This is a genomic window from Roseicyclus sediminis (assembly GCF_025515305.1).
Taxonomy (GTDB): Bacteria; Pseudomonadota; Alphaproteobacteria; order Rhodobacterales; family Rhodobacteraceae; genus Roseibacterium; species Roseibacterium sediminis.
The window spans coordinates 460376-503650 of record NZ_JAOPHT010000001.1 but is presented as its reverse complement, the minus strand read 5'-3'; the positions used below and the strand labels follow the sequence as shown (position 1 = coordinate 503650).

At 68.0% G+C, this 43275-nt stretch carries 45 protein-coding genes, 1 tRNA gene and 1 riboswitch (1 of these 47 running past the window's edge); of the genes, 18 read left to right on the top strand and 28 right to left on the bottom strand.

The features are described from left to right. Positions 1 to 533 (bottom strand): Y-family DNA polymerase (locus N8I71_RS02555; RefSeq protein WP_262876340.1); only part of this gene is annotated, 533 nt, incomplete at its 3' end. 82 nt (positions 534 to 615) lie between these two features. Here N8I71_RS02555 and N8I71_RS02550 point away from each other — a divergent pair. After that, a complete protein-coding gene (locus tag N8I71_RS02550; protein WP_262876339.1) occupies positions 616 to 1080 on the top strand; it encodes an MOSC domain-containing protein in 465 nt (154 codons plus the stop codon). Here the strand turns inward: N8I71_RS02550 and N8I71_RS02545 are convergent. The 3 genes from N8I71_RS02545 to dapE form a co-directional block, all read right to left on the bottom strand. Beyond that, positions 1077 to 2447 (bottom strand): lytic murein transglycosylase, encoded by a 1371-nt coding sequence (locus tag N8I71_RS02545; protein ID WP_406676058.1) that lies wholly within the window; start codon positions 2445 to 2447, stop codon positions 1077 to 1079. The genes N8I71_RS02550 and N8I71_RS02545 overlap by 4 nt on opposite strands. A 106-nt stretch (positions 2448 to 2553) precedes the next feature. Continuing rightward, positions 2554 to 4809 carry a ribonuclease R gene (gene rnr, locus N8I71_RS02540; protein WP_262876337.1) on the bottom strand — a complete coding sequence of 752 codons (2256 nt, stop codon included), beginning with the start codon at positions 4807 to 4809 and terminating at the stop codon, positions 2554 to 2556. 280 nt (positions 4810 to 5089) lie between these two features. After that, complete coding sequence (gene dapE / locus N8I71_RS02535) at positions 5090 to 6235, bottom strand: succinyl-diaminopimelate desuccinylase (protein WP_262876336.1); 1146 nt, start codon at positions 6233 to 6235, stop codon at positions 5090 to 5092. A gap of 263 nt (positions 6236 to 6498) precedes the next feature. Here dapE and N8I71_RS02530 point away from each other — a divergent pair, with 263 nt between their 5' ends. Both N8I71_RS02530 and N8I71_RS02525 read left to right on the top strand, forming a co-directional pair. Continuing rightward, positions 6499 to 8076, top strand: coding sequence for a Hint domain-containing protein (locus N8I71_RS02530; protein WP_262876335.1), 1578 nt, complete (start codon positions 6499 to 6501; stop codon positions 8074 to 8076). Between the two features lie 7 nt (positions 8077 to 8083). Beyond that, complete coding sequence (locus N8I71_RS02525; RefSeq protein ID WP_262876334.1) at positions 8084 to 9127, top strand: Hint domain-containing protein; 1044 nt, start codon at positions 8084 to 8086, stop codon at positions 9125 to 9127. Positions 9128 to 9133: 6 nt separating this feature from the next. Here the strand turns inward: N8I71_RS02525 and N8I71_RS02520 are convergent, their stop codons facing one another. The 4 genes from N8I71_RS02520 to dapD are packed head-to-tail and all read right to left on the bottom strand — an operon-like array spanning position 9134 to position 11442. Further along, complete coding sequence (locus N8I71_RS02520) at positions 9134 to 9481, bottom strand: hypothetical protein (protein ID WP_262876333.1); 348 nt, start codon at positions 9479 to 9481, stop codon at positions 9134 to 9136. Between the two features lie 32 nt (positions 9482 to 9513). Then, a complete protein-coding gene (locus N8I71_RS02515; protein WP_262876332.1) occupies positions 9514 to 10344 on the bottom strand; it encodes a metallophosphoesterase in 831 nt (276 codons plus the stop codon). Further along, a complete protein-coding gene (locus N8I71_RS02510) occupies positions 10341 to 10592 on the bottom strand; it encodes a GlsB/YeaQ/YmgE family stress response membrane protein (protein WP_262876331.1) in 252 nt (83 codons plus the stop codon). Before N8I71_RS02510 ends, N8I71_RS02515 begins: the two co-directional genes overlap by 4 nt. A gap of 22 nt (positions 10593 to 10614) precedes the next feature. Further along, positions 10615 to 11442, bottom strand: a complete 828-nt coding sequence (gene dapD / locus N8I71_RS02505) for a 2,3,4,5-tetrahydropyridine-2,6-dicarboxylate N-succinyltransferase (protein ID WP_262876330.1) — start codon at positions 11440 to 11442, stop codon at positions 10615 to 10617. Positions 11443 to 11560: 118 nt separating this feature from the next. Here dapD and N8I71_RS02500 point away from each other — a divergent pair, with 118 nt between their 5' ends. Then, positions 11561 to 12400, top strand: coding sequence for an LOG family protein (locus tag N8I71_RS02500; protein WP_262876329.1), 840 nt, complete (start codon positions 11561 to 11563; stop codon positions 12398 to 12400). 6 nt (positions 12401 to 12406) lie between these two features. On the opposite strand, the gene N8I71_RS02495 is transcribed toward N8I71_RS02500, so the two are convergent. From N8I71_RS02495 to N8I71_RS02480, 4 genes are all read right to left on the bottom strand, one after another. Beyond that, positions 12407 to 13291: an esterase-like activity of phytase family protein gene (locus tag N8I71_RS02495; protein ID WP_262876328.1), complete on the bottom strand. Its 885-nt coding sequence runs from the start codon at positions 13289 to 13291 to the stop codon at positions 12407 to 12409. A gap of 11 nt (positions 13292 to 13302) precedes the next feature. Beyond that, on the bottom strand, positions 13303 to 14211 hold the full coding sequence (mepA, locus tag N8I71_RS02490) for a penicillin-insensitive murein endopeptidase (RefSeq protein WP_406676057.1): 909 nt from the start codon (positions 14209 to 14211) through the stop codon (positions 13303 to 13305). Then, complete coding sequence (locus N8I71_RS02485) at positions 14208 to 15611, bottom strand: MFS transporter (protein WP_262876327.1); 1404 nt, start codon at positions 15609 to 15611, stop codon at positions 14208 to 14210. Before N8I71_RS02485 ends, mepA begins: the two co-directional genes overlap by 4 nt. Positions 15612 to 15695: 84 nt before the next feature. Further along, entirely contained in the window at positions 15696 to 16226 is a 531-nt protein-coding gene (locus N8I71_RS02480; RefSeq protein ID WP_262876326.1) for an acyl-CoA thioesterase, read from the bottom strand. 128 nt (positions 16227 to 16354) lie between these two features. On the opposite strand from N8I71_RS02480, the gene N8I71_RS02475 reads away from it, so the two are divergent. After that, the gene (locus N8I71_RS02475; RefSeq protein WP_262876325.1) at positions 16355 to 16642 is read left to right on the top strand and encodes a YggT family protein; all 288 of its coding nucleotides are present in this window, start codon (positions 16355 to 16357) and stop codon (positions 16640 to 16642) included. 3 nt (positions 16643 to 16645) lie between these two features. Here N8I71_RS02475 and msrA read toward each other — a convergent pair whose 3' ends face one another. Beyond that, complete coding sequence (gene msrA, locus N8I71_RS02470) at positions 16646 to 17314, bottom strand: peptide-methionine (S)-S-oxide reductase MsrA (protein WP_262876324.1); 669 nt, start codon at positions 17312 to 17314, stop codon at positions 16646 to 16648. Between the two features lie 160 nt (positions 17315 to 17474). Between msrA and N8I71_RS02465 the strand changes: the two genes are divergently transcribed. The 6 genes from N8I71_RS02465 (at position 17475) to N8I71_RS02440 (ending at position 22351) form a co-directional block, all read left to right on the top strand. Then, positions 17475 to 18179, top strand: a complete 705-nt coding sequence (locus N8I71_RS02465) for a sulfotransferase-like domain-containing protein (RefSeq protein ID WP_262876323.1) — start codon at positions 17475 to 17477, stop codon at positions 18177 to 18179. Between the two features lie 77 nt (positions 18180 to 18256). Then, entirely contained in the window at positions 18257 to 19744 is a 1488-nt protein-coding gene (locus N8I71_RS02460) for an AMP nucleosidase (protein ID WP_262876360.1), read from the top strand. A gap of 144 nt (positions 19745 to 19888) precedes the next feature. Continuing rightward, complete coding sequence (locus tag N8I71_RS02455; protein WP_262876322.1) at positions 19889 to 20179, top strand: HU family DNA-binding protein; 291 nt, start codon at positions 19889 to 19891, stop codon at positions 20177 to 20179. An 86-nt stretch (positions 20180 to 20265) separates the two neighbouring features. Beyond that, a complete protein-coding gene (locus N8I71_RS02450) occupies positions 20266 to 21135 on the top strand; it encodes a DMT family transporter (RefSeq protein WP_262876321.1) in 870 nt (289 codons plus the stop codon). Positions 21136 to 21198: 63 nt separating this feature from the next. Further along, positions 21199 to 21912 (top strand): cytochrome c biogenesis CcdA family protein, encoded by a 714-nt coding sequence (locus N8I71_RS02445; RefSeq protein ID WP_262876320.1) that lies wholly within the window; start codon positions 21199 to 21201, stop codon positions 21910 to 21912. Between the two features lie 37 nt (positions 21913 to 21949). Further along, positions 21950 to 22351 carry a thioredoxin family protein gene (locus tag N8I71_RS02440; RefSeq protein ID WP_262876319.1) on the top strand — a complete coding sequence of 134 codons (402 nt, stop codon included), beginning with the start codon at positions 21950 to 21952 and terminating at the stop codon, positions 22349 to 22351. A 15-nt stretch (positions 22352 to 22366) separates the two neighbouring features. On the opposite strand, the gene N8I71_RS02435 is transcribed toward N8I71_RS02440, so the two are convergent. The 4 genes from N8I71_RS02435 to N8I71_RS02420 form a co-directional block, all read right to left on the bottom strand. Then, the gene (locus N8I71_RS02435) at positions 22367 to 22930 is read right to left on the bottom strand and encodes a hypothetical protein (protein ID WP_262876318.1); all 564 of its coding nucleotides are present in this window, start codon (positions 22928 to 22930) and stop codon (positions 22367 to 22369) included. Positions 22931 to 23134: 204 nt separating this feature from the next. Then, positions 23135 to 23815, bottom strand: coding sequence for a hypothetical protein (locus N8I71_RS02430; RefSeq protein ID WP_262876363.1), 681 nt, complete (start codon positions 23813 to 23815; stop codon positions 23135 to 23137). Positions 23816 to 23930: 115 nt separating this feature from the next. Continuing rightward, positions 23931 to 25031: a chorismate synthase gene (gene aroC, locus N8I71_RS02425; RefSeq protein ID WP_262876317.1), complete on the bottom strand. Its 1101-nt coding sequence runs from the start codon at positions 25029 to 25031 to the stop codon at positions 23931 to 23933. A gap of 100 nt (positions 25032 to 25131) precedes the next feature. Then, positions 25132 to 25905, bottom strand: coding sequence for a hypothetical protein (locus N8I71_RS02420; protein WP_262876316.1), 774 nt, complete (start codon positions 25903 to 25905; stop codon positions 25132 to 25134). A 150-nt stretch (positions 25906 to 26055) separates the two neighbouring features. After that, a riboswitch (TPP riboswitch) is annotated at positions 26056 to 26164 on the top strand. 53 nt (positions 26165 to 26217) lie between these two features. Between N8I71_RS02420 and thiB the strand changes: the two genes are divergently transcribed. The 3 genes from thiB to N8I71_RS02405 are packed head-to-tail and all read left to right on the top strand — an operon-like array spanning position 26218 to position 29421. Next, positions 26218 to 27204: a thiamine ABC transporter substrate binding subunit gene (gene thiB / locus N8I71_RS02415; RefSeq protein ID WP_262876315.1), complete on the top strand. Its 987-nt coding sequence runs from the start codon at positions 26218 to 26220 to the stop codon at positions 27202 to 27204. Then, the gene (locus N8I71_RS02410) at positions 27180 to 28745 is read left to right on the top strand and encodes an ABC transporter permease family protein (protein WP_406676056.1); all 1566 of its coding nucleotides are present in this window, start codon (positions 27180 to 27182) and stop codon (positions 28743 to 28745) included. Before thiB ends, N8I71_RS02410 begins: the two co-directional genes overlap by 25 nt. After that, positions 28732 to 29421 carry a thiamine ABC transporter ATP-binding protein gene (locus N8I71_RS02405; RefSeq protein WP_262876313.1) on the top strand — a complete coding sequence of 230 codons (690 nt, stop codon included), beginning with the start codon at positions 28732 to 28734 and terminating at the stop codon, positions 29419 to 29421. Before N8I71_RS02410 ends, N8I71_RS02405 begins: the two co-directional genes overlap by 14 nt. A gap of 60 nt (positions 29422 to 29481) precedes the next feature. On the opposite strand, the gene N8I71_RS02400 is transcribed toward N8I71_RS02405, so the two are convergent. From N8I71_RS02400 to N8I71_RS02370, 7 genes are all read right to left on the bottom strand, one after another. Then, a complete protein-coding gene (locus N8I71_RS02400; RefSeq protein WP_262876312.1) occupies positions 29482 to 30300 on the bottom strand; it encodes a cytochrome c1 in 819 nt (272 codons plus the stop codon). 17 nt (positions 30301 to 30317) lie between these two features. Continuing rightward, positions 30318 to 31673: a cytochrome b gene (locus N8I71_RS02395; protein WP_262876311.1), complete on the bottom strand. Its 1356-nt coding sequence runs from the start codon at positions 31671 to 31673 to the stop codon at positions 30318 to 30320. Between the two features lie 19 nt (positions 31674 to 31692). Next, positions 31693 to 32271: a ubiquinol-cytochrome c reductase iron-sulfur subunit gene (gene petA / locus N8I71_RS02390; RefSeq protein ID WP_262876310.1), complete on the bottom strand. Its 579-nt coding sequence runs from the start codon at positions 32269 to 32271 to the stop codon at positions 31693 to 31695. A 286-nt stretch (positions 32272 to 32557) separates the two neighbouring features. After that, positions 32558 to 32986 carry a GNAT family N-acetyltransferase gene (locus N8I71_RS02385; RefSeq protein WP_262876309.1) on the bottom strand — a complete coding sequence of 143 codons (429 nt, stop codon included), beginning with the start codon at positions 32984 to 32986 and terminating at the stop codon, positions 32558 to 32560. 6 nt (positions 32987 to 32992) lie between these two features. Continuing rightward, on the bottom strand, positions 32993 to 33601 hold the full coding sequence (locus N8I71_RS02380; RefSeq protein ID WP_262876308.1) for a glutathione S-transferase: 609 nt from the start codon (positions 33599 to 33601) through the stop codon (positions 32993 to 32995). Beyond that, entirely contained in the window at positions 33601 to 33879 is a 279-nt protein-coding gene (locus N8I71_RS02375) for a hypothetical protein (RefSeq protein ID WP_262876307.1), read from the bottom strand. The genes N8I71_RS02380 and N8I71_RS02375 overlap by 1 nt, the downstream gene beginning before the upstream one ends. A 31-nt stretch (positions 33880 to 33910) precedes the next feature. Next, positions 33911 to 34564 (bottom strand): FMN-binding negative transcriptional regulator, encoded by a 654-nt coding sequence (locus tag N8I71_RS02370; protein WP_262876306.1) that lies wholly within the window; start codon positions 34562 to 34564, stop codon positions 33911 to 33913. Between the two features lie 67 nt (positions 34565 to 34631). Between N8I71_RS02370 and N8I71_RS02365 the strand changes: the two genes are divergently transcribed. Further along, positions 34632 to 35519 (top strand): DMT family transporter, encoded by an 888-nt coding sequence (locus N8I71_RS02365; protein WP_262876305.1) that lies wholly within the window; start codon positions 34632 to 34634, stop codon positions 35517 to 35519. Here N8I71_RS02365 and mtaB read toward each other — a convergent pair. Both mtaB and dapF read right to left on the bottom strand, forming a co-directional pair. Continuing rightward, a complete protein-coding gene (gene mtaB, locus N8I71_RS02360; protein WP_262876304.1) occupies positions 35476 to 36744 on the bottom strand; it encodes a tRNA (N(6)-L-threonylcarbamoyladenosine(37)-C(2))-methylthiotransferase MtaB in 1269 nt (422 codons plus the stop codon). The genes N8I71_RS02365 and mtaB overlap by 44 nt on opposite strands. Beyond that, positions 36744 to 37580, bottom strand: a complete 837-nt coding sequence (gene dapF / locus N8I71_RS02355; protein WP_262876303.1) for a diaminopimelate epimerase — start codon at positions 37578 to 37580, stop codon at positions 36744 to 36746. The genes mtaB and dapF overlap by 1 nt, the downstream gene beginning before the upstream one ends. Positions 37581 to 37676: 96 nt before the next feature. Here dapF and N8I71_RS02350 point away from each other — a divergent pair. Further along, positions 37677 to 37751: transfer RNA gene (locus tag N8I71_RS02350), tRNA-Lys, on the top strand. Between the two features lie 12 nt (positions 37752 to 37763). On the opposite strand, the gene N8I71_RS02345 is transcribed toward N8I71_RS02350, so the two are convergent. Next, positions 37764 to 38732, bottom strand: coding sequence for a tyrosine-type recombinase/integrase (locus N8I71_RS02345; RefSeq protein WP_262876302.1), 969 nt, complete (start codon positions 38730 to 38732; stop codon positions 37764 to 37766). Between the two features lie 270 nt (positions 38733 to 39002). Between N8I71_RS02345 and N8I71_RS02340 the strand changes: the two genes are divergently transcribed. Then, positions 39003 to 40148: a porin gene (locus N8I71_RS02340; protein ID WP_316249106.1), complete on the top strand. Its 1146-nt coding sequence runs from the start codon at positions 39003 to 39005 to the stop codon at positions 40146 to 40148. A 543-nt stretch (positions 40149 to 40691) separates the two neighbouring features. Then, entirely contained in the window at positions 40692 to 42107 is a 1416-nt protein-coding gene (locus N8I71_RS02335) for an L-serine ammonia-lyase (protein ID WP_262876301.1), read from the top strand. Positions 42108 to 42235: 128 nt separating this feature from the next. Here N8I71_RS02335 and N8I71_RS02330 read toward each other — a convergent pair whose 3' ends face one another. After that, positions 42236 to 43275, bottom strand: the 3' portion of a protein-coding gene (locus tag N8I71_RS02330; RefSeq protein ID WP_262876300.1) for an MmgE/PrpD family protein. 289 nt of this gene lie beyond the right edge of the window; 1040 of the gene's 1329 nt are visible here — the last part of the coding sequence; its start codon lies beyond the right edge, outside the window; the stop codon is at positions 42236 to 42238.

Here is a 43275-nt window from a genome sequence, read left to right as displayed (position 1 = left end):
TCGATGGCGTCGCCGTTGCGCAGGGGGCCCGCGCGTCCCCCGGTGTAGCGCGCCAGCGCCCAGGCGGCACCCGCGGTGTCGGCGATGCCTGCGCGCACTGTCAGGCCCAGGTCGGCGCAGTCCTGCCCGACCTGGGCGAACAGCGCCGTCTCGCCGCCGAACAGGTGCGCGCAGCCGGTGAGGTCGATCATCAGCCCCTCGGGCGCCTCTTCCGCGACCCAGGGGCTGAACTTGCCGGCCCAGCGACGGAGCGCGGTCAGGAACGCGGCTTCGGCGGAGGGATCGGCGGGGCGCGTCACGAGGTCGGGGCAGATCGTCGCCGCCTCGCCCAGGGGCTGCCCCCGGTGGAGGCCGCGCGCCTCGGCGGCCTCGGTCAGGGAGTCGACGAGGCGCATGTTCCCGGCCTCGGAGACGACAGCGAGCGGTGTTTCGGCGAGGCCGGGCTCGCACCGAAGCACCCGCTCGGCGGCGAGGCGCGGGAACCACAGCGAAAGGATGCGGCGGCTGGTATGGCCGGGACGGGTCGGGAGCATGGCGGCAGCGAGTGTTCACACTTTGTTCCAATCTAGAAGCAGCGGCTCCCGGAGTCGAGTCCGGCGCGCTATACCCTTCCCGATGGAAAGCATCGCCACCCTCACCGCGCGTCACGCGCAGGCCGGTCGCCTCGAGTGGATCGGGCTGCGGCCCGCGCGGCTGCAGCCCGTGCAGGCGGTGATGGAGGCCGAACTGACGGAGGCGGGGCTGGCCGGCGACCATGGACGCCACGGCAAGCGCGCCGTGACGCTGATCCAGGCGGAACATCTGCCTGTCATCGCCGCGCTTGCGGGCTGCGCCACGGTGGCGCCGGAGACGCTGCGGCGGAACCTCGTCGTGTCGGGGATCAACCTGGCGGCGCTGCGCGGGCGGGACTTGCGGATCGGTCGTGCGGTCCTGCGCATCACCGGCCCCTGCGCGCCCTGCTCACGGATGGAGGCAGCGCTGGGTCCCGGCGGCTACAACGCCATGCGCGGACATGGCGGCTGGTGCGCCGAGGTGGTGTCCCCGGGGCCGATCGCGCCCGGCGATGCCGTGGACCCCTAGCGCAGCCGTTCCAGCAGGCGGAGCGAGGCGTATCCGTCCGGCGTCGCGCCCACGGATCTCTGGAACCGGCGCACGGCCTCGGTCGTGTTCGGGCCTATGATCCCATCCACCCCGTCCGTCGGAAAGCCCGCCGCCGTCAGCCGCTGCTGCAACTCGCGGCGTTCGTCGCCCGTGAGGGCGCGGTCGCCCCGCGGCCAGCCGGCGCGGAAGGCGGAGCCGCCCGTGATCCGGTCCGACAGGTGGCCCACGCCGATCACATAGGCATCCGCCGGGTTGTAGCGCTCGATCACGCGGAAATTGTCGAAGATCATCAGCGCCACGCCTTCGGACCCGCCGGGGAGCAGGATCGACGCCTCGCCATGGTCGGGCACCTGGCCGCCATCGGCGAGCGTCACGCCCGCCCGCCGCCAGAAGCCCGCGTCGCGGCGCACGCGCTCGCCCGTCAGGGCGTAGTCGAAGCCCTGCGGCAGGCGCACTTCCACGCCCCAGGGCTGCCCGTAGGTCCAGCCGAAATGGGCGAGGTAGGCGGCCGTCGAGGCAAGTGCGTCGGTCGGATCGTCCGACCAGATGTCGCGCCGCCCGTCGCCGTTGAAGTCCTGCGCATGCTCAAGGTAGCTCGTCGGCATGAACTGGGTGTGGCCCATCGCCCCGGCCCAGGAGCCGGTCATCCGCCGCGGGCTTACGTCGCCCGATTGCAGGATTTGGAGCGCCGCGATCAGCTGCGCCTCGAAGAAGTCCTGCCGCCGCCCGTCATAGGCCAGGGTCGCCATGGCCGAGACGATGTCGGTGGAGCCCCGGCTCGCGCCGTAGGCGCTCTCGAGGCCCCAGATCGCGGCGACCACCTCGGCCTCCACACGATAGCGGCGTTCGATCCGCTCCAGCGTGTCGCGGTGTTCGGCCAGCGCCGCGCGGCCGTTGCGCACGCGGGCATCCGACACCGCGCCGTCGAGGTAGTCCCACAGCGTCCGGCTGAATTCGGCCTGGTTTCGGTCGCGCTCGACCACGCGGGACTGAAGCTGAACGCCGTCGAAGGCCGTATCGAAGACCTCTGGCCGGATGCCCCGCGCTAGGGCGCGCCCACGGAACCCGGCAATCCAGCGGCGGAAGCCGGGATCGGCGGTTTCGGCAGGCCGGGTCGAGGCCGCGCGGCGTTCGGCGAAGCCCTGTGGCACCGCACCGCGAAGCATGGGGCGAAGCGAACGTTGCACCGCATGCACCGAGGGCACACGCCGTTCGGCCGCCGTCGAGACGGCAAGCGTCTCCAGTTCCGGCCGTGGCAGCGGCAGGAGCGACGCCGCCGGCGGCAGGGCCTCGGCCGGAAGGCCAAGGGCGAACAGGGACAGGCAGAGTGGTTTCATGCCGCGCATGTCGGGCGGTCCATTGTTGCTCGATTGCCGGGCAACATAGAGGAAAACGCGGCCCCGTCACAGAAGGCGAGCCGGCAATGCGCGGTCTTCTGCCGCCCGCGCGCGCTCAGGGCCGCCGCGCGGCCTTCTTGCGCAACTTCACCTTCTTCTTCGCGGAGCGGTCGGCCTTTCGCCTTGGTGGCGCGCCCTTGCGGGCCCGACCCGGCCGCCGGGGCAAGGCCTTGTCGTCGAGTTCGATCAGCTCCAGCGTCAGGCCGCCGGTCACGGGTACCGCCTCGGCAAGACGCACGCGCACCTTGTCACCGATGCCTATGACGATGCCGCTGTCGGCACCCATCAGCGTCTGGCTCTCGGCGTCGTGGTGGAAATACTCGTGCCCGATGGCCCGCATCGGCAGCAGGCCGTCGGCGCCCGTCTCGTCCAGCTTCACGAATGCGCCGAAGCGCGCGATGCCGCTGATCCGGCCGGTGAAGGTGGCGCCGACCCGGTCCGACAGGAAGGCGGCGAGGTAGCGGTCGGTGGTGTCGCGCTCGGCGGCCATCGAGCGCCGCTCGGTCTCGGAGATATGCTTGGCCGTCTCTTCCAGCCGCTCGATTTCCTCGGGCTTCAGCCCGTCCTTGCCCCAGCCATGCGCCGCGATCAGCGCGCGGTGCACGACGAGGTCGGAGTAGCGCCGGATGGGCGAGGTGAAATGCGCGTATTGCGTCAGCGCGAGGCCGAAATGCCCGAAATTCTCGGGGCTGTAATAGGCCTGCGTCATGGAGCGGAGCGTCGACATGTTGATGAGTTCGTCGTGCTCCGTCCCCTCGGCCTGCGCGAGAAGGCGGTTGAGCTGCGCCGTCTTCAGGACCTGGCCCTTGGCGAGCGTGAAGCCCGCGGCCTCCGCCGTCTCGCGCAGCGCCTCGATCTTCTCGGGCGCGGGTTCCTCGTGGACGCGGTAGAGAAGCGGCGTCTGCTTTTTGGCGAGCGTCCGGGCGGCGGCGACGTTGGCCAGTACCATGAACTCCTCGATCAGGCGATGGGCGTCGAGCCGGTCCTTGAAGGCGACGGAGGTCACGCGCCCCTTCTCGTCAAGCTCGATCCGCCGCTCGGGCAGGTCCAGGTCGAGGGGCTGGCGCCGCTCCCGCGCCGCCCGCAGCGCCCCATAGGCGGCGTAAAGCGGCGCGATGACCTCCTCGACCAGATGCTCCGTCTTCTCGCCGGGGTTTCCGTCCTGCGCCGCCTGCACCTCGGTATATTCCAGCGAGGCGCGGGACCGCATGAGGCCGCGCACGAAGTGATGGTCCCGCAGTTCGCCGCCCGCATCGATGACCATGCGCACGGCGACACAGGCGCGCGGAACCCCCTCGTGGAGCGAGCAGAGATCTCCAGACAGCCTGTCGGGCAGCATCGGCACCACACGGTCGGGGAAATAGGTGGAGTTGCCGCGCCGCCGCGCCTCGCGGTCGAGCGCGCTTCCATAGGTGACGTAGTGGGCGACATCGGCGATGGCGACCCAGATGACGTGGCCGCCCCGGTTTTTCGGATCGTCGTCGGCATGGGCGAGCACCGCGTCGTCCCGGTCACGGGCATCGGCGGGGTCGATGGTGACGAGCGGCAGGTCGCGCAGGTCCTCGCGCCCGGCCAGCCCGGCGGGCTTGGCCGCGTCGGCCTCGGCGATGGCGGCGTCCGGGAAGGCGTCGGGAATGCCGTGCTCGTGGATCGCGATGAGGCTGACGGCCTTCGGGGCCGCGGGGTCGCCGAGACGTTCGACGATGCGCGCGCGGGGCAGGCCCATGCGGCCCTTGGGCCCGGCCTGCTCCGCCTCGACCAGTTCGCCGTCCTTCGCGCCGTGGGTGTCGCCGGGCCGCACCGTCCACTCGCGGTCCGCCCCCTTCGAGACCGGCACGATCCGACCGCCTTCCGCCCCCTTGCGGAAGACACCGAGCAGGCGCCTGGGGTTCGTCCCGATCCGCCGGATCAGGCGGGCGACGTACTGGTGGTCTTCGCCCTGCACCTCCTGCAGCCGCGCGAGGATGCGGTCGCCTTCGCCGACGGCGGGATCCGTGGCGCGCGGCGAGAACAGGATCCGGGGTTCCGGCCCCTCGCCGAGCCATTCGAGCGGTCGGCAGAAAAGATCACCGAGGTCATCGGGCGCCAGCACCTGAAGCACGCTCACCGGCGGCAGCCTGTCGGGGTCGCGGTAGGTCTTGCGGCGTTTCTCGAGGTGCCCCCCGTCCTCCAGATCCTTGAGGATCCGCTTGAGGTCGATCCGCGCGGCGCCCTTCACGTTGAAGGCGCGGGCGATATCGCGCTTCGACGTCGTCGTCGGATTTGCGGCGATCCAGTCTAGGATCTGCTCCTTGGTGGGAAGGTCGGACATGAGGCTGGCGTAGCATGTGCCGTGCGGCAGGTCATGCGGGAAATCGGGCCTCGGGATCGTCGGCTTTCGCCGCCGACCCGTGCAGCCGCGATCTCGCCCCGCCTCCGGCAGGGCTCGGCCGCGGCTTGTGCCTCCGGCGGGAGTTTTTTGCCAGGATGAAGGATGGCCCGTTCCCTGCCATTCATCCTGGAAGGAAAACTCCGGGGGAGCTGCGCGGAACGCGCAGCCGGGGGCAGAGCCCCCGCGCGCGGCCTGCGCCGCGCATCCCCGCCGCGGGCCGTCAGGCGGCGAAGTAATCGGTGAGGATGCGGCAGTAGATCGCCTTGAGGTCGCGGATGTCCTGCTCGCTGGCCCGTTCGTCGACCTCGTGCATTCGGTGCCCGACGAGGCCGAACTCCACCACCGGGCAATGCGCTTTCACGAACCGGGCATCCGAGGTTCCGCCGGTGGTCGACAGGACCGGCTTCTGCCCCGTTTCCGCCTCCACCGCCGATGCGATCAGCGCCGACAGATCGCCAGGCGGGGTCAGGAAGGCCTCGCCCGAGACCTGCGTTTCCATCTCGATCCGCGTGCCGGTTTCGGCGGCGGCGCGATCGGCCTCGGCCCTCAGGTACGCGGCGAGGGACGCACCGGTATGGAGGTCGTTGAAGCGGATGTTGACCGTCATGCGGGTGCGCGCCGGAATCACGTTCGAGGCCGGGTTGCCGGTATCGATCGTCGTGACGGAGATCGTGGAGGGATCGAAATGGTCCGTCCCTTCGTCCAGCACATGGGTCGACAAGCGGTGTGCCAGAAGCGCGACCGCCGGCATCGGGTTCAGCGCCTTGTGCAGGTAGGCCGAATGCCCCTGCTTGCCGGTCACCTCGAACTTCGCGGTCATCGATCCGCGCCGGCCGATCTTCACCATGTCGCCGATCTTCGCGACGCTGGTCGGCTCGCCCACGATGCAGACATCCATGCGTTCGCCCTCGGCCGCCATCCAGTCGAGGATGGCGATGGTGCCGTCGCGGCCGGGGCCTTCCTCGTCGCCGGTCACGGTGATGACGATGGCGCCGTCGGGCGGCGCCTCGGACACGAGATCGACGGCCGCGGCGACAAAGGCCGCGACGCCGGATTTCATGTCCGTCGCGCCGCGGCCATACAGCCAGCCGTCCTCGCGATGGGCCGAAAACGGCGGGTGGGTCCAGTCGGCGGGGTCGCCCACGGGCACCACGTCGGTGTGCCCGTTGAAGCCGAAGACCTTGCGGGCGTTCCGCGCGCCCCAGCGGGCGAAGAGGTTCGGCGTTCCGTTCCGGTCGACCCGCGTGCAGGCGAAGCCCGCCTCCGAAAGCGTGCGTTGCAGGAGTTGCAACGCCCCGGCCTCTTCCGGCGTCACGCTGGGACAGCGCACGAGGGCGGCCGTAAGCTCGACGGGATCTGTGGACATGAGGAACCTCCGCTGGGTCGCGTCGGGCATCGGGGTAACGCCGTGGCGCGAAAGGCACAATGCCTCCCGCGCGGGAAGGCTTCGTTTCCCAAACCGCCATCCGTCTGCTAGACAGCTTCAAACACTAAGAAAATCGTCGAGGCAGGCGCGGCAACGACCGCGGGACGAACAGGCAGAGCAGGCTTCCCTTTCGCGAGGTCTCCGGCACGGGTGCCGGCGCTCGGCCCATGGCTGTCCTCGGCGCATGTCGGGCGGGGCGAAGCATGGCGACCGGGCAGGAACTCAACTACAACACGGGCGCCAGCGCCCTCGACATGGCGCTGGAGATCTTCGGCGAAGGGACGGTCGTCGTCGACGCGACCTATAGCGGTTGGTCGCAGTCCTCGGCGATCTATTCGGGCGGCGACAGCATCGCGCCGGGGGCCACGCCCTCGGATAGCGGGGTGATCCTCTCCACGGGTCGGGCGACGAACTACACGCAGTCGAGTGGTGATCCCAACCGCAGCGGGGCCACCAGCACCAACACGAGCGGACCGAACAACGACGCTCAGCTGAACGCGGCGGCCGGGACATCGACCTTCGATGCCGCGATCCTCGAGGTCGATTTCATCCCGACCGGCAACGTGATGTCGCTGCAGTTCCAGTTCGCGTCCGAGGAATATCCCGAGTTCACCGGGTCCACGTTCAACGACATCTTCGCGATCTGGATGAACGGAACGCTGGTGACGTCGCCGGTGTTCAACGTCACGCAGGTCAACACGGTCAACGCCGCCTCGAACCCGAACCTATTCCAGGACAACACGGGCGACGACTTCAACACCGAGATGGACGGGATCACCGTGACGCTGAGCGTGACCATGCCGGTCAACGTGGGCGAGGTGAACACGCTGAGGATCGGGATCGCCGACGTCGCCGACAGCAACTACGACAGCAACATCCTGATCGCGGCCGGCAGCGCGCAGACCGCGCTGATCGCGCAGGACGACGCGATCACCCATTTCGAGGGACAGACCGTCACGCTCGACGTGCTGGCCAACGACGGGACCGGCGGGATCATGTCCGTCACCCACATCAACGGTCAGCCGATCGCGACGAACGGCACGGTCACGCTGAACTCGGGGCATGTGATCACCCTCCTTGCGAACGGGAACCTGCAGATCGCGCCGCCCGCGGGGCAGAGCGGTCTTGCTGGCCCCGAGACCGTGAATTTCAGTTACACGGTCGAGGACGCATCCGGGATCACAGACACAGCCTTCGTCGTGGTGACGGCGGTGCCCTGCTTCGCGCGCGGCACGATGATCCGGACCCCGGACGGTGAAAAGCCGGTCGAAGCGCTGGCCCCCGGCGACATGGTCGAGACACGCGATTGCGGACCGCAGCCCCTGCGCTGGGTGGGCGCGCGCCGGGTCGCCGCGACGGGCCGTTTCGCGCCGGTCGTGATCGAGGCCGGAACCTTCGGTTTTCATCGCCGTCTCGTCGTCTCGCCGCAGCACCGGATCCTCCTCACCCACTGGATGGCCGAACTGATGTTCGGCGAAGACGAGGTGCTGGTCGCCGCGAAGGACCTTGTGAACGGGTGCTCGGTGCGGATCGTCGAAGGCGGCGAGGTGGAGTACTTCCACCTGCTCTTCGACCGCCACCAGATCGTCTGGTCCGACGGGCTGGAGACCGAGAGCTTCCTTCCCGGGCCTTGCGTGATGAACGAGTTCGAGCACGAGGTGCGCGAGGAGGTCCTCGCCCTGTTCCCCGAGATCGATCCCGACAGCTACGAAGGCTATGGACCCTCCGCCCGACCGGCCCTGCGTGCCTACGAGGCGCGGACACTGGCGTCACGGGGCTGAAGGCGCAATGGCCTGGGCCGCGATCTGGCAGGACGGACGGAGGATGCCGCTCGACGGTTTCCCACCGTGTCGCAGCCATCCTGAGGCACAGCTGCCGGTGCTGAGCCTGTGGCTCGAAATGACGATGCCGCGGCGCGCGCGAAAACCGTTGCGCCTGTGGCAGGGTGCCTCCGATCCCGACCGCGCCATCGCCGTCTACCTGATGCCGGACGGGGCGCTCCGGATGCTGCATGGCGATACGCTCGACGTCCGGACGGCGCCCGGGTTCATCGCGGCCGGGCAGGTTCTGGTCCTGCGCATCGTCGCCTGCGAACGGGGCCGCAGCGACATTGTCGATGCCCTGAACGCCGATACCGGTATGCGCCACCGCGCGCGCGCCGGTCTCGCGTCGTCGCCGCGCCTTGCCGATGCCCTGCCGCGGGTCCAGGGCTTTGCCGATGCCGCCCATGTGGCCGCGGTCGCCACCCACGCGATTCCGGTCACGGACATCCCCGGCATCGAGAGCGGTGCGCGCGTCGCAACGCCCCTCGGCGAAGTTCCGATCGAACGGATCGAGCCCGGAATGGAGGTTCTGGCGCATGACGGCACACCCCATGTGGTGCGCTGGACCGACACGCGGGAACGGCTCTGCCTTGGCCGGGCCGCGCCTGTGCAGCTGCGCGCGCCCTATTTCGGGCTGGCGGCGGATATCTGCGTGACGCCCGAGACAAGGCTCATGCGGCAGGGCGCGGAGGTGGAATACCTCGCGGGAACCGACCGTGTTCTGATCCGGGCGGCGGATCTGGTTTCAGGGCGGGCCGCGCGGTTCGACCGCCGCCGTCCCCTGAGGCGTTTCCACCACCTGATGCTGGACGATCCCGCCTGCCTCAGGCTCTGGCGCTGCCAGGTCGAGACGGCGTTCCTGTCGGAGGTACTGGCCGCCGAGGATGCCGGGCCCACCCTGGCGCGGCCCGATGCACGGGATTGCGTGCCCTCGCTTCCGCTGCTCGACCGGGCGGCGGCGCGGGCGCTTCTGGCGCAGGGCGCCGGCGCGCAGAGCTTCGTTCTCTGAGGCGGCTCAGTCCGCTTCTTTACCGTCGAAGAAGGGCGTCATCTGCACGACGATCACGGCGTTCTCTGCGCTGGCCCTGTCCATCAGCGCGGCATCTTCCGGGCCGATCTCCTCGCCCGCCGCTTCGCGGTCGGCGCGCGTGCCGTAGCCCGACACGTCGAGCGGCGCGAGGTCGGCCTGCTTGAGGACGGCCACGGTCTCGCGCACGGCCTCGGCCTCGTCCACGCCGGTCGCGTAGCACAGGAGCGCCGCGCCGGTCGCGCCGTCCGGCAGGCCATCGCCCGCCTTGCGCCCGACCTCGACGACCAGCGTGAAGACGTCGTGTTTGCGCGGTGTCTTGGGGTCCTTTGCCATTCCGGGGGGGATGCGGCGGGCCGGGTCCGCTGTCAAGCGGATTGGACCGGCGCACCAAGCTCGAGCACCACGATTTCGGGGGGCCGTCCGATCCTGAGCGGTATCGTCGTGAAGCCCAGCCCGCCGCAGACGACCATCTGCCGCGTGCCTTCCGCGAAATGCCCGTAGGCATAGCGGGTCCCGTGGCGCGACGGCACGACAAGGGGGCGCCCGAATGGCACGATCTGCCCGCCATGGGTATGGCCCGAAACGGTCAGGTCGACATGGCCCGCAAGCTCGGGGAACACGTCGGGCTCATGCGCCATCAGGAGCGTGAAGAGCGATGGGTCGAGCCCGTCCATCACCGTCCCGAGGTCGTCGGCGCCCGGGCGCCCGGCCCGGTCCCGGCGGCGCCGTTTCTTGACGAAGGCGCGCTGCGACTCGAGCCCGGCGAGGCGGAACGGCACTCCGCCCGCCTCCATCGGCAGCACCTCGTTGCTGAGCGTCGGAATGCCCTTTGCCGCGAAGGCACGGTGCCATGTCGTGGGCTGACCCTCGCCCATGCGCGGGGCGGGGTCGTTGTACCAGTCATGGTTTCCGAACACCGAAAAGACACCCAGCGGCGCCGACAGGCGCGCGAGTTCCTCGGCGACGTCCTCCGGGGCGAGGCTCCGCCCGCCGATCACGTGGCCCGCATAGTCGCCCAGAAGGAGGACAAGGTCGGCACGCAGCGCGTTGGCCTGATCCACGATCCCGGCGATGCGGGGCCGGTCCATGAAGCGGGTGCTGGCGTGGAAATCGGACAGGAGCGCAACGCTCAGCCGTGGCACCGCCACGTCGCGCAGGCCCCCGACCGCATAGCGCGTGACGGCGACGCCGCTCACCGGCGCGAAAACGCCCGGCCGATCCAGATCAGGAGCGATGCGCCGGCCACCGCCACGATCAGCTGTCCGGGCAGACCGACCGGCGGTGCGATGCTGAACATCCGGAGAAGGGTATTGCCGATCACCGCGCCGATGATGCCGAGCAGGATGTTCTTCAGCAGCCCGTGATCGGCCTTCATGAGCCGCTCGGCGATCCAGCCGGCGAACCCGCCGACGATGATCGCGAGAAACCAGCCTACGCCCTGCATCCCCTTGCCCTCCGTTACGCGCTCAGTCGCGCAGAAGCTCGTTGATCGAGGTCTTGGACCGCGTCTTCTCGTCCACGCGCTTCACGATGACCGCGCAGTAGAGGTTGACGCCGTTCTTCGACGGCATCGATCCGGCGACGACCACGGAACCTGCGGGCACCTCGCCGTACATCACTTCGCCCGTCTCGCGGTCGACGATCTTCGTGGACTGGCCGATGAAGACACCCATGCCGAGGACGGAACCCTCGCGCACGATGACGCCCTCCACCACCTCGGAGCGGGCGCCGATGAAGCAGTTGTCCTCGATGATCGTGGGGCCGGCCTGCATCGGCTCCAGCACGCCGCCGATGCCGACGCCGCCCGAGAGGTGCACGTTCTTGCCGATCTGCGCGCAGGAGCCGACGGTCGCCCATGTGTCGACCATGGTCCCCTCGTCCACGAAGGCGCCGAGGTTGACGAAACAGGGCATCAGGACCACACCCTTCGCGATATGGGCCGACCGGCGCACGACGCAGTTCGGCACGGCCCGGAACCCGGCGGCTTTCCACTGCGCCTCGCCCCAATGGGCGAACTTGCTGTCCACCTTGTCCCACCAGGTGCCGCCCTGCGGCCCGCCGGTCTGAACGCCCATGTCCTGCAGGCGGAAGCCGAGAAGAACTGCCTTCTTCGCCCACTGGTTGACGTGCCAGGTGCCGTCCTCGCCCCGGTCCGCGACGCGAAGCTGCCCCTGGTCGAGGGCGTGCAGCGTCGCCTCGATCGCATCGCGCGTCTCGCCCCTGGTCGCGGGCGTGATCGTGTCGCGGGCGTCCCAGGCGGCTTCGATGGCGGCTTCGAGGTGGTTGGTGGACATGGGCGGGCTCCCTCGGGGCAATCTGACGTTTGGGCGGCTATACCGGGCGTGCCCCGCGCTGGCAATCCGGCCCTGTCCGGGCTAGGTGCAGGACGACGCGCCGCCAAAGGAGAGGCACATGAAGGACGATCCCCGCCAAGGCCCGTTCCGCCACGCGGGACAGGACCTGGAATCGAGCCGCCACGTGGCCGACTCGCCGCAGGCACGCTCGTCGGCCTACCGGCTCGCCTTTGCCGATCCCGATTTCCTGCTGCGTGACGAGCTGCGCCCCGTGCGGCTACAGCTCGAACTCCTGAAGCCCGAGCTGGAGCTCGACGCGCGCGGGATCGTCTCGACCGTGGTCCTGTTCGGCGGTGCGCGCATTCCGCGCCCGGGCGATGACGCGCGCAGCGCGGCGCTGCAAGAGATGAGCCGCTACTACGAGGAGGCGCAGCGCTTCGCCCACGCCATCACCGAACGCTCCGTGGCCACGAACTGCACCGAGAACGTCATCGTCACCGGCGGCGGGCCCGGCGTGATGGAGGCCGGGAACCGCGGCGCGAAGGAGGCAGGGGGATGCTCCATCGGCCTCAACATCGTGCTTCCGCACGAGCAGGTTCCCAATGGCTACGTCACGCCCGAACTCTGCTTCAACTTCCACTATTTCGGCATCCGCAAGATGCACTTCCTCCTGCGCGCCAAGGCCATCGCGGTCTTCCCCGGCGGTTTCGGCACGCTCGACGAGCTGTTCGAAAGCCTGACCCTGATCCAGACCGGGCGGATGGAGCAGGTGCCGGTGATCCTCTTCGGAGAGGCCTTCTGGCGCGACGTGGTGAACTGGGACGCGCTGGCGCGGGCCGGCACGATCGCGGAGGCGGATCTCGACCTGTTCCGTTTCGTCGAGACCTCCGAACAGGCGCTGGAGGTCATCGACGGCTGGACCTATTCCGGCAAGCGCGGCGATATCCCGGGGCGGTAGGACACCTTAATCCGGGACGATGTATTCGACGAGCCGGGTCGCGTTCGGCTGTCGGAAGTTGTTGTCCGCGACGGCGGAGGCGATCAGGACGCCGCCGGCGCGCCAGAGGCTGATGCCTTCAAGGTTGCCATGCCGCCCGGTGGGTGTCTGCAGCAGAAGCTCGCCTTCGCCGACGCCGGCACGCGTCACGGGATAGCGCGTGATCCGCGAGGAGAAACCGCCCAGCGTGAACCGCCGCTCCAGCACGTAGAGCCGCCCTCGGTCGTCGAAGTCGATGCCCACGGGCTTGTAGCCGCCGGTCCGGGGAAGGCTGGCGACATGGTTCCACGCACCGCCCGAATGGCGATAGAGCGGGGTCGGCCCGCCGCCCGGCGTCTCCTCGGCCAACGTCCAGAGGTCGCCGCGCGCATCGGCGGCTAGACCCTCGTATCCGCCGTTGCCGGGCAGGCGGCCAGAACCCGGAGGCGGGGCGATCTCGGTTCGCGCGCGCCCGTCTGTTCCGTGGATGGCGATGCGCATGCGTCCCTCGAAGGACAGCGCGAGGCGCCCGTCCGGCAGACGCGCGATCCCCTCGCTGTCCATCAGGTCCGGGCGCGCGGGGCGCCGTCCGGTCATATCGGTCAGCGGGCTCATTGCGCGCAGGCCCATTCCGGTCACCCTGCCGCCTTCGCGGTCGAGGCTGACGAGGAACATCGTCGCGCGGTCCGAGACGATCACCGCGCCGCGTCCGTCGCGGTCCATCTCGATGGCCGAGAGCCCGCCGAAGGCGTCCGTTCCGGGGATCGTCAGGGCGAGGTCGGTCAGGAGTTGCAGGCCGCTTGCGCGGATCTCGGAAGGCACGAGGGCAGCGAGCGCGGCCGCGAGGCCGAGCGAAGCAATACGAATTTTCATTTCGGTTCAGTCTATTGGAGGCCGGTCAGGATCGCGAGGCACTGGCGGGGGACCTGGGACATGGTCACGCCGTTGCCTCGGGGCGGGCCGGGTGGAGGGCGGACGCCATCGTCGGGTTGCGGCGGTGGCGGGTTGAGGATGGCTGCGGCGCGGGCTTCTGCCTCGGCGCATCCGTCGCCGGGTTCCGGCGGCTCCTGCTCCTCGCAATCGCGCGACCCGGCAGGACAGGCGAGCCGCACGTGGAAATGGTAGTGGTGGCCAGTGGCGGGCCGGATCCGGTTGAGCCAGCTGCGGTCGCCGGTCTCGTTCCGGCAGAGCCAGACCTTGACCCCGGTCGCGACGAAGATGCGCTCGACCCGGGGATCGCTGGCGGCGAGGCGAAGGACCCGCGCGTGATCCTCGGTCCAGTTGTCGTTGATCCAGGCGCCCCGCTGCGACTGGACGGAGATCGAGCTGAGGCTTTCGCGTTCCTGCGCGCTGAGGCCGAGGTCGCGGGCGGGCAGCATCCAGATGTCGACGTCGAGGCCGGACTGGTGGCTGACATGGCCCGTCAGCATGGGGCCGCCGCGCGGCTGGCTCATGTCGCCGACATAGAGGCCGTTCCAGGAAGTCGACGCCGCGACCTGCCGGCTGAGCCCGGTGACATAGTCGATCAGTTCGGGATGGCCCCAGTTGCGGTTCCGCGACAGGCGCATCGCCTGCCAGGTCGGGCCGGTCTCGGGCAGGGCCTGCGCCCCGGCGACGCAGCCATTGGCGTAGAAGCCGATCACCTCTGGCTCGTGCGGCGAGCCGAGGTCCTCGGCGCCGAAGAACTCGCGTGCCTGCATGCCCGAGATCGTGGGGTCGAGGGCGGGGCCCGCGGTGGACACGCAGGCCGCGAGGAAGGCGGTCGCGGCGATGGACAGGGCGCGCATCTTCATGCCGGGACCTCCGCCGCTTGCGGCTTGCGACCTTCCGCATCGACGAAGAACATCAATACGAGCCCGATGGAGAACAGCACGACGAGCGGGCTGACCCCCATCTGCTGGCTGCCGGTGACCTGCGTCACGACACCGATGGACAGGGGTGCGATGAACGACGTCGCCTTGCCCGCCAGCGCATAGAGGCCGAAGCCCTCGGTCATCCGGTCGGCGCGCGCCTGCCGCACCATCATCGTCCGCGAGGAGGATTGAAGCGAACCGCCGCCCGCGCCGATCAGGGCGCCAAGGACATAGAAGGCGATGTCGGGCAGCCGACTTTCGGGGCCGACGGCGATTCCGAAGACGCTCTCGCGGCTGATGAAGACGACGCCGAGCGCCACCAGCGTCAGGAGCAGCACGTTGAACACGATGACGGGCTTGGGTCCGAAGCGGCTGTCGGCGCGGCCCCCGAGCCAGGCGAAAAAGGCGCCGGTCAGCACCGCGAGGATGCCGAAGATGCCGACATCGACGACCGACCAGCCCAGCACGCCCGCCGCGTAGATGCCGCCGAAGACATACATCCCGTTCAGCGCATCGCGGTAGAACATGGAGGAAGCGAGGTAGGCGAAAAGGCTGCGGTCGGCGGGCAGGGCCTTGAGCGTCGCCTTCAGTTCCGGCCATGCGCCCGCCATCGCACGACCGACCGGGATCGACCCCGGCGGGCGCGGGTCGCGGACCCAGAGGAAGAATGGGATCATGAAGACCGCGTACCACAGCGCGGTGCCGGGACCGACCGCCCGCGTGCCTTCCCGCGTTTCTGCGTCGAGCCCGAACACCGGGTCGATCCCGATGAGCGTCTTCCCCGTCTCGGCGTTTTCGGCGAACAGCAGGAGCATCGCCACCAGGGCGAGGAAGCCGCCGAGATAGCCGAAGGCGAAGCCCGAGCCCGAGACGCGGCCCAGGTCCTCCCGGCGGCAGATCGTGGGCAGAAGCGCGTTGGTGAAGATCGTCGCGAACTCCATCCCGATCAGGCCGATCGCGAAGTAGAACAGGATGAGCACGAGGTTGAAGTCGCCCGGCACGGCGTACCAGAGGCCCCAGGCGCCGGCGATGTACATGGCCGAGAAGAGCCATATGAACGGCATCCGCCGCCCCGAAAGGTCCGCCACCGCCCCAAGGAACGGCGCCAGAAGCGCGATCACGAGGCCGGCCGCGCCAATGCCGTAGCCCCATGCCGTCTGCGCCGCCGTCCCGTCGCCCAGAAGCTCGTTGACGTAGGGGCCGAAGATGAATGTCAGCAGGAGCGTATTGTAGGGCTGGCTCGCCCAGTCGAAGGCCCACCAGCCCCAGACCCGCCGGCGTCCCTCGGAGGGAAGCTCGGCCAGCGGCGGCAGGGGTCTGGGTTCGGTAAGCACGCTCATGGGCGCACTTTCCGCCCGAGTTCATCGTTTGTAAACGCTAATCAGGCGTTAATCATTAACGTGCAATTCGCGTCGAATTTCCCGTCAGGACGATGGCGGCCAGGGGCGCTCCGCGTCGGCCTCCGTCCAGGCCTTCGCCCAGTCCGGCAGCGGTGGAGAGGCATCGCGGACACCCAGCGCCTCGGCCACGCGCGCCGTGTCGGTCAGCCGCCCCGCCGTCGTGACGCCCGTGCGCATCAGCGCATGGTTGCAGGCCGTGTCGCCCCGCCACATCGCCTGCTCGACATAGATGAACCGCTTGTCCCAGCCGATGATCCGCGTGCGCACCTCGAAGCGCTGGAACGGGCGGATGCGCGCGCGATACCGCACCGAGGCGCCCGCCACGACGAGGCCCCAACCCTGTTCCTTCAGGACGCGCCAGAGACCCGTCCGCACGGCGAGGCCGGTGCGCCCGAGATCGTAGATCGTGAGCACGCGTCCGTTGTTCATCTCCCAGTACATGTCGGCGTCCCAGGGCAGGCACGTCAGGCGAAGGACATGCGTGTCGAGGACGCCGAGCGCGGGCTTGCGGCTTTCGGAGGCGACGATGCTCGCGGTGCGGACGAACGGGTACATGCCGGCAGAAAACCGAGGTGTGCGGCGGGTTCAAGCCCGCCGTCGCGTCATCTGGCCCGCGCTTGCACTCCTGCACCACGGCGCCTATGTCGCCACCCAGTCCACTCCCCAGACGCCAGGGCCCGCCGATGACCTCGCTTTTCCAGATCTTGATGCTGCTTCTCGACGTGGCCTTCTACATCGTGATCGCGCACGTGATCCTGAGCTGGCTGATCAATTTCGGGGTGCTGAACCTCCGGCAGCCCATCGTCGCGCAGATCTGGGACGGGTTGAACCGGCTGCTTGAGCCCGTCTACGGGCCGATCCGCCGCGCGTTGCCAGCGATGGGGGGGCTCGACCTCGCGCCTCTGGTCGTCTTCATCGCGATCTACGCGCTGAGGATCATCCTGATAAATAACGCGGGCGTCTTCCTCTGAGGTTCAGTGCGCGAAGGGCGCGGCATCGCCCCACAGCTGCCGCACCCGCGCATCGCGTCCGCAGGCATTGCGGTAGAGGTCGTAGGCGACCGATTTCCGGCGCGGCCCGAAGCGCGTGAGGATCAACTCTTCGGACCGGTAGTAGTCCTGATGGTAGTCCTCGGCCGGATAGAAGGGCGCGGCGTCCCGGACCGGCGTGACGATCGTCTGGCCGGTGTCCGCCGCCGCCTGCGCCAGCGCGGCCTCGGCGATCCGGCGTTCCTCGGCGTTCCGCACGAAGATCGCGGTCGCGTAGCTCGGGCCCCGGTCGCAGAACTGGCCGCCCGCATCGGTCGGATCGACCGAGCGGAGGAACATGTGGACAAGCTGCGCATAGGACAGCACGTCGGCGTCGTAGGTGATCTCCACGACCTCGAGATGCCCGGTGCCGCCGTTCACGACCTGCCGGTAGGTGGGGTTGGCGACGCTGCCGCCGGAAAAGCCCGAGACGACCTCGACCACGCCGCGCAAACGCTCGAAATCGGCCTCGACGCACCAGAAGCACCCGCCGGCGACGACCGTTGTGCGGATGTCCTCGGCATTGGCGCGATGGGGCGCGAGAAACATGGCGGTGAGGATCGCGCACCCGAGGGCTGCGATCTTGATGCTGTCGCGGAACGGTGTGCGTGACATGGACGTCTCCCGAATTCGCGCCATCGCAACGCGGATGACGCGCCGAGGCAACCCACCTCCGCGTGAATTCACGACAGGGTGAACGGCGGTGATCTCTGGGCAAGGGCCGCGATAGCTGCCATCACGGGGCCGGATCGAGCCGTTGCGGAGGGACAGGGCCGTGAAAATCGCGATGTGGTCGGGACCCCGGAACCTGTCGACCGCGATGATGTATGCCTTCGCGGCGCGCGGCGATTTCGCGGTCTGGGACGAACCCTTCTATGCCGCCTGGCTCGCCAGTTCCGGCAGCCCGCATCCCCTTGCCGCCGAGGTCATGGCGGCGCACGAGACCGACCCTGTCCGCGTGGCCGAGCTTTGCGCCGCTCCGCCCCCGGACGGCATGGCGCATTTCTACATGAAGCACATGCCCCACCACATGGACCCCGCCTTCCCGCTCGACTGGGCGGGGACCTGCGTCCACGCCCACCTGATCCGCCATCCCGCCCGGGTTCTCGCCAGCTACGCGGCCAAGAACGAACACGTCACCTTCGAGGAGATCGGCTTTGCCCAGCAGGCGGAGTTCCACGCCCGCTTTCCCGGCCCGGTGATCGACAGCGCGGATATCCGGCGCGATCCTGCCGGAATGCTCGGGCGGTTCTGCGCGGAGATCGGGCTTTCCTATACCGACCGCATGCTGTCGTGGCCCGCGGGGCCCAGGCCCTACGACGGCGCATGGGCGCGGCACTGGTACAACGCGGTCCACCGCAGCACCGGCTTCGCCGAGGCCGAGGGGCCGCTGCCCCCCGTCGCTCCCGAGCATCGCGCCCTTTACGACAGGGCGTTGCCAATCTACGAGGACCTCGTCCTGCACGCGATGGGCCGCTGAGCCGTTGCCCTTGATGGGGACCGGGCCTTCTGCAAGCCTGACCCGATGGACGCCAACCGTCACACATGGATCACGCCATGACCGCGCACCTGAAGCATCTGCCCGTGAAGACCCCCGACCTCGGCGAGGTCCGCAGCTTCACCGACGCCGCCGAGGCCGTCGCCTATCTCGTGGAACTCTACGAGGGCGCGACGGGGTTCCTGCGCGAACGCTTCCGCGAGGTGGTGGCCGATGGCGGGACGCCGGCGGCGCGGTTCCGCGCCTTCTACCCGGAGATCCGGATCACCACGACGACCTATGGCCAGGTCGACACCCGGCTTGCCTTTGGCCACGTGGCCGAGCCGGGCACCTACATGACGACCGTCACGCGCCCGGATCTGTTCCGCCATTACCTGACGCAGCAGATCGCGCTCCTGATCCAGAACCACGGCGTCCCGGTCTTTGTCGGGCCCTCGATGACGCCGATCCCGGTCCATTTCGCCGTGCTCAACGATGCCGAGGTGCAGGTGCCGCAGGAAGGCGCCATGTCCTTCCCGCTGCGCGACGCCTTCGACGTGCCGGACCTGCAGTCGACCCATGACGACATCGTCAATGGCTTCGGCTTCACGCACGAGGACGGGTCGGGCGCGCTTGCCCCCTTCACGGCGCAGCGCATCGACTATTCGCTGGCGCGGCTCTCGCACTACACCGCCACGCTGCCCGAGCATTTCCAGAACCACGTCCTGTTCACGAACTACCAGTTCTACATGGACGAGTTCGTGGCTTTCGCCCGCGAGGCGCTGGCCGACCCGAACAGCGGGTATCGCGCGCTGGTCGGACCGGGCAATGATATCATCACCACGCCCGACCAGCCCCTGAATACCCCGTCCAAGCTGCCGCAGATGCCGACCTATCACCTGATCCGGGACGGCGGCGCGGGTATCACGCTCGTCAACATCGGCGTCGGTCCCTCGAACGCCAAGACGGCGACGGATCACATCGCCGTCCTGCGCCCGCATGTCTGGCTGATGGTCGGCCATTGCGCGGGTCTGCGGAACACCCAGAGCCTGGGCGACTACGTACTGGCGCACGCCTACCTTCGCGAGGACCGCGTGCTGGACGACGACCTGCCCGTCTGGGTGCCGATCCCGGCGCTTGCCGAGGTGCAGATCGCGCTGGAGGAGGCCGTGGCAGACGTCGCCCAGGTCTCGGGATATGACCTCAAGCGGATCATGCGCACCGGCACGGTGGCGACCGTGGACAACCGCAACTGGGAGCTTCGTGACCAGGCGGGCCCCGTGCAACGCCTCAGCCAGAGCCGGGCCATCGCGCTCGACATGGAAAGCGCGACGATCGCCGCCAACGGTTTCCGGTTCCGGGTGCCCTATGGCACGCTTCTGTGCGTGTCCGACAAGCCGCTCCATGGCGAACTGAAGCTGCCGGGCATGGCCTCGGCCTTCTACAAGACGCAGGTCTCGCGCCATCTGCTGATCGGAATCCGGGCGATGGAGAAGCTGCGCGACATGCCGCTCGAACGGCTTCACAGCCGGAAATTGCGGTCTTTCGAGGAGACGGCCTTCCTCTGAGCGGCGAAAACAGCCAAAAAAACGTTGCACATGGCGTGTTTTTCCGCCCATTGGTGACGCGAGGCGTTGTATGGACCCACAATATTCGGTTATTTTGCCCATAACGGGCCCTAGGGCTCGGGCAGTATCAGGAGAACAACTGACATGGCACAGAAACCCATGACCAAGACGCAACTCGTCGCCGCACTGGCCGACGAGATGGGCGGCGACAAGAAAACCGCAGCGGCCGCGCTCGACGCGATCTCGGCCGTCGTGAGCAAGGAAGTCGGCAATGGCGGCTCCGTCACGATCCCCGGCATCGGCAAGGTCTACTGCCGCGAGCGCCCCGAGCGCATGGTGCGGAACCCCGCCACCGGCGAGCAGATCAAGAAAGAAGCCGACCGGCAGGTGAAGGTCACCATCGCCAAGGCTCTGAAGGACAGCGTGAACGGCTGATTGCCGCCACCAACCTTTCGTGAAAGGGTCGCGCCCGGGATGCGGGCGCGACCCTTTTTCTTTTCCGGACGGCGGCAGGCAAGGCGATGGATTTCCGTGCATTGGCATTGGGGCTGGTCTTCGCCCTGATCTGGTCATCGGCCTTCAGCTCGGCGCGCATCATCGTCGAGGCCGCGCCGCCGCTCATGGCCCTGTCGCTGCGGTTCTTCATTTCGGGACTGATCGGTGTCGGCATCGCCGCGGCGCTGGGCCAGAGCCTGCGCCTCGCCCCAGCGCAATGGCGCGCGGTCCTGATCTTCGGCATCTGCCAGAACGCCCTCTATCTCGGGCTGAACTTCGTTGGCATGCAGACGGTCGAGGCCTCGCTTGCCGCGATCCTTGCCTCGGCCATGCCGCTTCTGGTGGCGGCGGCGAACTGGGGGGTCTTCGGCGAGAAGCTTCCGGCCCTCGGCATCGGCGGGCTGATCGCGGGCTTTGCCGGTGTGTCGATCATCATGGCCGACCGGTTCGGCGGCGGGGCGGACGTGACGGGTGTCGTCCTGTGCTTTCTCGGCGTGATCGCCCTCAGCGTGGCGACCCTGATGATGAGGAGCGCGTCATCGGATGGCGGCAACCTCCTGATGGTGGTGGGCCTGCAGCTTCTGGTGGGGTCCATCGCGCTCCTGCCTCCAGCCCTGATCCTCGAGACGCCCGAGGTCACGTGGTCATGGGAACTGGTCGCCGCCTTCGTCTACACCACCCTCATGCCGGGCCTGACGGCGACGTTCATCTGGTTCCGCCTCGTGGCGCGCATCGGGTCGACCCGCGCCGCGACCTACCACTTCCTCAATCCCTTCTTCGGCGTCGTCATCGCCGCAGTCCTCCTGGGCGAGCGGCTGAGCTGGGCCGATGCGCTCGGCGTGGTCGTCATCGCGGCCGGGATTCTCGCGGTGCAACTCGCGCGGGCAAGGACCTGAATACACGGGCCACTCACGGCCTCGTTTGGTGACAAGGCGGGCGCCATCGCGCATGCACGGGCCATGGAACTGATCCTTGCATATGGCGCCGGCCTCCTGACGCTCATCAATCCCTGCGTGCTGCCGGTTCTGCCGATCGTGCTGGCCGGTTCCCTGCAGGCGAGCCGCCACGGCCCCCTCGCACTGGCGGCAGGGATGGGCCTTGCCTTCGTGACCTTCGGATTCGCGGTGATCGCGGCGGGTCACCTTGTCGGGCTCGATGCGGACATGCTCGCGCAGGCGGGTGCTGTCCTGATGATCGGCTTCGGCATCGTGATGCTGGTGCCGCGCCTGTCCTCACAATTCGCCGTGGCAACGGCGGGGATGGCATCGGGCGCCGACCGGCAGATGCACGGGATCGAGGCGCGGGGCTGGCAGGGCCAGTTTCTCGGCGGCCTCCTTCTCGGCGCGGTCTGGAGCCCGTGCGTCGGCCCGACGCTCGGCGGTGCCATCGCGCTGGCCAGTCAGGGCGAAGAGCTTTTCCGCGCCTTCCTCATCATGGTCGCCTTCGCGCTCGGCATCGGTTCGGTGATGGTGGCCATCGGCTACGGGGCGCGCTCGCTGCTGCAACGCCGCATGGGCGCGATGCGTGCGCTGGCCGAACGGTCGCGCGCGGTTCTCGGCGCGGTCTTCGTGTTCGTCGGCGTGGCGATCCTTCTGCGCTGGCATCACGTCGCCGAGGCATGGCTTCTGGACCGGATGCCGGTCTGGCTGCAGGACCTGTCGGTGGCGCTGTGACATCCAATTGCCAAAACCCATCCAACCGGAGGAAATGATGACACGACGCGAAGTGTTCCTCGGGGCCTCGGCCCTCGCGCTTCTGCCCCATGCGGCCAGCGCGGAAGAGATGCTGACCTACACGCCGGGTTTGCCCGAGCAGCGGCTCGCGGCCGGCGAAACGGTGCTTATCGACGTCTCGGCCCCCTGGTGCGGCACCTGCCGGGCACAGGGGCGCGCGATCGAGGCGCTCCGGGGGGCGAACCCGGCCTATGACGGCGCGATCACCTTCATCCGCATGGATTGGGATACGCATGGCCGTTCGGATTATGCCCGCAGCCTTGGGGTGCAGCGCCGTTCCACCCTGATCCTGATGCGTGGCGACGCCATTCTCGGGCAGGTCGTGGCCGACACCCGGACCGAGAGCATCCAGGCCCTGATGGACCTGGCGCTCGGCTGAGGGGATCGTCCGGTCTCAGGAAGCCGCGGTGGAGGCGACGACCGAGACGTTGTCGATCATCCAGGTGGGTCCCGCGCCCTCGGTGGCCTCGAGCCGGAGCGACAACGCCGCCCCCGGATCGTCCAGCGCGATCCACACGCTGTAGCCGCCTTCGGCGTCGCGGTCGCGGATCACGACGTCACCGCTGGCCTGCGCAAGGGACAGGTCCTCGATCACCGGTTGGCCGTTGACCGAGACCGAAAGGCCCTCGCCCGTCCAGCCACCGGTCAGGCGGAGGTCGAAGGCGACCTCGACCCGGGCGGTATCGGCCGGAAGAACGAAGTCCTTCGTCACGGCACCTTGCGCGAAGGGACCCAGCACGCCGGTCATGCGACCGGCGGGGCGGGCGGCGTCCCAATCCTGGGCGCCAAAGCTGAAATCCTCGAATGAAACGAGGTGCTCGTTCTCGGCGAGCACCTGGAGGCCACCCATGCGGACCGGGTCGCCCGGGACCGTATCCGGCCCCGTCCGAACCATCGTTCCGACCAGCAATGCGGCGGCCACCGTGGTGATTGCAATGAGGGTCCAGTCAACCGACAATTGACGACCGGACGCGTGCGAGCTGTGCAAGAGCTCCATGAGACATCCTTAATTCTTCCCCAGTTCCGCCCTAATTGAGGCCAATTGTGGCAGGAAAAAGGCATCCGCGGGGAAGAAAAAAAGCATTGTCGCGCCACGGGAACCGGAGCGGACTCAGGCCTGACAACTGGTTCTTCAGGGGCGACAGTCGGCCATGGAGACGCCTTATTCGACGCTCAGACTCACGTTGTCGACGGCGAAGGATTCGTCGTGAAGCTCCTGGTTCAGGGTCGATCCGAATCCCAGCGTGACGGTCTGGCCGGGGTTCGTGACGTCCAGCCGGACGGTCGCGACCTGGTCCGGCCACTCCGGGTTGTAGCCGCTATGGGTGCGCGGTGCGACGCCCAGGACCTCGAAGGAATAGTCGGGATTGTCGCTGACCCACTGGCCGGTGATCCCGTCCACCCCGTAGCGGAAGTTCAGGGAAGCCGCGGCCTCTCCGTCGACGAAGACGATGAACTCCTCGTTGTCCCAGCTGTCGATGGCCAGCATGTCGAAGGTGAAGCTTGCAACCTCGGTGCCTTCGGGGATCTCGAAGGTAGACTCCACGCCGATCGCCCCACCCGCGCCCGCGAACGGACCGAGGATCGGGCCGAAGTCCGAACCGTCCGTGACGATACCGTTCAGCCAGCCCGCCGATCCCGTCTCGAAGCCGGTGGCGTAGAGCAGGGCCTCGGCCGCGCCCATCATTCCCGAAAGCGCGTTCGCGATGTCCCGGGAGAGCGAGCCGGTCCCGGAGGAGACGAGCGTCGTCGTGGCGATGCCCAGACCCACGATTGCGCCGGTGAGGACCGTCCAGTCGACGGCGACGGCGCCAGCTTCATCTTTCCAGAACGTCTCACGCATGGCTGGCAGACCCGATTTTCAGAAAATCACCATCAAGATGATTCCATCGAAATCGGGCGAGACTAAGGGGCGCGCGCGCCCTGCATTGGGCCGTTCGTCCCCCGTGTGGAAACGCCTAGCCGATTTGCCCGCGATTTTCCCCGACATGGCCGCGATGAAGCAGGACATGGTCAAGCAGGACGCAAGCCACCATCGCCTCGCCGACCGGCACGGCGCGGATGCCGACGCAGGGGTCGTGGCGTCCCTTCGTGACGATCTCGGTCGCCTCGCCCGACTTGGTGATCGTCTTGCGCGGCGTCAGGATCGAGGAGGTCGGCTTGACCGCGAAGCGCAGGACGATGTCCTGCCCGGTCGAGATGCCGCCAAGCACGCCGCCCGCGTGGTTCGAGGCGTAAACCGGCCCGTCGGGGCCCATGGCGATCTCGTCGGCGTTTTCGGTGCCGGTCAGGCAAGCGGCTGCCATGCCGTCGCCGATCTCCACGCCCTTCACGGCATTGATCGACATGGCGGCCGCGGCGAGGTCGGTGTCGAGCTTGCCGTAGATCGGTGCGCCGAGGCCCGCGGGCACGCCGGATGCCACCACCTCGATCACCGCGCCAACGCTGTCGCCCGACTTGCGGAGCGTGTCGAGATACTCCGACCAGTCCTGCGCCGCCTTGGGATCGGGGGTCCAGAACGGGTTCCGTTCGATCTCGTCGCGGTCGAACCGGCCGCGGTCGATGGCGTGTGGACCCATCTGCACCATGTATCCGGTGATCGTGAGGTCCGGCAAAAGCGCCGCCAGCGCCGCCCGCGCCACGCCTCCCGCGGCGACACGGGCCGCCGTCTCGCGCGCGCTGGAGCGGCCGCCACCGCGGTAGTCGCGGATGCCGTACTTCTGCCAGTAGGTGATGTCGGCGTGCCCGGGCCGGAACTTCTCGGCGATGTCGCCGTAGTCCTTCGACCTCTGGTCGGTGTTGCGGATCATCAGCTGGATCGGCTGACCGGTCGATACACCCTCGAACACGCCCGAGAGGACCTCGACCTCGTCGGGCTCTCGCCGCTGGGTCGTGTACTTGTTCTGCCCCGGCTTGCGGCGGTCGAGCCAGTGCTGGATCGCCTCTTCCGAGATGGGAACGCCGGGCGGGCAGCCATCGACTGTCGCACCAAGCGCCGGCCCGTGGCTTTCGCCCCAGGTGGTCACGCGGAAGATGTGGCCGAAGGTATTGAACGACATGACGCGCCTTTCGCTGGCTTGTCCCGCCGCTCTAACCCCAATTCGGCCCAAGGAAAAGCTGCGCCATGCGCGAACGGCGGGCTGCAGGCCGTCGTGCGCCTCAGAATTCGGCGAGCTGCGAGGCGAGGTTCACGTAAGGCGCACGCGGGGCGAACTCGCGCCGGCCGTGGATCGGGGCGCCGTTGCCAAGCGGGATGGTGACACCGAGGTTGAGTGCTTCGATCCGGTTCGTTCCGATATCGCCGCGCGAGGCGGTGAGATGCGCGTAGACGGGCGGCGCCGACCCACCCGTGTCGAGGTAGTAACCGACGCCGAGACCCCTCTGGTCGAGCTGCCGCCCGCCCAGGTCCTCGGTGTTGGCGAACCCATGGACATCGAAACCGTTGCCGAAGTTGTATCCCAGGCTGAGGCCCATGACCTCGCCATCGGGGACGAGGTTGTCGTAGTCGCTGTGGCCGAAGAACGCCTCGACCGAGAAGCCGCCGGCCTCGTAGCCTAGGAACAGGCCCGAGTACCGGAAGACGGGCTCGATCGGAAGGACCTGGAGGTCGATGAAATAGTTCGCCGTGAACAGGCCGGCATAGGCCTGGTCGGTGAAGTGGAAGCGCGCGTCGGCGGTGAGGCCCATGACATCGACGGACCTCCCGATGTTCGCGGATGCCTCTGCGTAGGACAGGCCGAAGCGCAGGTCGAACTGCGGCGTGATCGAGAAGGTCGCCGCGCCGAGCGCCTGCACACCGTCGCCCTCGGTCCCGGTGGTGGAACTGGCATCGCCATAGGCGAGTGTAAGCTCCACGCCGTCGAGCTCGATCGCCCGGGAGGGCCCGGACACGGCGACAAACAGGAGTAGGGCAAGCGGCCAAAGCGGTTTCATGACGAGATCCTCGTGCCATTTCCCCCGCGGCAGGCGAAGTTATCCACAATCGGCGACTCCCATGCAATCGCATGTGTCGCGTCCTGTCACAGGTGTTGCAGCCGACACGCACCGTTGTGCCTTGCACTCGGTCCGCTCTCGGCTAATGTGGCCCCCACCTCGGGGTGGCCCACAGGGGCCTGAGATGCGCGGGGAAACGCGCGAACCCGTTGAACCTGAACCGGTTAGGACCGGCGGAGGGAAGGTTTCGGGATGCGGAATACCAAACGCACACGTCCCGGCTTCACTTCGCCCGTCGCATGGAGGAGTGAAATGAGACACACCATACTTGCAGCGGGATTGACCACCATCGCGGGCGCGGCCTTTGCGCAGACGCCCGTGCTGACGGTCTATACCTATGACAGTTTCATCCCCGACTGGGGCCCCGGGCCCGCGATCGAGGCCGCCTTCGAGGAGACTTGCGGTTGTGACCTGCAGTTCGTGGGCGCGGGCGATGGCGCGGCACTTCTGTCGCGTATCCGGCTGGAAGGGGCGAGATCGGGGGCCGACGTGGTTCTCGGGCTCGACACCAACCTGACGGCCGCCGCCGCGGCCACCGGACTGTTCGCGCCCCACGGGATAGAGGCACCGGGCCTGACGCTTCCCGTGTCGTGGGACGACCCGCTGTTCCTGCCTTTCGACTGGGGTTATTTCGCCTTCGTCCACGACACGTCGTTGCAGGATGTTCCCGGAAGTTTCGAGGAACTGGCGGCATCCGACGTGTCCATCGTGATCCAGGACCCGCGATCCTCGACGCCGGGCCTCGGCCTTCTGCTGTGGGTGCAGAAGGCTTATGGCGACCGCGCGGGCGAGATCTGGGAAGGTCTGTCGGACAACATCGTCACCGTGACGCCCGGCTGGTCCGAAGCCTACGGTCTGTTCCTCGACGGCGAGGCGGACATGGTCCTGTCCTACACGACCTCGCCCGCCTACCACCTGATCGCGGAGGAAGACCCGACCAAGACAGCCGCCCCCTTCGCCGAGGGGCATTACATGCAGATCGAGGTCGCCGGAGTGCTGGCCGGCACGGATCAGCCCGAGCTTGCGCGCGCCTTCCTCGCGTTCATGCTGACGGAAGGGTTCCAGTCGGTGATCCCGACGACGAACTGGATGTATCCCGCCGCCCTTCCCGCCGAGGCTTTGCCGGAGGGATTCGAGACGCTGATCCAGCCGGGGCAGGCCTTGCTCTATGACGCCGGGGAGGCCGCGGCGGTCCGCGACGGGGCGATCGAGACGTGGCAACGCGCGCTCAGCCGTTGACCGGGATGGAACGGACGGGCGCGGTTCTCGCCGCGCTCGTCGCGCTTGCCGTGCTCGGGCCGCTGGTGGCGGTGGCGTTTGCGGCGGAGGGGCCGGGGCGGCTCGGGCCGGCCGATTTCGCCGCGATCCGCTTCACCCTGCTTCAGGCGGCCCTGTCGGCGCTCTTCAGCGTGCTGGCCGCGATCCCCGTGGCGCGCGCGCTGGCGCGGCGGCGGTTCGCCGGGCGCCGCCTCCTCGTCGCCGTGATGGGCGCCCCGTTCATCCTGCCGGTGATCGTCGCGGTCCTGGGGCTGCTGGCGATCTTCGGGCGCGCCGGCTGGCTGAATGCGGCGTTCGAGGCGTTGGGCATGGGCACGGTTTCGATCTACGGTCTTGGCGGCATCGTCCTTGCGCACGTTTTCCTGAACCTGCCGCTCGCCGTACGCTTGCTGTTGCAGGCCTGGCTGTCGGTTCCATCCGAGAGGATGCGCCTCGCCGCATCGCTGGGCTTTTCCGACGGGGACATGCGGCGTCATTTCGAGCGTCCGATCCTGTGCGCGGTCCTGCCCGGTGCGCTGACCATCATCTTCCTGATCTGCGCCACGAGCTTCGCCGTTGCGCTCATCCTCGGGGGCGGTCCCCGGGCGACGACGGTGGAGCTTGCGATCTACCAGGCCTTCCGCTTCGACTTCGACCTGGGGCGCGCGGCGCTGCTCGGGCTTGTGCAGGTGCTGATATGCCTGGCCGCCGGGCTTCTGGCGCTCGGCCTTGTGCGGGGGGGAGAGATGGGCTTCGGTCTCGACCGTCCGGCCCGGCCCTGGCCCGGCGACGGCCCCGTGGCGCGGGGCCTCGATGTCCTGTCCATCGTCGGGGCGTCGGTTTTCCTGCTCCTGCCGCTTCTGGCAATCCTGCTCGAAGGGCTGGCGGCCTTGCCCGGGCTTCCGTCGCAGGTCTGGGAGGCCGCGCTGCGCTCGATCGTCGTGGCGCTGGGGTCAACCGCCCTGACGGTGGCGATGGCACTGCCGATCGCGCTTTTCGCGGCGGGTGGACGCGGTCGCGGCGGGGTCGAGGCGGTCACGGCGCTGTCGATCTCGGTCTCTCCGCTCGTGGTGGGAACGGGGTTGTTTCTGATCCTCTTTCCAATTGTCGACCCCGTGCCGCTCGCCCTTCCGGTCACGGGGCTCGTCAACGCGCTCGTGGCGCTTCCCTTCATCCTGCGCGCGTTGATCCCGGCGGCGCGGGCGGCCGAGGCGGGGCAGGGCAGGCTGGCCGACGCGCTTGGCATGACGGGCTGGACCCGCCTGCGCCTTGCCATCCTGCCGCGCCTGCGGCGGCCCCTGGGGTTCGGCGCCGGACTTGCCGCCGCCTTCTCCATGGGCGATCTCGGGGTCATCGCGCTTTTCTCCTCGCCGGGGGAGGCGACTTTGCCGATGGAGATGTACCGGCTCATGGGGTCCTACCGGACAGACGATGCCGAGGGGGCCGCCGTCCTCCTGATGCTGCTCGCGCTTGCCTTGTTCTGGGCTTTCGACCGGGGAGGGCGCGTCGATGCTGTCGCTTGAAGACGTCCGGCTCGGGATCGGTGACTTCACGCTCACGCTGGATGCAGAGGTGCCCGAAGGCCAGCGCGTCGCCGTTCTGGGCACCTCGGGCAGCGGCAAGAGCACACTTCTGTCGCTGTTGGCGGGTTTCGTGGTTCCCGACCGGGGGCATGTCCGCTGGCAGGGGAAGGACATCACCGGCCTTCCGCCCGCCGAAAGGCCCATGTCCATCCTGTTCCAGGACGGCAATCTCTTTCCGCACCTGACGGTGGCCCAGAACGTGGGCCTCGCCCTTCGCACCGATCTGCGCCTCGACGACAAGGAGAGCCGGCGCGTCGCGGCGACGCTCGACCGCGTGGGCCTCGGCGGGATGGGCGGGCGAAGGCCCGCGGATCTTTCCGGCGGTCAGCAGGGTCGCGCGGCCCTGGCGCGGCTTTTGTTGCAGGACCGTCCAGTCGCGCTTCTGGACGAACCTTTCGCGGCACTCGACCCGGCGCTGCGCAACGACATGGCGGGCCTTCTCGAAGCGCTTTGCCGCGAGCATGGCCTGACGCTTTTCCTCGCGACGCACGATCTTCGGGATGCCGAGCGGCTGTGCGACCGCGTCTGGCTTCTGCAGGAGGGGTGCGTTGTGCTCGACCGCCCTGTGGCCGGACTTCGGGAGGCGGTGCCGGAGGCCCTCAGCGACTGGATGTGACAGAACGAAAAACGCGCCCCCGAGGGGGCGCGTTCCGTGATCATTCGCGATGAGCGGCGGTCATTCCGCTGGGGTCGCCCCGCCCTTGGCCCGCGACTTGACGGGGGCCCAGATCCGCTTGTTCGTGAGGTACAGCAGCACCGACAGGATGCCGAGCATGATGACGGCGGTGAAGCCCATCTGCTTGCGCGCCATCAGCTTGGGCTCTGCCGTCCAGGTCAGGAAGGCGGCGACGTCCTGCGCCATCTGCTCGACCGTTGCGGGCGTGCCGTCGTTGTATTCCACGGCATCATCCCAGAGCGGCGGGGACATGGCGATGTAACCCGTCGAGAAGGTCTCGTTGCCATAGAGGATCGAGCCGAATTCCTCGCGCTCGGTACCCGTGTAGTGGGTCAGGAGCGAGGCGACGTATTCCGGACCGCCCATCCCGCGGAAGAGCGGGTTGAGCCCGAGACCGTAGGGCCCGCTGAAGCCCGCGCGCGCCTTGGTCATTAGGCTGAGATCGGGCGCGTTTTCCAGGGCCGATTCCGGGAAATGGTCGTTCGGCGTGGCCGCGCGCCAGTCCTGGATGTCCTCGTCGTAGACCTCGATGAAGTTCATCTCGATATACGCGCGCACCTCTTCCTCGGTCAGACCGGGGCCGCCTTCGTCGGCGAGCGTCCGGAGCGGAACGTAACGGAGGCCGTGGCAGGCCGCGCAGACCTCGGTGTAGACCTGCAGACCGCGCTGAAGCTGGTTCTGGTCGAACCGGCCGAACGGCCCTTCGAACGGGAAGCTGTAGTCTTCGACGTAACCTGCTCCGCCGGCGGCGAGCGCCGCCCCCGAGGAGAGGGCAAGCGTCGCGGCCGTGGCGGTGCCGATGGCGAGTTTCCTGAGCATACTCAGCGTCCTTTCTCTCACTCGGCGGGCGACGTTGCGGTGGAGGTCACGCCCCCATGGCCGCCGTCGTCCTTGCCATAGTGCTCCTTGAAATCGTCCTCGATCGTCGCGGGCTGCGGCAGCGGCTTCTCGATGACGCCGAGCAGCGGGAGGATCACCAGGAAGTAGGCGAACCAGTAGGCCGAGCCGATCAGGGCGATGTAGGGGTAGATGCCTTCCGCCGGCATCGCGCCCGCCCACATCAGGACGAAGAAGTTCACGATGAAGAGCCAGAACCACCACTTGAACATCGGGCGGTAACGGCCGGAGCGGACCGACGAGGTGTCGAGCCAGGGCGCCAGCGCCATGACCACGATCGCCCCGAACATCGCCAGAACCCCGAAGAACTTCGCGTCGACGATGCCGCCGGTCAGGAAGTCCGCGAGGATCACGACCCAGACATCACCGTCGAAGGCACGCAGGATCGCGTAGAACGGCAGGAAGTACCATTCCGGAACGATGTGCGCCGGCGTGACGAGGGGGTTGGCCTCGATGTAGTTGTCGGGGTGGCCGAGGTAGTTCGGCATGAAGCCCACGATCGCGAAGAAGGCGATCAGGATCACCGCAAGCGCGAAGAGGTCCTTGATCACGAAGTAGGGCCAGAAGGGCAGGGTGTCGGCCTCGGCTTCTTTCTTCGAGGTCCGGCGCACCTCGACCCCGGTGGGGTTGTTGTTGCCGGTCGTGTGGAACGCCCAGATGTGCACGACCACGAGGCCCAGGATCACGAAGGGCAGCAGGTAGTGCAGGCTGAGGAAGCGGTTCAGCGTGGCGTTGTCCACCGCCGGTCCGCCCAGAAGCCAGGTCTGGATCGCCTCGCCCACGAAGGGGATAGCGCCGAACAGGCCGGTGATCACGGTTGCGCCCCAGAAGGACATCTGACCCCAGGGAAGCACGTAGCCCATGAACGCCGTGCCCATCATCATCAGGTAGATGAGCATGCCGATGATCCATGTGATCTCGCGCGGGGCCTTGTAGGACCCGTAATAGAGGCCACGGAAGATGTGCATGTAGACCGCGATAAAGAACAGCGACGCGCCGTTCTGGTGGATGTAGCGGATCGCCCATCCCCCGTTCACGTTGCGCATGATGTGCTCGACGCTGGCGAAGGCCATGTCGACATGGGGCGTGTAGTGCATCACCAGGATGATCCCGGTGATGATCTGCATGACGAGGCAGAACACCAGCACGATGCCCCAGATCCACATCCAGTTGAGGTTCTTGGGCGTCGGGATCATGATCGTGTCGTAGATCAGACCCATGATGGGAAGCCGCTTGGCCAGACCTTTCTCCCAGTCTGCTTTCGGCTCGTAATGGTCGTGGGGAATTCCGGACATCTTGTCTTTTCTCCCTCGCTTATCCGAGCAGGATCGTGGTTTCGTCCACGAATTCCGCGGCCGGGATGTGCAGGTTTTGGGGGGCGGGACCGCGGCGGATGCGGCCGGCGGCGTCGTAGTGCGACCCGTGGCAGGGGCAGAACCAGCCGCCGAAGTCCCCTGCGCCGTCACCGATCGGGACGCAGCCGAGGTGCGTGCAGACGCCGGTCTGGACCAGCCATTCGCCGGTGTTCTCGCCCGAGAAGTCGGGCATCGAGCGGTTCTCGTCCGTCGCCTCGGCGGTGTCGCCGAGATTGACGTTGCGGGCGTTGGTATCGACCAGGTCGCTCAGCGGAACGGCGCGCGCTGCCTCGATCTCTTCGGACGTGCGGTGCCGGATGAAGACCGGCTTGCCCAGGAACAGCACCGTCAGCTGGGTGCCGACGGCGACGCCGCCCACATCCACGCGCAACTGGCTTGCGGCCTGGACGTCGGCGGACGGGTTCATCTGGTTGACGAGCGGCCAGACGCCTGCGCCAACGGTGACGGCGCCGACCCCGGCGGTCGCGTAGTACAGAAAGTCCCGGCGCGTGCCGGATTGGTCCTCTGCATGTGACACGGTTTCGCGTCCCTCTTCGCTGGGGCCCGGGCAAATGGCCGGGCCGGAATCAGTGGTGCGGCTGCGGGCAATCCTCCGCGAGCCGGCTCTCGCGGTGTCTATGACCGCGGAACATAGGCGTCCACGGGACAAACGCGCGCATCCGGGCCGAAATGTCGCAGGGGGATGCGGAAAGACACAACGGGAACGTGCAAGCTACGCCTCATGCGCGAGAATTCGCGCCCCGGCGCATCCCTGAATTGAAGCGTGCGCGACCCGGCGCACCCTTCGGACCCCCGCGATTCGCCTACCGCAAGTCACAGCGCATGTGCCGGTGCAGGATGCCAGAGCCATCGTCGAATTCCGGGCCTTCGGCGGCGAAGCCGAGACGTTCGTAGAACGGGATCGCGTAGACCTGCGCGTCGAGGGCGGCGGTTTCATACCCCGCCGCGCGCGCATGGGACATCAGGTGCGCGACAATCCTGGCGCCGAGGCCGGTGCCGCGATGGGCGGGCAGAACCGCGACGCGGCCGATCTTGGCGGTCCGTCCCGCCGCGATCAGCCGCGCGGTGGCGGCCGGGCCATCAGCGCCCTCGGCAAGGAAGTGGATGGCCGTCGCGTCGGCGTCGTCCCATTCCTCTTCCTCGGGGATGCTCTGTTCCTCGATGAAGACGGTACGGCGGATGGCGAAGCAGGCCTCGCGCGCCGCCTCGTCCCCGGCAATGGCGATCCGCATGCCGTGTCAGGCCACCGGCGGGGCGGTCGCGACCATGGAAGGCCGGGCGGAGAAGTCCGCGAACCACGCCGAAAGGCCCGGACGCCCCTTGCGCCAGTCCCGCACGCCATGGCGCAGGTCGAGGTAGCCGAGCGCGCAGCCCACGGCGATCTGCCCCATGTCGACCGGCCCCGACAGATGGCTGAGCCAGCTCCGCTCAAGCGCGTCGAGGGCGCGATCCACCTTGGTCCACTGGCCTTCGAGCCAGGGCTGCCACCACAACTCCTCCGGGCGGAAGCGTATTTCGTAGATCATGCCGACCGCGGCCTCCATCATGCCGTCGGCGGTGGCCTCGAGCGTCAGCACCTCCCAGAGGCGCGCCGGCGGGTAAAGGCCCGCGCCCGCGCGATCATCCAGATACCGGCAGATGACGTTGCTGTCGTAGATCGTCGGACCTTCCTCGCGCAGGAGCGCGGGGATCTTGCCCAGCGGGTTGGCGGTGTTGATGCGGTCCTCGCCCCCCATGGGCGAGGCCGTCACCTCGGTATAGGGCACGTCGTCGATGCCGGCCTCGGCGATCAGGACGCGCACCTTGCGCACGAAGGGCGATGCGCCCGACCCAAGAAGCTCGGGCATCAGGCGCGCGCCATGCGGAGACGCCCGAGAAGCGTCGCGTCGACCGAGACGCCCGGACCGCGCTGGCCCAGACGGATCACCCGGCGGAAGCGCGCCGTCGCGTTCATCTGTCCCTCGTCGCGGCGCGCGGTCACGCCTTCCGGCGTCGCGTCCATCTCGTCCTCGACGGGTTGGGAAAGGCGCCCGCGTTCTATCTGGCGGGTGACGACGTAGGCAGCGCCGGCAACGGCGACATAGCGCAACGCCATCGCAGCGATCGGGGTCAGTGGAACGGGCACGGCGCAACCTCCCTCGCGTGTGCGGACTGCATCAGATGTAGGCAAGCGGCGCGCCCTTGTCCATTTCCGGAACGCCTCCGGTCATCAGCGCCGAGAGCGTCGCCACTTCGTGCCCGACAGGGGAGTGCCGCACTTCCTCTGCCGCGGCGACCCGCATGGCATCGGTCTTGTTCTGGTTCAGCTTCCAGGTGCCCTCGACCTCCTCGACGCTGAAACGGAACGGAAGGATCGAGCGCATCATCCGCGCAAGGGCATCGGGCGGCATCTTGTCCGCCGTCCAGGGCTGCTTCGGCGCAAGCCGGTTCTCGAACTGCGCCGATACCCGGTCGAGATGGCGGCGCATGTCCTCCTCGGGCGCCGGGCGGATCGTGCCGCGAAGGTGCACGGCGACATAGTTCCAGGTCGGCACCTGCGCCGGGTCGCCATACCAGTCGGGCGAAACGTAGCCGTCGGGCCCCATCACCGCGATCACGGCCGGCCGCGGGCCGTCCACATGTCGCGCGATCGGGTTCGACCGTACAAGATGCAGTTCGGCCTCCGCGCCGGTTTCGTCCAGCCAGAAGGGCACGTGCGACAGCAGCGGGGCCGGATCGCCGTTGAGGCAGAGCGTGCCGAAGCCGCGATGCCGGGCAAGCGCAAGGTTCAGGATGCGAGGTTCCTGCCGGAAGGCGGGATTGGGATGCATGGGAATGTCTCCGGACCGGTCGCGCCGACACTAGCCACGCGCGCGAAACACGGGCAAGTCATGTGCCATGACAAGCGACCTGGCAGGCAAGCTTTTCCGGATCGCCGCCGCCGCCGCGACGGTGGGCCTGGCCGCCTGCGTCCATGCCGCCGCCGAGACCGTGCCGCTGGGACAGATCATGGCGATGCGGGCGGGGATATCGATGCTCCTCATCCTCGCCTACGGCCTGGCGACGGTGCCCGCCCGGACGCTTCTGCCACGGCGTTGGCGCCCGCATCTCGCGCGCGGTGCCCTGGCCTGCGTGGCGATGACCCTGACCTACATCGCCTTTGCCCGCCTGCCCGTCACGCAGGCCCAGACGCTGATCTACCTCGCCCCTGTCCTTGTCGTCCCCTTCGCCATCTGGCGATTGGGCGAGCGGTTCCGGGTATCGACGGCAATTGCGCTCGCGCTCGGCTGTTCGGGCGTGGCCCTGATCCTCGGGCTGACCTTCGAGGCGGGGCGCTATGCCTTCGTCGGGGCCGTGGCCGGCCTCGGGGCGGCGATCCTGATCGCGGTGATTCAGGTGGCGATCCGCGCCATGACGGCGACGGAAAGCACGCTGTCGATCGCTTTGTCCTTCACGGTGATCGTGCTGGGCGTGATGAGCTTCACGGCTCTGGCGGGCAACTGGGTGTTGCCTCAGGGCGTGGCGCTTTGGGCGCTGGTCGGCGCGGGCGTCTTCGGCGCGCTCAATCTCGTGTGCCTTGCGGAAGCCCTGGCGCGGGCGCCCGCGGCAACGTTGGCCCCGCTCGACTATACCGGGCTTGTCTGGGCGCTGCTGGCCGACTGGCTTCTGTTCTCGCAGGTGCCCGGTCCGCTGGGCGTGCTCGGCAGCATCCTCATCACCGCGGCGGCGCTGGTCGTGGTGCTCAGGCGGGCACGGCCAGTAGTCGTCCCTCCCGCTGCCCCGTGATACGCGCAGACACGATCCGCCCCTCGGGCTGATCGGTGTCGAAAAGGACTTCGGCGAACTGCTCGGTCCTGCCCATGCGGGCGCTTTCCATAAGGACGGCATGGGTCCGGCCGACCTGCGCGCCGAGATGCGCGGCCACGGCCCGTTCCCCGGCGGCCCGCAAGTGTGCGGCGCGCTCGCGGATCGCGGTGCCGTCCACCTGCGGCATCCGTGCGGCGGGCGTGCCGGGGCGCGGGGAATAGGGGAAGACGTGAAGCCACGTCAGCCCGCACTCCTCCACCAGCCGCAGCGAATTGGCGAAGGCCGCCTCGGTCTCGGTCGGGAACCCCGCGATGATGTCGGCGCCGAAGGTGATGTCGGGGCGGAGCGCCCGCGCCTCGTCGCAGAAGGCGATGGCGTCGTCGCGCAGATGGCGGCGCTTCATCCGCTTGAGGATCAGGTCGTCGCCATGCTGCAGCGACAGGTGTAGATGGGGCATCAGGCGCGGCTCGGTCGCGATGGCCTGCATCAGGTTCTCGTCGGCCTCGATCGAGTCGATCGAAGAGATGCGCAGGCGGCGAAGGTCCGGCACCAGCCGCAGGATGCGCATCACCAGATCGCCGAGCCTCGGCTCGCCCGGCAGGTCCGCGCCCCAGCTCGTCAGGTCGACACCCGTCAGAACCACCTCGTTGTAGCCACGATCCACCAGCCGCCTGATCTGGTCCACCACCACGCCCGCCGGCACCGAGCGCGAATTTCCCCGCCCATAGGGAATGATGCAGAAGGTGCAGCGGTGGTCGCACCCGTTCTGCACCTGCACATAGGCGCGGGAGCGGGTGCCGAACCCGTCGATCAGGTGGCCCGCCGTCTCGGTCACCGACATGATGTCGTCGACGCGCACCTTCTCGGTCTCGCCGATGAAGTCGGTGGCGAGGCCGGTCCAGGTCGCGGGGTCCATCTTCTCGGTATTGCCGAGGACGAGGTCGACCTCGGCCATGTCGCGGAAGGTTTCCGGCTCGGTCTGCGCGGCGCAGCCGGTGACGATCAGCTTCGCGCCGGGGTTCGCGCGGCGAAGTTTGCGGATCTCCTGCCGCGCCTTGCGCACGGCTTCGGACGTGACGGCGCAGGTGTTCACGATCACCGCGTCCTCGATCCCGGCCGCGGCGGTCAGCTCGCGCATCGCCTCGGTCTCGTAGGCGTTGAGGCGGCAACCGAGCGTGTGGAAGACGGGGGCGCGGCGATCCATCAGAGCGCCTCGAGGAACTCGGCCGTCAGCACGCCCGAAAAGACATGCGCCGTCGGTCCCGTCATCCAGACGCCGGTCTCGCGCCAGTCGACCTCGATCTCGCCGCCATCCAGCACAATCCACACCCTGCGTCCGGTCAGGCCGCGGCGAACCGCCGCCACCGCCACCGCGCAGGAGGAGGAGCCGGACGCGAGCGTGATGCCCGTCCCCCGCTCCCACACCCGCATGCGCAGGCGGTCGGGGCCGGTCACGCTGACGAACTGAACGTTGGTGCGTTGCGGGAAGAGGGGGTGATGCTCCATTTCCGCGCCGCGCGCCGCGAGGTCCACGGCCTCGGCGTCCTCGACGAAGAAGGTGCAGTGCGGATTGCCCATGGAGGTGGCGACCGGGTCGCCCGGAATTGGCAGGTGCAGGGTGTCGGCATCCTCGGCCAGCGGGATGTCGCGCCACTCCGTCATCGGTGCGCCCATGTTGACCGAGGTCAGCCCGCCGCCCGCGTCGCGCGCCGCCAGCACTCCGCGCTCCGTCCGGATCGCGAGTTCCGCGACCCCGCGCGCCTGCATCTCGTGCCGCGCGATGCAGCGTGTCGCGTTCCCGCAGGCCGCCGACAGCGATCCGTCGGCGTTGAAGAAGGTCAGCCTCAGGTCAGCCTCGTCTTCGGGTTCGATCACCGCGAGCTGGTCGAACCCCACGCCGCGATGCCGGTCCGCCAGCGCACGCGCCAGCCCCGCGGTGACGGCCCGGGCACTCACCCGCGCGTCGATCACCACGAAGTCGTTGCCAAGCCCGTGCATCTTCATGAAGGGCAGGCCGGATTTGTGCGTCACGTCGGACATGCGCGGGCGTATACATGCGGGGCCGAACCGTGGAAATCCCCCACGGGATTTTCCCTTGACGCCTCAGGCGCGCCTGCGTAGGTAGCCCGCCTGAGCGGGCCCGTAGCTCAGTGGTAGAGCAGTTGACTTTTAATCAATTGGTCGAAGGTTCGAATCCTTCCGGGCTCACCACGCCTCCCTGTCTCATGGAAGCAAGCCGTCGCCCACGAGCCGGCTGACGATCTCGGTCCTGCTGCGAAGCTGGTTGGGCTGCAGATGGGCGTAGCGCTGCGTCATCGCCGACGAGGAATGGCCCAGCAACTCCTGCACCTCGTAGAGGCTGACGCCGTTGTTGATCAGAAGGCTCGCGTAGGTGTGCCGCAGGTCGTGAATGCGCACGTCCGGCAGTCCCGCCGCGTCGCGGGCCTTGAAGTAGGCGATGTGGAAACTGTTGTAGCAGGTCCCGGTGCGCGGGTTGGGGAAGATGTAGTCGTCCGGCCCGACGGGCTGCCCGAGCTCCCGTGACCTGAGCTCGGTCCGGCGCAGGACGTCGATCGCCGCCTCGCTCAGCATGATCCGCCGCGAGCGGCCGTTCTTCGTCATGGGCACGCGCCAGAGCCCCGCGACGAAATCCATGTCGCGCCACTTGGAGGTCCGCGCCTCGCCCTTCCGCGCCCCGGTCAGCAGGAGGAAGCGGATGAAGAACGACAGGTAGGGATGGTCGATGCGGTCGCATGCGGCCAGCAGCCGGCCGATCTCCTCTTGTGACAGGAACCTCTGGCGGTAGTCCCCAGTCTGCAACTTGCGCAGCATCGGCGGCGGGCGCACGCCCTCGGGCAGCGCGCCCCAGTCGCGTGCGGTCCGCAAGAGGCGGTTCACCAGGAAGATGTGCTTGTTGATCGTGGTGTTCTTGAGCTTCTGCGACACCTGCCGCCGCAGCCAGGCGTTGAGGGCAAGCGGCGTCATGTCCTCCCACCGCATGGGCCCGAGCGTGTCGCGCAGGTGCTTGTCGTAGGTCAGCAGCGTATGCCGGTGCCCCCGCGTCGTCGCCGAGCAGTGCGGATAGTAGTGGTCGTCGAAGAAGCCGTTGAGCGTTGCGGCCGGTTCGCAGAACGAGAATCCACGCTCGACCGAAGCGACCCCCACTTCGACATCAATACTGGCAGAAGACATTTTGTTCTCCTCTCCGTTTGCTCCATTGCCGGCACAACACCGAAGACCCCCGCAAAACGCGGGAGGGCTCCGATTCGCCGGAAGCGGTTGCTTCTGGGAAATGCGCACGCGCCGACCATGAAAATGGGTCGGCTACCTCGGGAAAGACCTTCCTCGGCAAGTCGGTCCGCACCTGGAGAGTTGCGGACCATTGGGTGCCCATGTGGTTTCGGCCATCTTAATTCGGCACCTGCTGATAGACCTAAGTAATTTCTCTGATAGTTATTTACAATCAAAAACGGAATAGCAGTAATCTTCGCTACTACTGCCTTGGTGGCGACCGCTGGCGTTGCCGCCGCCGATGTAACTCTTTCGGGTACTGCCGAAATGGGTATTGCAGGTGGCGACCGTTATGCCCGTACGACTGATGGCTCCGCAGTCGTCCCCGGAGCAGATGCTGCAAGCTTCTTCTCTGATATCGACGTTACTTTCGCCATGACCGGGACGACGGACAACGGACTGTCGTTCGGTGCATCCATCGACCTGGATGAAGCCGGCAACATCACCGGTACCGAAGGTTCGTTCGACAATGACGGCTTCACCATCTTCATCTCTGGTGGCGGTCACACGCTCACCATGGGCGATACCGATGGCGCGCTCGACTTCGTCATGGATGAAGTCAACTACGCAGGCGGCTCGATCGCTGATGATGAAACGGCCCATGCTGGCTTCAATGGCAACGCTGGCCTTGATGGCTCGCAGGACGGCCAGGTTCTCCGCTACGACTACGCCTTCGGGGACTTCACCTTCGCGGCGTCGGTCGAGCAGTCCAACCAGGGCGACGGAACGCGCTACATCGCCGGCGTCGGCGTTGTCGATGGTGAGGAAGATACCTGGGGCGTCGGTGTCGCATACACTGTCGATCTTGGGACCGGCACCGTGGATCTCGGCCTGGGCTACCAGACCGGCACGATCTACTTCGACGGCGATGCTCCGGCGACCTTCGGTGTCGCATACACGGACGCGCGGTACTCTGCGAACGATATCATTGCTGACGCAAATATCTGGGGTCTGTCCGCCAACTACGCAATGGACGGCCTGACCGTCGGCTTCAGCTACATGGACTGGGACATCTCCTCGACGAACGTTCTCCGTGCTGGTTGGGCCGGTTCGGGCGCGGCAACGCCGTTCACCAGTGCCCAGCAATACGGGCTTGGTGCGGCTTATGAATGGGACGCTTGGACCTTCGCTGCGAACTATGGTCACTTCGAAACCAACGGCGTGGGTATCGAGCAGTCGGGCTACGGTCTCGCCGTGAACTACGACCTTGGTGGTGGCGCGGTCATTCAGTTCGGCTACGGCAATTCGGACTTCAACGCCGCAGCGGGTTCGGCTGACTACAGCAGCTACTCGCTGGGTCTCGCCATGTCCTTCTGATCCAATCGGATCGCGTAACGAGTTTGGAGCGGGCCTTGTGCCCGCTCCTTTCTTTTCCCGGAGGCCAATCCGTTTTGAAGGGCGGAGTCTGCGCGCTTCATTCCACCGCGACGCGGTTGCCAATGGACCGGCAGTCCTCCGCAGCTGCGGGATATGAATTGATAGGACGGGCATATCGTTCAGGTTTTCCGACAATAATATCCTGAGTCAACCACCCATTAAGAATTCCTAACGCGACGATAGAAAATGACTTGGGGGCGGAATTGAGTTTCGAATCCGAACGAGCCTGCCGGGAGAAACTGGAGGAGGCGCTTGTCGAATACGTGGAGCGCTACGGATTGACCGAGAGGGCCCGGCTGGCACTCATCCAGTGCGACAAGCTCCGGGACCGGACGTCGAGTCCGCGACCTGACGGCTTGCATAAAGACGGCGGCGAATGACACGCGCCCGCGCGGCGCAGCCCCGGGTCCCCGTGTCGCGATCCGAGCGGGGCCTGTCGCAATCCGGGTGAGTCGCCCCGGCGCAATCCGCTATCAGCGCCGCATGTTCCTCAGCGTCTTCGACATCTTCAAGATCGGCGTCGGCCCGTCCTCGTCCCACACGATGGGCCCGATGACGGCGGCCGCGCGGTTTCTCGCGGACCTTCGCGGCGGGCGCGAGAAGGAACCCGGAGCGGGTGAACTCGCCGCGCTCGGCTGCTCGCTCCATGGCTCGCTCGCCTTCACCGGCAAGGGGCACGCGACCGACCGCGCCGTGATTCTCGGGCTTTCCGGGTTCGAGCCCGCGACGCTCGATCCCGACCGGGCCGAGGCCCTGGAGGCGGAAGTGCGCGGCAAGGGCAGCGTGGCGCCGCCCGGTCTGCCCGAGCTTCGATTCGACCCCGCGACCGACCTCGTCTTCGACTACGGTCCGCCGCTGCCGGGTCATGCGAACGGGATGATCCTGCGCGCCTTCGACACGGCCCGGCACCTCTACATGGAGGAGACGTACTATTCCATCGGCGGCGGCTTCGTGATGACCGCGCGGGAGCTTGCGCGCGAGGCCCATGGCGGTCCCGAGGCCCTCCACGGGGAGAAGGAGGCCGCGGGCTATCCCTATCCGTTCGGAAACGCGGCCGAGATGCTGACGATGGGCAAGGTGTCCGGCAGGTCCATCGCCGAGATGAAATGGGCCAACGAGACGGCGGTGAAGCCCGTGGCCGAGGTCCGGGCCGGCCTTGACGCCGTGTGGCAGGCGATGGACGCCTGCATCGAGCGGGGCCTGCGCATGGAGGGCGAGTTGCCCGGCGGTCTGCGCGTGAAGCGGCGCGCGAAGCATATCCACGAGCAACTGAAGGCCGAGGCCGGGCGCAACATCGCGCAGCCCCACACGGTCAACGACTGGCTGTCGGTCTACGCGATGGCCGTGAACGAGGAGAACGCCGCGGGCGGGCGTGTCGTGACCTCGCCGACGAACGGAGCTGCGGGCGTCGTGCCATCCGTCCTGCGCTACTACCGCGACCATTGCATCGGCGCGACGGAGGAGGGGCGGCGCGTGTTTCTGCTGACGGCCTCCGCGATCGGCGGGTTGATCAAGCACAATGCCTCGATCTCGGGGGCCGAGGTCGGGTGCCAGGGCGAAGTCGGCAGCGCGAGCGCGATGGCGGCGGCGGGCCTCTGCGCCGCGCTCGGTGGCACGAACGAACAGGTCGAGAACGCCGCCGAGATCGCGCTGGAGCATCACCTCGGCATGACCTGCGACCCGGCCGGCGGACTGGTGCAGGTGCCTTGCATCGAGCGCAATGGATTGGGCGCGATCAAGGCGGTCTCGGCGGCGTCGTTGGCGCTGCGGGGGGACGGCACGCATTTCATGCCGCTCGACAATTGTATCGAGGCGATGCGGCAGACCGGCCTCGACATGTCGACGAAGTACAAGGAAACGAGCCAGGGCGGGCTCGCGGTGAACCTGCCGGAGTGCTGAAGGGCGCCGGACTGCTCCCCTGGGGCAGCGTCCCGGGCAGCCGGGACAATGGACCCGAAGTGCAGTCGCCGGTTGCCTGCATGGACCGAAATCGCAGGCGGTCCGGGATCAACGGTCCCGAAAGGCGGTCAGGCGCCCGGCGCGAGAGCGTCGAGAAGAGGCTCCAGACCCGCACCATCGCCCAGTCCCGCCACCGCGGCCTCCAGTGCCGATGCACGCTCGGTGCCCAGCACCGGCTGGGCGTAGCGCCGGTACTTTGCAACGATCTCGGAACGGGCCGCGGGCGTTTCGGGGTCGCCCCGGGCCTCCGTGTCGGCCGAGGTGACGGCGCGGCCATCGGCAAGGTGCAGCGTGACCCGAGCGAGACGGCGGGCGGGGAAGGCCGTGTTGAAGGCCGGGTCTTCGGTGATGACCATTCCCTCGGCCAGCCGCCTGATCTCGGGGTCGGCGAAACTGTCTTCCGAAACGTCCGCGGGGTCGCAGCCGCCCTTCACCATCGCCACGGCGGCGGGATAGGCGGTGGAATACTGGGCCTCCTCGGTGGTGCGCGGCCGCGTCGTGGCCAGGCGGCGGGATTCGTGGAAGGTCGCCACCTCGATCCGCTCGACATCCGTCGACACGAGCCCATGCTCGGCCCGCAGATCGAGCACGCCTCGCATGGCGGGCTGGGCCCAGCGGCAGACCGGATAGGGCTTGAAATACTGCTCCAGCACGAGCCAGCGCGATCCGAGGTCGGACCAGAGGTCGGCGACGTCGGCGCCCGTCACGGTCACGGCGGGCGCACCGGTGAACCCGGCGGCGGCGAGGTAGGCGGCCGAGACCCCGGCCATCGCGCCCCAGCCCGAGCCGTCCTTGAGCATCGTCGGGTGGTCGATGCAGCGCATCATCTGGCTGCGCGGACCGTGATACTCGGCGATGCCCACCGCCTCCATCAGCCGGTCGGGGCCGAGGCCGATGATCCGCGCGCCGAGCGCGGCGCAGGCCACCGCCACCCAGGCGCCCGAGGTGTGGTAATCGCAGGCCGTCCGGTGCAGCGCGATGCCCGCCCGCGTGCCGATCTCGTAGCCGATGACGAGTGCGGCCAGGACCTCACCTCCGTCCTCCAGCCCTTCCGCCTCCGCCAGGGCAAGGAGCGCGGGCAGCACGCCGCAGCCTACGTGTCCTTTGG

Bases quoted from the DNA above. Each gene is read 5' to 3' on its own strand.
- N8I71_RS02550 (WP_262876339.1), top strand. From the start codon at position 616: ATGGAAAGCATCGCCACCCTCACCGCGCGTCACGCGCAGGCCGGTCGC.
- N8I71_RS02545 (WP_406676058.1), bottom strand. From the start codon at position 2,447: ATGCGCGGCATGAAACCACTCTGCCTGTCCCTGTTCGCCCTTGGCCTT.
- rnr (WP_262876337.1), bottom strand. From the start codon at position 4,809: ATGTCCGACCTTCCCACCAAGGAGCAGATCCTAGACTGGATCGCCGCA.
- dapE (WP_262876336.1), bottom strand. From the start codon at position 6,235: ATGTCCACAGATCCCGTCGAGCTTACGGCCGCCCTCGTGCGCTGTCCC.
- N8I71_RS02530 (WP_262876335.1), top strand. From the start codon at position 6,499: ATGGCGACCGGGCAGGAACTCAACTACAACACGGGCGCCAGCGCCCTC.
- N8I71_RS02525 (WP_262876334.1), top strand. From the start codon at position 8,084: ATGGCCTGGGCCGCGATCTGGCAGGACGGACGGAGGATGCCGCTCGAC.
- N8I71_RS02520 (WP_262876333.1), bottom strand. From the start codon at position 9,481: ATGGCAAAGGACCCCAAGACACCGCGCAAACACGACGTCTTCACGCTG.
- N8I71_RS02510 (WP_262876331.1), bottom strand. From the start codon at position 10,592: ATGCAGGGCGTAGGCTGGTTTCTCGCGATCATCGTCGGCGGGTTCGCC.
- dapD (WP_262876330.1), bottom strand. From the start codon at position 11,442: ATGTCCACCAACCACCTCGAAGCCGCCATCGAAGCCGCCTGGGACGCC.
- N8I71_RS02500 (WP_262876329.1), top strand. From the start codon at position 11,561: ATGAAGGACGATCCCCGCCAAGGCCCGTTCCGCCACGCGGGACAGGAC.
- N8I71_RS02495 (WP_262876328.1), bottom strand. From the start codon at position 13,291: ATGAAAATTCGTATTGCTTCGCTCGGCCTCGCGGCCGCGCTCGCTGCC.
- mepA (WP_406676057.1), bottom strand. From the start codon at position 14,211: ATGAAGATGCGCGCCCTGTCCATCGCCGCGACCGCCTTCCTCGCGGCC.
- N8I71_RS02485 (WP_262876327.1), bottom strand. From the start codon at position 15,611: ATGAGCGTGCTTACCGAACCCAGACCCCTGCCGCCGCTGGCCGAGCTT.
- N8I71_RS02480 (WP_262876326.1), bottom strand. From the start codon at position 16,226: ATGTACCCGTTCGTCCGCACCGCGAGCATCGTCGCCTCCGAAAGCCGC.
- N8I71_RS02475 (WP_262876325.1), top strand. From the start codon at position 16,355: ATGACCTCGCTTTTCCAGATCTTGATGCTGCTTCTCGACGTGGCCTTC.
- msrA (WP_262876324.1), bottom strand. From the start codon at position 17,314: ATGTCACGCACACCGTTCCGCGACAGCATCAAGATCGCAGCCCTCGGG.
- N8I71_RS02460 (WP_262876360.1), top strand. From the start codon at position 18,257: ATGACCGCGCACCTGAAGCATCTGCCCGTGAAGACCCCCGACCTCGGC.
- N8I71_RS02455 (WP_262876322.1), top strand. From the start codon at position 19,889: ATGGCACAGAAACCCATGACCAAGACGCAACTCGTCGCCGCACTGGCC.
- N8I71_RS02450 (WP_262876321.1), top strand. From the start codon at position 20,266: ATGGATTTCCGTGCATTGGCATTGGGGCTGGTCTTCGCCCTGATCTGG.
- N8I71_RS02445 (WP_262876320.1), top strand. From the start codon at position 21,199: ATGGAACTGATCCTTGCATATGGCGCCGGCCTCCTGACGCTCATCAAT.
- N8I71_RS02440 (WP_262876319.1), top strand. From the start codon at position 21,950: ATGACACGACGCGAAGTGTTCCTCGGGGCCTCGGCCCTCGCGCTTCTG.
- N8I71_RS02430 (WP_262876363.1), bottom strand. From the start codon at position 23,815: ATGCGTGAGACGTTCTGGAAAGATGAAGCTGGCGCCGTCGCCGTCGAC.
- aroC (WP_262876317.1), bottom strand. From the start codon at position 25,031: ATGTCGTTCAATACCTTCGGCCACATCTTCCGCGTGACCACCTGGGGC.
- N8I71_RS02420 (WP_262876316.1), bottom strand. From the start codon at position 25,905: ATGAAACCGCTTTGGCCGCTTGCCCTACTCCTGTTTGTCGCCGTGTCC.
- thiB (WP_262876315.1), top strand. From the start codon at position 26,218: ATGAGACACACCATACTTGCAGCGGGATTGACCACCATCGCGGGCGCG.
- N8I71_RS02405 (WP_262876313.1), top strand. From the start codon at position 28,732: ATGCTGTCGCTTGAAGACGTCCGGCTCGGGATCGGTGACTTCACGCTC.
- N8I71_RS02400 (WP_262876312.1), bottom strand. From the start codon at position 30,300: ATGCTCAGGAAACTCGCCATCGGCACCGCCACGGCCGCGACGCTTGCC.
- N8I71_RS02395 (WP_262876311.1), bottom strand. From the start codon at position 31,673: ATGTCCGGAATTCCCCACGACCATTACGAGCCGAAAGCAGACTGGGAG.
- N8I71_RS02385 (WP_262876309.1), bottom strand. From the start codon at position 32,986: ATGCGGATCGCCATTGCCGGGGACGAGGCGGCGCGCGAGGCCTGCTTC.
- N8I71_RS02380 (WP_262876308.1), bottom strand. From the start codon at position 33,601: ATGCCCGAGCTTCTTGGGTCGGGCGCATCGCCCTTCGTGCGCAAGGTG.
- N8I71_RS02370 (WP_262876306.1), bottom strand. From the start codon at position 34,564: ATGCATCCCAATCCCGCCTTCCGGCAGGAACCTCGCATCCTGAACCTT.
- N8I71_RS02365 (WP_262876305.1), top strand. From the start codon at position 34,632: ATGACAAGCGACCTGGCAGGCAAGCTTTTCCGGATCGCCGCCGCCGCC.
- mtaB (WP_262876304.1), bottom strand. From the start codon at position 36,744: ATGGATCGCCGCGCCCCCGTCTTCCACACGCTCGGTTGCCGCCTCAAC.
- dapF (WP_262876303.1), bottom strand. From the start codon at position 37,580: ATGTCCGACGTGACGCACAAATCCGGCCTGCCCTTCATGAAGATGCAC.
- N8I71_RS02345 (WP_262876302.1), bottom strand. From the start codon at position 38,732: ATGTCTTCTGCCAGTATTGATGTCGAAGTGGGGGTCGCTTCGGTCGAG.
- N8I71_RS02335 (WP_262876301.1), top strand. From the start codon at position 40,692: ATGTTCCTCAGCGTCTTCGACATCTTCAAGATCGGCGTCGGCCCGTCC.